The sequence below is a fragment of the Psychrobacillus sp. FJAT-21963 genome (genome assembly GCF_001420585.1).
GTDB lineage: Bacteria > Bacillota > Bacilli > Bacillales_A > Planococcaceae > Psychrobacillus.
In genome coordinates, this window is record NZ_LJIY01000014.1 from 60,039 (window position 1) to 117,709 (window position 57,671).

The 57,671-nt window shown below is 36.0% G+C and carries 48 protein-coding genes and 1 other annotated feature; of the genes, 35 read left to right on the forward strand and 13 right to left on the reverse strand.

Features of this window, described 5'->3' with window-relative positions:
• Positions 1-2,139, reverse strand: coding sequence for a cell division protein FtsA (locus AN959_RS18560; protein WP_056832946.1), 2,139 nt, complete (start codon positions 2,137-2,139; stop codon positions 1-3).
• 164 nt (positions 2,140-2,303) lie between these two features.
• Between AN959_RS18560 and AN959_RS18565 the strand changes: the two genes are divergently transcribed.
• Together AN959_RS18565 and ccpA are read left to right on the forward strand one after the other, a co-directional pair.
• Positions 2,304-3,389 (forward strand): bifunctional 3-deoxy-7-phosphoheptulonate synthase/chorismate mutase, encoded by a 1,086-nt coding sequence (locus AN959_RS18565; protein ID WP_053588593.1) that lies wholly within the window; start codon positions 2,304-2,306, stop codon positions 3,387-3,389.
• A gap of 143 nt (positions 3,390-3,532) precedes the next feature.
• A complete protein-coding gene (gene ccpA / locus AN959_RS18570) occupies positions 3,533-4,531 on the forward strand; it encodes a catabolite control protein A (protein WP_056832949.1) in 999 nt (332 codons plus the stop codon).
• Positions 4,532-4,593: 62 nt separating this feature from the next.
• Here ccpA and AN959_RS18575 read toward each other — a convergent pair whose 3' ends face one another.
• Genes AN959_RS18575 through AN959_RS18585 form a run of 3 tightly spaced genes read right to left on the reverse strand, consistent with a single transcriptional unit; the run spans position 4,594 to position 7,083 of the window.
• A complete protein-coding gene (locus AN959_RS18575; protein ID WP_056832951.1) occupies positions 4,594-5,796 on the reverse strand; it encodes an acetoin utilization protein AcuC in 1,203 nt (400 codons plus the stop codon).
• Positions 5,766-6,413: an acetoin utilization AcuB family protein gene (locus AN959_RS18580; protein ID WP_056832953.1), complete on the reverse strand. Its 648-nt coding sequence runs from the start codon at positions 6,411-6,413 to the stop codon at positions 5,766-5,768. The genes AN959_RS18575 and AN959_RS18580 overlap by 31 nt, the downstream gene beginning before the upstream one ends.
• A gap of 37 nt (positions 6,414-6,450) precedes the next feature.
• Positions 6,451-7,083 (reverse strand): GNAT family N-acetyltransferase, encoded by a 633-nt coding sequence (locus AN959_RS18585; RefSeq protein ID WP_056832955.1) that lies wholly within the window; start codon positions 7,081-7,083, stop codon positions 6,451-6,453.
• A gap of 165 nt (positions 7,084-7,248) precedes the next feature.
• Between AN959_RS18585 and acsA the strand changes: the two genes are divergently transcribed.
• Positions 7,249-8,967 (forward strand): acetate--CoA ligase, encoded by a 1,719-nt coding sequence (gene acsA / locus AN959_RS18590; RefSeq protein WP_056832957.1) that lies wholly within the window; start codon positions 7,249-7,251, stop codon positions 8,965-8,967.
• A 555-nt stretch (positions 8,968-9,522) separates the two neighbouring features.
• On the opposite strand, the gene AN959_RS18595 is transcribed toward acsA, so the two are convergent.
• Positions 9,523-12,426 (reverse strand): transglycosylase domain-containing protein, encoded by a 2,904-nt coding sequence (locus tag AN959_RS18595; protein WP_056833074.1) that lies wholly within the window; start codon positions 12,424-12,426, stop codon positions 9,523-9,525.
• 100 nt (positions 12,427-12,526) lie between these two features.
• Positions 12,527-12,722: a binding site (T-box leader), on the forward strand.
• Between the two features lie 50 nt (positions 12,723-12,772).
• Between AN959_RS18595 and tyrS the strand changes: the two genes are divergently transcribed.
• Entirely contained in the window at positions 12,773-14,038 is a 1,266-nt protein-coding gene (tyrS, locus tag AN959_RS18600; RefSeq protein ID WP_056832959.1) for a tyrosine--tRNA ligase, read from the forward strand.
• 49 nt (positions 14,039-14,087) lie between these two features.
• Here the strand turns inward: tyrS and AN959_RS21170 are convergent, their stop codons facing one another.
• Complete coding sequence (locus AN959_RS21170) at positions 14,088-14,252, reverse strand: hypothetical protein (protein ID WP_156316730.1); 165 nt, start codon at positions 14,250-14,252, stop codon at positions 14,088-14,090.
• A gap of 223 nt (positions 14,253-14,475) precedes the next feature.
• Between AN959_RS21170 and AN959_RS18605 the strand changes: the two genes are divergently transcribed.
• The 8 genes from AN959_RS18605 (at position 14,476) to xylF (ending at position 24,068) form a co-directional block, all read left to right on the forward strand.
• The gene (locus AN959_RS18605; RefSeq protein ID WP_056832960.1) at positions 14,476-14,730 is read left to right on the forward strand and encodes a DUF3006 domain-containing protein; all 255 of its coding nucleotides are present in this window, start codon (positions 14,476-14,478) and stop codon (positions 14,728-14,730) included.
• A gap of 293 nt (positions 14,731-15,023) precedes the next feature.
• Positions 15,024-16,091: a sugar ABC transporter substrate-binding protein gene (locus AN959_RS18610; RefSeq protein ID WP_371256584.1), complete on the forward strand. Its 1,068-nt coding sequence runs from the start codon at positions 15,024-15,026 to the stop codon at positions 16,089-16,091.
• An 87-nt stretch (positions 16,092-16,178) separates the two neighbouring features.
• Positions 16,179-17,699 carry a sugar ABC transporter ATP-binding protein gene (locus AN959_RS18615; RefSeq protein WP_056832964.1) on the forward strand — a complete coding sequence of 507 codons (1,521 nt, stop codon included), beginning with the start codon at positions 16,179-16,181 and terminating at the stop codon, positions 17,697-17,699.
• Positions 17,700-17,712: 13 nt separating this feature from the next.
• Complete coding sequence (locus tag AN959_RS18620) at positions 17,713-18,888, forward strand: sugar ABC transporter permease (RefSeq protein WP_056832966.1); 1,176 nt, start codon at positions 17,713-17,715, stop codon at positions 18,886-18,888.
• A gap of 123 nt (positions 18,889-19,011) precedes the next feature.
• Positions 19,012-19,992 carry a substrate-binding domain-containing protein gene (locus tag AN959_RS18625; protein ID WP_056832968.1) on the forward strand — a complete coding sequence of 327 codons (981 nt, stop codon included), beginning with the start codon at positions 19,012-19,014 and terminating at the stop codon, positions 19,990-19,992.
• Entirely contained in the window at positions 19,989-21,458 is a 1,470-nt protein-coding gene (locus AN959_RS18630; RefSeq protein WP_056832971.1) for a sensor histidine kinase, read from the forward strand. The genes AN959_RS18625 and AN959_RS18630 overlap by 4 nt, the downstream gene beginning before the upstream one ends.
• Entirely contained in the window at positions 21,436-22,986 is a 1,551-nt protein-coding gene (locus AN959_RS18635) for a response regulator (protein WP_056832973.1), read from the forward strand. The genes AN959_RS18630 and AN959_RS18635 overlap by 23 nt, the downstream gene beginning before the upstream one ends.
• An 11-nt stretch (positions 22,987-22,997) precedes the next feature.
• A complete protein-coding gene (xylF, locus tag AN959_RS18640) occupies positions 22,998-24,068 on the forward strand; it encodes a D-xylose ABC transporter substrate-binding protein (RefSeq protein ID WP_056832975.1) in 1,071 nt (356 codons plus the stop codon).
• 604 nt (positions 24,069-24,672) lie between these two features.
• Here xylF and rpsD read toward each other — a convergent pair.
• Positions 24,673-25,275, reverse strand: a complete 603-nt coding sequence (rpsD, locus tag AN959_RS18645; RefSeq protein ID WP_053588607.1) for a 30S ribosomal protein S4 — start codon at positions 25,273-25,275, stop codon at positions 24,673-24,675.
• A 392-nt stretch (positions 25,276-25,667) separates the two neighbouring features.
• Here rpsD and AN959_RS18650 point away from each other — a divergent pair, with 392 nt between their 5' ends.
• Positions 25,668-27,524, forward strand: coding sequence for a diguanylate cyclase domain-containing protein (locus AN959_RS18650; protein ID WP_082461095.1), 1,857 nt, complete (start codon positions 25,668-25,670; stop codon positions 27,522-27,524).
• Between the two features lie 304 nt (positions 27,525-27,828).
• Positions 27,829-29,022, forward strand: coding sequence for a methionine gamma-lyase (gene megL / locus AN959_RS18655; RefSeq protein WP_056832977.1), 1,194 nt, complete (start codon positions 27,829-27,831; stop codon positions 29,020-29,022).
• 384 nt (positions 29,023-29,406) lie between these two features.
• On the opposite strand, the gene AN959_RS18660 is transcribed toward megL, so the two are convergent.
• Together AN959_RS18660 and hisJ are read right to left on the reverse strand one after the other, a co-directional pair.
• Positions 29,407-29,886 carry a GAF domain-containing protein gene (locus AN959_RS18660; RefSeq protein WP_056832979.1) on the reverse strand — a complete coding sequence of 160 codons (480 nt, stop codon included), beginning with the start codon at positions 29,884-29,886 and terminating at the stop codon, positions 29,407-29,409.
• A 2-nt stretch (positions 29,887-29,888) separates the two neighbouring features.
• The gene (gene hisJ, locus AN959_RS18665) at positions 29,889-30,698 is read right to left on the reverse strand and encodes a histidinol-phosphatase HisJ (protein ID WP_056832981.1); all 810 of its coding nucleotides are present in this window, start codon (positions 30,696-30,698) and stop codon (positions 29,889-29,891) included.
• Positions 30,699-30,845: 147 nt separating this feature from the next.
• Here hisJ and ezrA point away from each other — a divergent pair, with 147 nt between their 5' ends.
• The 6 genes from ezrA (at position 30,846) to rarD (ending at position 38,137) form a co-directional block, all read left to right on the forward strand.
• A complete protein-coding gene (gene ezrA / locus AN959_RS18670) occupies positions 30,846-32,546 on the forward strand; it encodes a septation ring formation regulator EzrA (protein WP_056832983.1) in 1,701 nt (566 codons plus the stop codon).
• 196 nt (positions 32,547-32,742) lie between these two features.
• Positions 32,743-33,885, forward strand: coding sequence for a cysteine desulfurase family protein (locus tag AN959_RS18675; protein ID WP_056832985.1), 1,143 nt, complete (start codon positions 32,743-32,745; stop codon positions 33,883-33,885).
• Complete coding sequence (thiI, locus tag AN959_RS18680; RefSeq protein WP_056832987.1) at positions 33,882-35,084, forward strand: tRNA uracil 4-sulfurtransferase ThiI; 1,203 nt, start codon at positions 33,882-33,884, stop codon at positions 35,082-35,084. The genes AN959_RS18675 and thiI overlap by 4 nt, the downstream gene beginning before the upstream one ends.
• Positions 35,085-35,165: 81 nt before the next feature.
• Positions 35,166-35,369 (forward strand): alpha/beta-type small acid-soluble spore protein, encoded by a 204-nt coding sequence (locus AN959_RS18685; protein ID WP_053588614.1) that lies wholly within the window; start codon positions 35,166-35,168, stop codon positions 35,367-35,369.
• 144 nt (positions 35,370-35,513) lie between these two features.
• Complete coding sequence (gene mbcS / locus AN959_RS18690; protein ID WP_053588615.1) at positions 35,514-37,097, forward strand: acyl-CoA synthetase MbcS; 1,584 nt, start codon at positions 35,514-35,516, stop codon at positions 37,095-37,097.
• 134 nt (positions 37,098-37,231) lie between these two features.
• The gene (gene rarD, locus AN959_RS18695) at positions 37,232-38,137 is read left to right on the forward strand and encodes an EamA family transporter RarD (protein ID WP_082461096.1); all 906 of its coding nucleotides are present in this window, start codon (positions 37,232-37,234) and stop codon (positions 38,135-38,137) included.
• 280 nt (positions 38,138-38,417) lie between these two features.
• Here rarD and AN959_RS18700 read toward each other — a convergent pair whose 3' ends face one another.
• Complete coding sequence (locus AN959_RS18700) at positions 38,418-39,218, reverse strand: NAD kinase (protein WP_056832989.1); 801 nt, start codon at positions 39,216-39,218, stop codon at positions 38,418-38,420.
• A gap of 154 nt (positions 39,219-39,372) precedes the next feature.
• Here AN959_RS18700 and sppA point away from each other — a divergent pair, with 154 nt between their 5' ends.
• The 5 genes from sppA to AN959_RS18725 all read left to right on the forward strand — a co-directional run bounded on the left by sppA (position 39,373) and on the right by AN959_RS18725 (position 43,759).
• Positions 39,373-40,383: a signal peptide peptidase SppA gene (gene sppA / locus AN959_RS18705; protein WP_056832991.1), complete on the forward strand. Its 1,011-nt coding sequence runs from the start codon at positions 39,373-39,375 to the stop codon at positions 40,381-40,383.
• A gap of 15 nt (positions 40,384-40,398) precedes the next feature.
• Complete coding sequence (locus tag AN959_RS18710; RefSeq protein WP_082461098.1) at positions 40,399-40,977, forward strand: RDD family protein; 579 nt, start codon at positions 40,399-40,401, stop codon at positions 40,975-40,977.
• Positions 40,978-41,013: 36 nt separating this feature from the next.
• Complete coding sequence (gene tpx, locus AN959_RS18715; protein WP_053588618.1) at positions 41,014-41,523, forward strand: thiol peroxidase; 510 nt, start codon at positions 41,014-41,016, stop codon at positions 41,521-41,523.
• Positions 41,524-41,570: 47 nt separating this feature from the next.
• Positions 41,571-42,500, forward strand: coding sequence for a class I SAM-dependent methyltransferase (locus AN959_RS18720; RefSeq protein WP_056832993.1), 930 nt, complete (start codon positions 41,571-41,573; stop codon positions 42,498-42,500).
• A 68-nt stretch (positions 42,501-42,568) separates the two neighbouring features.
• Positions 42,569-43,759, forward strand: coding sequence for an acetate kinase (locus AN959_RS18725; protein WP_056832994.1), 1,191 nt, complete (start codon positions 42,569-42,571; stop codon positions 43,757-43,759).
• A 31-nt stretch (positions 43,760-43,790) separates the two neighbouring features.
• Here the strand turns inward: AN959_RS18725 and AN959_RS18730 are convergent, their stop codons facing one another.
• Positions 43,791-44,243 carry a universal stress protein gene (locus tag AN959_RS18730; protein WP_053588625.1) on the reverse strand — a complete coding sequence of 151 codons (453 nt, stop codon included), beginning with the start codon at positions 44,241-44,243 and terminating at the stop codon, positions 43,791-43,793.
• Between the two features lie 213 nt (positions 44,244-44,456).
• On the opposite strand from AN959_RS18730, the gene ald reads away from it, so the two are divergent.
• The 3 genes from ald (at position 44,457) to AN959_RS18745 (ending at position 46,361) form a co-directional block, all read left to right on the forward strand.
• Positions 44,457-45,572, forward strand: coding sequence for an alanine dehydrogenase (ald, locus tag AN959_RS18735; RefSeq protein ID WP_056832996.1), 1,116 nt, complete (start codon positions 44,457-44,459; stop codon positions 45,570-45,572).
• A gap of 79 nt (positions 45,573-45,651) precedes the next feature.
• Positions 45,652-46,017: a fluoride efflux transporter CrcB gene (gene crcB, locus AN959_RS18740; protein WP_056832998.1), complete on the forward strand. Its 366-nt coding sequence runs from the start codon at positions 45,652-45,654 to the stop codon at positions 46,015-46,017.
• Positions 46,014-46,361 (forward strand): CrcB family protein, encoded by a 348-nt coding sequence (locus tag AN959_RS18745; RefSeq protein ID WP_056833000.1) that lies wholly within the window; start codon positions 46,014-46,016, stop codon positions 46,359-46,361. Before crcB ends, AN959_RS18745 begins: the two co-directional genes overlap by 4 nt.
• Positions 46,362-47,301: 940 nt before the next feature.
• Here the strand turns inward: AN959_RS18745 and AN959_RS18755 are convergent.
• Positions 47,302-48,393 carry a Xaa-Pro peptidase family protein gene (locus AN959_RS18755; protein ID WP_056833004.1) on the reverse strand — a complete coding sequence of 364 codons (1,092 nt, stop codon included), beginning with the start codon at positions 48,391-48,393 and terminating at the stop codon, positions 47,302-47,304.
• Positions 48,394-48,504: 111 nt separating this feature from the next.
• Here AN959_RS18755 and AN959_RS18760 point away from each other — a divergent pair, with 111 nt between their 5' ends.
• On the forward strand, positions 48,505-49,185 hold the full coding sequence (locus tag AN959_RS18760) for a metal-dependent hydrolase (protein WP_056833006.1): 681 nt from the start codon (positions 48,505-48,507) through the stop codon (positions 49,183-49,185).
• Positions 49,186-49,249: 64 nt separating this feature from the next.
• Positions 49,250-50,557, forward strand: a complete 1,308-nt coding sequence (locus tag AN959_RS18765) for a DRTGG domain-containing protein (protein WP_056833007.1) — start codon at positions 49,250-49,252, stop codon at positions 50,555-50,557.
• Positions 50,558-50,602: 45 nt separating this feature from the next.
• On the opposite strand, the gene AN959_RS18770 is transcribed toward AN959_RS18765, so the two are convergent.
• The gene (locus AN959_RS18770; RefSeq protein ID WP_053588632.1) at positions 50,603-50,911 is read right to left on the reverse strand and encodes a YtpI family protein; all 309 of its coding nucleotides are present in this window, start codon (positions 50,909-50,911) and stop codon (positions 50,603-50,605) included.
• 93 nt (positions 50,912-51,004) lie between these two features.
• On the opposite strand from AN959_RS18770, the gene AN959_RS18775 reads away from it, so the two are divergent.
• The 5 genes from AN959_RS18775 to accA all read left to right on the forward strand — a co-directional run bounded on the left by AN959_RS18775 (position 51,005) and on the right by accA (position 57,626).
• Positions 51,005-51,934, forward strand: coding sequence for a bifunctional oligoribonuclease/PAP phosphatase NrnA (locus tag AN959_RS18775; protein ID WP_056833010.1), 930 nt, complete (start codon positions 51,005-51,007; stop codon positions 51,932-51,934).
• Positions 51,935-51,949: 15 nt separating this feature from the next.
• On the forward strand, positions 51,950-55,009 hold the full coding sequence (dnaE, locus tag AN959_RS18780; protein WP_056833012.1) for a DNA polymerase III subunit alpha: 3,060 nt from the start codon (positions 51,950-51,952) through the stop codon (positions 55,007-55,009).
• A gap of 108 nt (positions 55,010-55,117) precedes the next feature.
• A complete protein-coding gene (locus AN959_RS18785; protein ID WP_056833014.1) occupies positions 55,118-55,768 on the forward strand; it encodes a FadR/GntR family transcriptional regulator in 651 nt (216 codons plus the stop codon).
• Positions 55,769-55,812: 44 nt separating this feature from the next.
• Complete coding sequence (gene accD / locus AN959_RS18790; protein WP_053588636.1) at positions 55,813-56,679, forward strand: acetyl-CoA carboxylase, carboxyltransferase subunit beta; 867 nt, start codon at positions 55,813-55,815, stop codon at positions 56,677-56,679.
• Positions 56,673-57,626, forward strand: a complete 954-nt coding sequence (gene accA, locus AN959_RS18795; protein WP_056833016.1) for an acetyl-CoA carboxylase carboxyl transferase subunit alpha — start codon at positions 56,673-56,675, stop codon at positions 57,624-57,626. Before accD ends, accA begins: the two co-directional genes overlap by 7 nt.
• Positions 57,627-57,671: the final 45 nt, after the last annotated feature.

Genomic DNA, 57,671 nt, shown 5'->3' on the forward strand with positions numbered 1-57,671 from the left:
TTAATTATTAAATATTATTTCTAAATGGTCTCCACCAAATATTTCTTCGTCGAAACCAGATGTTTGCCCATTTTTCAATATTTGAAATGAACTAGCTACATCTGGTAAAGTCCAATTGGAGAAACGAAATACATCTTGAAAGATCCAAGGAGATGTATTTATTTCTTGCCATAGAAGAATAGATTCATTTGGAATGATGTCCTGTGAGGTAAGTTTAATATCACCTGAGGTAACAATAGCACACTCTTTATACAATTCTATTTCCTCGTTTTGAAAAATAACTTTTATTCGATTATCTAAACTTTTATCTAGTTTATTAGCAATCTCTTGAAGGGAAGGGGCGCTAACAATTTTTATTTGTATGTTGTCATTATCTTGGACTGGGTATTGCAGTTTCACTGGATTTTCATTTAATAGGATATGAGAAGTAAAATCAGGTATATAGTGATTCTTTTCATTTATTGTAATCGTATAAGGTTTTAGCTGTGTAAGATAGCTTCCTTTTTGAATAGCTAGTAATACTTGTTCAACGGTTTGTGGAGTTTCAACAATAACCTTGTCCCTTTCTTTCAATGGTGTATCCAGAGTGACCTTTTCTCCATTTACTCGCACTATAGGCTCCACAATATGCATAACCCCTTGGAAGGTAACAGTTTTAACGGATGCATCATCTAGAAGGTCACGAACAGTAGCTTCTCCTGGTCTTCCATCTTGGCCTTCCAATAGCTCAATACGGTCATTGCTTTGAATGATTGTTTTCGTGTTTGCTTCTTGTCCATTTAGATGAATAATTGCTGGCTTTCCATGTTCTCCAGGAATATAAATATCTTGTCCATTTACTTGAACAGCAAGGGCAGCTCCCGGTTTTCCATATAATTTTCTTGCAGAAATATTTGCTGCAAGAAAAGCGTCTCCAACTGTCATTTCCTTCAATTCGAAAAGACGTACTATTTGTTTGTTTACTTCAATAGACATGTATTGTATTGGCGCACGCTTAGCGGCAATGGCTATACCGATAGGAGTAACTAGCTCTGGAGTTACCGGAATATGTTCTTCCTTAGTTAAGTTTTGAATAGCATCGATTCCTCGTACAGCTACTCGATTTTCTGGCAAGTTCAATTCTTCTGCAAGTATAGTTGTAAGTTCAGGAGTCAAACTGCCTCCACCGACTAGCATTACTGCTTTCGTTGGCTTATTATTGTTCAATCGTAATATTTCCGAAGAAATAGCAGCCGCTAACACTTGCGTTGCTGGTCGAAGAACATCAATTACTTCGTCCTTAGGTATTTCCTGGTCAAAACCTAAAATATCTTTAATATGTATACACTCGTTTTGATTAATTGATCTTTTTGATTCCTCAGCAAAAGGAAAATCTAATAAATAATGATCACTTAATGCTTCTGTTATTTCATCTCCAGCTATTGGAACCATTCCATAAGCTACTACTGTTCCATGATCTGTTATAGCGATATCCGAAGTTCCTGCACCTATATCGACTAATGCTACATTTAAACGTCTCATTGATGAAGGAATTAGAACATTTATGGCCGCTATCGGTTCAAGTGTTAATGCTTCCATTTCTAAATCTGCACGTTTTAATGCAGATAACAACGACTCTACAACTACCCGTGGTAAAAATGTAGCAATTACTTCAATGGATGCTTCAGTTCCTTGCTGATCCACTAAGCTTCCAATTTCTTCTCCATCCAATCGATAGTATAATACACTATATCCTACACAATAATAATGACTAGACTGCTTATCGATATCTTTTTGTACTAAATTTGTTTGTGCTTTTTGAACGGCGGAAAGCTCCAAACGACTAATGTCTTCTTCAGAAAATATTGGTCGATTTTTAATATCCATTTGGACAGACGCTTGTTCTGTTTTTAAAGCTCTCCCAGCAGCTGCCACACTAACTTTTTTAAGTGGACCATGTTTTTCTTCTAATTTTGTTTTTATCGTGTTAATTGCTTCTGCTACTTTCAATACATTATGTATTTGACCATCCACCATTGCACGTTCTTTATGCTCCTCAACTAAAATATCTACAACATGAAATGATTGGTCTCGTTCTTCTAAAATAATTCCAACTACAGATCTCGTTCCAATATCGAGTGCAAATAATTTAGGTAACAATTTCCCACGTCCTTTTCAGACAAATACTTTAGCGAGTTGAAGCGCTAAAATAAAAAGCGTGACATTCTCGCAAGCATTGATTATAATAAGTCTTATAACTAAAAATGTATCATAATTTTCAGGCGATATAAAGTGTCGATGAAGAGAAAGAGAGGAGAAGTATCATGAGTCATGTAGATTTAGATGGATTACGCGCACGTGTAGATGAGATTAACGTAGAAATCCTACAGTTAATTAACGAAAGAGCAGGAGTAGTACAAGAGATTGGAAGAGTAAAAGAAAAACAAGGTGTAAACAGATACGATCCTCTTCGTGAACGACACATGTTAGATCACTTAAAAGAGAATAATTCTGGGCCACTACCACAGTCAACTGTTGAGCATATTTTTAAGGAAATTTTTAAAACAGCTCTAGAATTGCAAGTGGATGATCAAAAGAAAGCACTTCTTGTTTCACGTAAAAAGAAATCAACTGATACAATTGTTGAGATCAATGGTGAGAAAATTGGAACTGGAGCACCATCTTTTGTATTTGGTCCTTGTGCGGTTGAATCTTATACGCAAGTTGCTGAAGTAGCAGCTGCAATTCAATCAAAAGGGTTAAAGTTAATCAGAGGTGGGGCATACAAGCCACGTACGTCACCATACGATTTCCAAGGACTTGGATTAGAAGGTTTAAAAATATTAAAACAAATTTCCCAAGAATATGGTCTAGCTGTCGTATCAGAAATTGTTACCCCTAGCCACTTAGAAGAAGCGCTTGACTACGTTGATGTTGTGCAAGTAGGCGCTCGTAACATGCAAAACTTTGAATTATTAAAAGCAGTTGGTTCTATTAACAAACCGGTATTACTAAAACGTGGTATCGCAGCTACATTAGATGAATTCATTCATGCCGCTGAATACATTATGTCTCAAGGAAATGACCAAATCATTTTATGTGAACGAGGCATTCGTACTTACGAAAGAGCGACAAGAAATACATTAGATATTTCAGCTGTTCCTATTTTAAAGCAAGAAACACATTTACCGGTATTTGTGGATGTAACCCACTCAACTGGACGAAGAGATATTTTGTTACCTGCTGCTAAAGCCGCTATTGCTATCGGTGCTGACGGTGTTATGGCTGAGGTTCATCCTGATCCAGCTGTTGCATTATCGGATGCAGCTCAACAAATGAATTTACAACAATTTGATGAATTCTATGACTCCCTGCAAAAATTCATGAAAACTCATGAAGTGCATGCATAATTAGAAAATCATTAGTTTTGACAGAGAAATGCCACAAAACCGACTCTTTTTAGGGTCGGTTTTACTATTTGATTGAAAGTTACATAGGAAATGAAGTATTATTTAAAGTATAATTATTCAGAGTAGTGAAGGAGGGGTATGCATTGACTATTACTATATATGATGTAGCGAGAGAAGCAAATGTGTCGATGGCAACCGTTTCACGTGTAGTAAATGGGAACCAAAATGTAAAACCGGCAACTCGTCAAAAAGTTTTAGCAGTGATAGAACGATTAGATTATCGTCCAAATGCAGTTGCAAGAGGTTTAGCAAGTAAAAAAACAAAAACAGTTGGGGTAATTATCCCGGATATTTCAAATGTATTTTATGCTGAACTTGTGCGTGGTATAGAAGATATTGCAACGATGTACCGATATAATATTATTTTAACGAATTCCGATCAACAAGAAGATAAAGAAGTACAGCTTTTATCCACTTTGTTCAGTAAACAAGTAGATGGAATAGTTATGATGAGTGACCAAGTAACAAATGACATGCTACATGAGATGGAAAGATCTCAAGTGCCTATCGTTTTAGCAGGCACAATTGAAACGACTAATGCATTTCCTTCTGTTAATATTGAATACCATGAAGCAGCAATTGATGCAGTCAATCGTTTACTACAAAACGGACATAAACGAATTGCTTTTGTATCGGGCTCTATATCTTCGACGATTAATCGACTATATAAACTTTCTGGCTACGAAAAGGCGCTTGATGCAGCTGGTATCGAATTAGATACAGATCTAATTGTTGGCGTCGAAAATACATATGACGACGGTCTTCTAGCTTGGGAAGAACTAAGTAAATTAAAAAACCCTCCGACTGCATTTTTTGCAGGTAATGATGAAATAGCAATCGGATTGATCCATGGGGCACAAGACAGTGGATTAAAAGTGCCAGAAGACATTGAAGTAATCAGCTTTGAAAATTCCAAATTAGCTCGTATGGTAAGACCGGAACTTACGAGTGTTGTATTACCTTTATACGACATTGGAGCAGTTTCCATGAGACTATTAACAAAGTTTATGAATAAAGAAAAAATAGATGAACATACAGTAGTTCTTCCATATCGTATTGAAGAAAGAGATTCTGTTAAATAATCTATTTAGTATCAAGAAAGTGAATGTAATTGCATAATATTAAAACACCAGAACCGTTTAGGCTACTGGTGTTTTTTGTATGAACTCTGTTGACGTAATAAAAATAACGCCTTGTCTAACATTTGTTTATTTTTCTCTGTTATCTCCGCTTTTCGAGGAATCGGTTCAAATAACGGATTAGGATCCATCCATGTTGGTATAAGGGGGATAGGAGATTCCTTAGACCAACGTTCGAGCCAGGCTTTCGGTAGTTCTCCTTCGGGTGTTTTAAAGTCATTCATTTCCATCCAAAGCAATGACCATGCACGTGGAACTACTCTCCAAATATCATAACCACCACCACCGACTGCAATCCATTTTCCGTCACAATACTTATGCGCCAACTCATGAGCAAGTTTAGGAATTTCTCGATATATCTTCATTGAACCATACAAATGTGTTAAAGGGTCAAAATAATGCGCATCAGCGCCATTTTGACTTAAAATAACATCTGGTTTAAATGATTCTATAATCTCGCTAAGAGCTGTACGATAAACCTCTAAAAATGAATCATCCTCTGTAAAAGCATCTATAGGAAAATTAAAGGAAGTACCATACCCTTCTCCAGAACCTCTTTCTGTAATATTACCTGTACCGGGGAATAAATATCTTCCCGTTTCATGAATTGAAATAGTGCATACATTAGGATCATCGTAAAAACTCCATTGAACACCGTCCCCATGGTGGGCGTCTGTGTCAATATACAGTACACGAGCATTATATTTTTCCTGCATATATTTAATGGCAACTGAGCTATCATTATAAATACAGAAACCCGATGCCCGTCCTTTAAAACCATGATGAAGTCCACCGCCTAGATTGAGGGCATGTGATGCTTTACCTTCCATCACATAATCTACGGCAGTTAGCGTTCCACCTACTAAACTGGCACTAGCTTCATGCATATGGGGAAAGATTGGTGTATCTTCAGTGCCAATCCCATAGCTTTCATAAATACTTGTGTCACCAGTCTCTAAGCTTGCTTTTTTAACAATATCAATATATTGGGTGTCGTGTATTAAGCTTAATTCTTCCTCCGTTGCAGTTCTTGGTGCGACTATATCCGATAATGATAACGCATTCATTTCTTTTAATAAATCAACAGTTAATGTTAATCGTTTTTGGTTAAATGGATGCGTGTCAGAAAATTTATAGCCTAACTGATTTTCTGAAAAGATAAAAACGGCATTTTTCTTCATACGTTCATTCCTGGATGGTTTGGCCATAATACCTCAAATCCTTCTGCTTTAATCGCTTCAATAAGCTTTAGAGGATTCATGGTTTTTACACGCAATACTAATATTTTATGATCATTATGCACTTTATCGGGATATACAAGAACGCTTAATACATTTAACTTCTGCTCGTAGAAAATTTTTGAAACCTCAAATAATACCCCTGGTCTGTTCGGTACACGGACTTCGATTTGAGAACCGGGTTGATGAACTCCAGTTAGTTCAATAAACTTATACAATAAGTCAGATTCGGTAATCATCCCTACTAATTTACCTTTACTGACAATTGGCAGACACCCAATTCTATTATCATAAAAAATACTAGCTGTCTCTTCGACAAAGTCTAAAGGATGACCGGTAATGGGGTTCTTAGTCATAATTTCTTCTAATGGACGTTCATATATATCATTATGAAGAACGCTTTGAAGAGTGGAAGGGGTTGCTTCCTTTAAATCTCTGTCCGTTACCACTCCAACTACTTCTCGGTCTTTGTTTATGATAGGTAAGTGACGTATTTTTTTTACTTTTAATAGCGTGATTGCATCGTTGATCGTATGTGAAGGGGTTAATGTTGGAACTGATGTATTCATAATTTCTTCTACTAACATTAGAATGAACTCCTTTTCTATCTGTATCGCTTCACCTTTAATACATAAAACGATTCATAAAGCGTAACTGATCAAATTGCTGAATAGATTCATTGTCCACTCTGCTACCTATTTTAGCCATTAAGCAATTGGCAGGGTGAGAACTAATTTCTGGATCATCTGTGGCAAAATATTCGAGTCCACCAGCTTGCATCATTTTTTCCATAACTTTTCGATATTCCCATACATTCAAGCCCGTTCCTTTTAAATCCCAATGCCAATAATATTCGGTCGTGATTGTAATATAGTCTTCCATTGCATCATCCATCATTGAAACACGGAGAAGTGTTTTTCCAACTCCTGTTCCTCGAAATTTCGGAATAACTTCGATTGCCCCTAATTCTATTAAATTTTTCATATTACCTTGGGACCAACGTTCAAGTGGGTCGGGGTATAGAAATGTACAGTATCCAACAATGATATTTTCATCTCGAACAATAATAATTCTTCCTTCTGGTAGCTTAGCAATTTCGATGAGGGCTTTGTGTTGTTGAGCAGGAGCTCTAAAAGATACAAGATCCTCATGGAATTCTAATTCAGCAATAATGTCTGAAGATATCGGTCCTTCGATAGTAACAGTACCATGCTTTGTTTCTAATTCCGTAGCATTATACTTTTTATTGTGTATCACAAATTCACCACCTAAATAAATAAATGCAATTTACAAACATTATACCTTATTTTAAAGTGAGAAGGTGTAGTGAAAAAGAAATATAATAAAACATTCAAAACATTAGCAAAAATAGAAAAAAGTATTGTAGAATAGAAGAGTATATTTATCGAAAGGGTGAAGAGGATGAAAATAGAAGTTTTACCAGTTTTAGAAGGGGATTATCAATTAAAAGATTATGAACAAACTGTAAAGACTTTTCAATGGGAAGATGCAGAGAAAAACTTTTCATGGAAACAAACAGGTAAAGTGAATATGGCCTATGAAGCCATCGATAGACATGCAGAATCTGATAAAAAAGAAAAAGTAGCTCTTTATTATCAAGATGCGAATAGAAAAGAATCCTATACATTTCTTGATATGAAGAATCAAAGCAACAAAGCTGCAAACGTTTACAAAAAATATTCTAACCTTCGAAAAGGGGATCGTCTTTTCATTTTTATGCCTAGATCACCCGAATTATATTTTGCGTTACTTGGTGGAATTAAAATGGGCGTCATCGTTGGACCACTTTTCGAAGCATTTATGGAAGGTGCAGTATACGACCGATTGCTAGATAGTGAAGCAAAAGCAATTGTTACTACTCCCGAACTGCTTGAAAGAATACCTCTAGATAAATTACCTAACTTAGAAACAGTCTTTCTAGTAGGGGAAGCAGTAGAGGAAACCGAAAAATTTATCGACTTTAATAAAGCATTAGAAGGTGCATCCGATTCATTTGAAATAGAGTGGGTTGATAAAGAAGATGGACTAATTTTACATTATACTTCTGGTTCTACTGGAAAACCAAAAGGTATATTACATGTACATTATGCGATGGTACAACAGTATCAATCGATGAAATGGGTAATGGACATTAGAGAGGATGACATTTATTGGTGTACTGCAGATCCTGGCTGGGTTACAGGTACATCCTATGGAATCTTTGGACCTTGGCTAACTGGAACTACTTTCTTAATTCTTGGAGGACGTTTTTCTCCAGATGCGTGGTACAATGCGATAGAACAATATGGAGTAACAGTTTGGTATAGTGCGCCAACAGCATTCCGCATGCTAATGGGAGCAGGAGATGCAATAGTAAAAGAGCATGATTTAAGCTCTCTTCGACATATTCTATCTGTTGGAGAACCATTGAATCCGGAAGTAATTAAATGGGGAATGCAAGTGTTTAATAAAAGAATTCATGACACTTGGTGGATGACCGAAACAGGTGCTCAGGTTATTTGTAACTTCGCTTGTCTACCGATTAAACCTGGTTCAATGGGGAAACCATTACCTGGTTTAGAAGCTGCCATCATTGACAATCAAGGGAATATTGTTCCTCCTTATACAATGGGTAATTTGGCAATTAAAAAAGGATGGCCATCCATGATGCGTCAAGTTTGGAACAATAAAGAAAAATATGAATCTTACTTTATAAATGACGAGTGGTATTTCTCAGGGGATTCTGCCTATATGGATGAAGAGGGTTACTTCTGGTTCCAAGGAAGAGTGGACGATGTGATTATGACCTCTGGTGAACGAGTAGGTCCATTTGAAGTAGAAAGTAAATTAATTGAGCACCCGGCTATTTTGGAGGCAGGAGTAATCGGAATTCCAGATCCTGTTCGCGGTGAAATTATTAAAGCATTTGTCGCTTTAAATGAAGGATATGAACCATCAGAAGAACTCATCGCAGATATTCAGCAGTTTGTTAAAAAAGGACTTGCTGCACATGCGGCACCTAGAGAAATTGAGTTCAAGGACAAGTTACCAAAAACGCGTAGTGGTAAAATTATGCGTCGTGTATTAAAAGCTTGGGAATTAAAATTACCAACTGGTGATTTGTCAACAATGGAAGATTAAGAAAAGCCGCAGCGACCTGTAGTATCAGGAAGCTGTGGCTTTTTTCTTATCATAATTAAACCCTTCAAGAGTAGAAAAACGGATATGCGCTTGTCGCACTCTATGCATGAGCCTCCGCAGGATGAGTCGACATCCTTGAAATATCTGATGATACAGTACATTTCAATAAAAAGAGTGATAGCTGAACATATAATAGAATCTACATAAATCATTATTAAGAGAATACACTGGCATTCACGCCTTGCCAGCCGCATGACGTGCCGAATGAGACAGCGAAATGCGCTAGCGCATAAAGCGGCTCATGCGGACGTGCGGCCAGCGTGAATGCCTATAGTTGGTGAAAAATATTTTAAGTCTATGTATATAATTTGTACTTAGAAACAGAAAGGCGGATGTGCGCTTGTCACACGCTACGCATTAGCAACAGTATTATAAATAAAAAAAAAGAGAGGAAGGAAGTGACTGAATTCACTTCCTTCTTCTCTAAATACTTCGTAATATTGTATTTTTCGTTTCTTTCAATGCGATAAACGCTAAAATCAGAAGATATTTTTTTTATGGTGTACCTGATTCTTCACCCTCTACCGGTGTAGTTGTCTCACCAGTTTCAGGAGGGGTTGGTTCAATAATTACTTCCTCTGAACCCTCTTCAGGAGCAGTAGGAGGAATTACTTGTTCAGGTGGATCTGGTGTCTTCTCTTCGATTGATACGATATTCGAAGCGCCTGATTGCAAACCTGTTATATCAACAGAAACAATGATATATTGACCACTACCATTAATAACAAAGCTCTTATTTTCTGCTTCTAGTTTAGTAGCAGCAAGTACTCTATTTCCATTTACAACTTGGTAAACTCTGTATCCTACAACATCAGGTGAAGCAGCGTCAGTCCAAGTAATTGTATTTCCTGAAAGAGTTGCTGTTACTGCTGCTGGTGGACTTCCATCAGCTTGGAATACTTCTTCTGAAACAACATTACCAGCAAAACTAGATTTCTCTGGGAATAGTTTGCTAGCATTTCCACCGAATTTGCCTAGCATCCGTTTAATAAACTGTTCGTTTACTCCGTATCCGCCCTGTACAACAAATTCACTAGGAGTTGAATCTAATGAACGATATTTATTGCCATTAATCACAACATAGGATGATGTGATTAGACTGTCATCGGAAGCAGTAGGTAACATAGCAGCCGCATTAAATAAATCTGACTTCACTAATCCTGCTTTGCTACATCCATCAGATACTGCAAGTCCAGATATACCACAGAAGGATCTAGTCACTACACCCTTAGGAACCGGAAAAGGATTTGGTGCATCTACTAAGTCCGGATTTACATCATACATAGCATTCATCATATTTGACCAAAGCATGTTTATTCGAACACTTGGATGATTATAACGATTATTCATATAGAATAGGGTTTCATTGTAATCGTAACCAAGCCATACACCTAGAGAAACATTTGGGTTATATCCAACTAGCCATGAGTCATTATGATCTTGAGTAGTTCCAGTTTTTGCAGCAAAATCTGATTGGAATTTTAATCTAGATTTTGCAAGTTTTGCAGTTCCATCCGATAAAACATCACGAAGCATATCGGTAATAATATAAGAAGTAGCTGGGCTAAATACTTGAACAGGTTCAGTCTTATGTTGGTAAATGATATTCCCATCTACGTCTTCAATTTTTTCAATCATATAAGCATCAATAAACTGTCCATTATTAGCAAATGTTCCAAATGCATTCGTATTTTCTTCAACAGTTGCACCATTTGTCATACCGCCGATAGATAATGCATGATTGGCGTATTCGTTTTCTTCAATATGCTCGAAGCCCATTTTGTATAAGAAATCAGTAGGCTTTCTGTCCATGATCAAATCATATAAACGAATAGTTGATAAGTTTTGAGATGTTTTTAAAGCATCACGAGCTGAAATAATCCCTAACTCTTGTTCTTTCGTATAGTTCTGAGGAGATTTAGTCCAAGTTGTACTTCCTAGATTCTCTAATTTAACATCGACAACTGGACTTCCAGCGCCAATTACTCCATATTCAATAGCTGGTGCATACACTAATAATGGCTTCATAGTAGAACCTATTGGACGAACGGCTTGTGTTGCGTGATTTAATTGTTCTAAATTATAATCACGACCTCCAAGGAACGATAAAATTCTACCTGTACCATTTTCAATTAGCATACTTCCAACTTGTACAGGATAATCTTGAGTAATGGTTTCTCCTGTATTTGGATCTTTTACTTCTTTTGTGAATGTATGTCCATAAGTATCAAACTGATCTTTTACTTGAATCATTGCCTCGTACATATCTTTATTAATAGTTGTGTGAATTCTATAACCGCCAGTACTTACGGCACGTGCTGCTATGATATCATATTTATCGTATAGTTTTGACTCCGATTTTAATCTTTCAGGGTCTATCCCATCTGCTGAAGCAAACTGTTCTCGAAGAATTGCTTTTACACGGTTTTCTATCTCAAAAGTTAGCCATGGGTATTTATCTTCTGGTACAATTTCGGGCTGTCTAAAATCCTTTGTAATATCGTAATTAATAGCAGAATTATATTCTTCCTCGGAAATATAACCAGTTTCTTTCATTCGAAACAAAACAGTCTTCATACGTTCGATTCCAGGTTTTAATGCTTCTCCTTCTTTTAATACACCACCTTTTCTAAATGGTGTATATGCAAATGGTGCTTGGGGAATACCTGCTATATAAGCAGCCTGAGGTAAATTTAAGTCCTTTGCTTTGACATTAAAAATTCCTTGAGCAGCTGTTTCGATTCCAGCAATATTTCTTCCGTTTGCATTTCTGCCGTAAGGAATAATGTTCAAATAAGCTTCTAAGATTTCGTCTTTCGTCATAAAGTGTTCCAAACGCATAGCCAGTAATATTTCCTTAGCTTTTCGTTCATAGGAAACTTCATTTGTTAGTATTTGGTTTTTAATTAACTGTTGAGTTAAAGTAGATCCACCTGTTTGTGTATCAGAGTTTGTAACATCCTGTAGTAATCCTCGGAAAATTGCTTTTGGTACAATTCCATTATGTACTTCAAAATATTCATCTTCCGTAGCTAGAACAGCATCTAAAACATATGGTGAAACTGCTGATAATTTAGTTTCTGTCCGTTCAAGATCTGTACGTAATTTACCTAAATAGACATCTCCGGCAAAATATATTTCGGAAGTCTCTTCATAGTTAAATACTGCTGCTCTCATTTCTTTCTTTTCGCGTAATGGCTCCTCTTTAACTAGAGATGCAAAGTAACCCGCACCTACCGATGCTGCAAATACACCTAAAGTGATGCAGACAATTAAAAAGAGTAAGCTTAAGTTCCAAATAACACTAGATGAGATACGCAAGCCTTTTGCCCATTTAGTAGACTGCCATTCATCAAATTTATCTTTATAAAATTGGATTTTCTCTATCCATTTATCCATTAACATTTCAACCCCCAAATCAAGAATTATTATACCATAATCGTTATTCATTAGACGATAGTTATTGACAACCGTTTTAGTTTAGGTAAAATAGTTATATATTTTAACGATGAAAAGTCCGAAGTAGTTGTTGCACATACTGTATAGAGAGCTAGCGGTTGGTGAAAGCTAGTCAGTGTTCAATGATGAATTACAGTCTTGGAGTTAGACGTATTCACAACGATATCGTGATTGAAGCGGAAGGATTTTCCTTCAAGCTGGGTGGTACCGCGCTATTATAAATAAGCGTCCCTGCATGATTTATTTCGTGCAGGGACTTTTTTATTTTAAAAAGGAGGAACTTATTATGACAAATGCATTATTAGAGGATTTAACATGGAGAGGTCTTATTTATCAGCAGACAGATGCAGAAGGCTTAGAAAGTTTATTAGATAGCGAAAAAATTTCACTTTACTGTGGTGTCGATCCAACTGCAGATAGTATGCATATCGGGCATATCGTGCCCTTACTGACTTTACGTCGTTTTCAAATGCATGGACATCGCCCAATCTTATTAGTAGGTGGAGCAACAGGAATGGTGGGAGATCCATCAGGACGTTCAGAAGAGCGTGTTTTGCAAACAACTGAACAAATTGATAAAAATGTAAAAGGAATCAAAACGCAAATGGAGCGCATTTTTGATTTTAATGCTGATAATGGTGCTAAAATGGTTAACAATCATGATTGGATTGGACCGATGACAGTAATTGAATTTTTAAGAGACTTCGGAAAGCTTGTCAACATCAACTATATGTTAGCAAAGGATTCTATTGCCTCTCGTTTAGATTCAGGGCTTTCTTTTACTGAGTTCGCATACACATTAATACAAGGAATCGACTTCAATCATTTATTCAACACATATAATTGTAAAGTGCAGGTTGGTGGTTCTGACCAATGGGGTAATATTACAACTGGTCTTGAGATGATTCGTAAAACGCATGAGGAAGAAACAAAAGCATACGGAATAACAATTCCATTAGTAACTAAGGCGGATGGAACGAAATTTGGAAAATCAGCTTCTGGTTCTGTTTGGTTAGATGCGAAAAAGACATCTCCATATGAATTCTACCAATTTTGGATTAATACTGCAGATGCAGATGTGATCAAATACATGAAAATTTTTACTTTCTTAGAACGAAGTGAAATTGAAAGTTACCAAGAAACTGTGGAAAATGAGCCACATTTACGCAAAGGACAAATGAAACTTGCTGAAGAAATGACTCGACTTATCCATGGTCAAGAAGCTTTGGATCAAGCAATCCGTATTTCCCAAGCGTTATTTAGCGGGAATTTAAAAGAGTTGACAGCTGGAGAAATGAAGGATGCATTTAAAGATGTACCTTCCGTTGAAATGACAAAAGATTCGAAGAACATTGTAGATTTCATCGTGGAAGCTACTGTCTCGCCTTCGAAAAGGCAAGCTAGGGAAGACGTTGCTAACGGGGCTATTTCTGTTAATGGAGAAAAAGTTACGGATGTAACATATGAAGTTGGGGAAAAGGATCGTCTTGAAGATGAATTCATGATTATTCGCCGAGGAAAGAAAAATTATAAAATGATCAAGTTTATTTAAAATGAAAAAAGCTACTTCCCTATATATCAAGGGAAGTAGCTTTTTTCAATTAAAAACCACCGCGTTCATCAACATGATGATTATTTTGACCATCTTTTACTTGAAGTTTTTCCTTTTCCTCGTCATTTAACTTTTGTGGTTCTGTAAAATTTTCACTTATACTTTTGTCGTCTTTAGAGTTGTTGTTGGAAGTATTCGTTTTATTATTTTTCACTACATATCCTCCTTTTTTTTTCTATATTCATTTTTTATTATTCCCCATTAATAGACAAATAGTCATGAAATTATTAAAAAAATGAAAAAGTAAACAAAATAAGATGAAAATTGAGTAGTATATAGTATAGAATGATAATATTGAACGAATTTCCTACTATTCATGAAAAAATTATATAACTACATTTAATTTTAATTTAATTTTGGTCAAGGGGCTGTTTTAAGTGTGTGAAAATAAATACGTGGTCGATCGATTTGATGATTTTTTTGTTGTGCTTTTTGAAAAAGATAATAAAGCAAACAAACTCGTCATTTTAAAAGATAAGTTTACGATTAATGCAAAAGTAGGAGACTTATTGGAAATACATTTCAATAAAGAAAAATCAGGCTATGATTTTAAGGCGTTGAAGGAAGAAACTGATGATGCTAAACAACGTTTGCTTGATTTAATTGAAGGAATGAAAATGCAAAAAAATTAATATTTTTTGAAATTGGCGATTTGCTCTATCTAGAGTAAATCGCTTTTTTGCATTTCTTCTAAAATATTTCTCATGAAGGGGTGTTTTTTTATTTGATGAAGAGTTCCTCTAGGAATAATAATGTTTTTTTCCAAAAGGTTAAAAAAGTATAGGTAAAGCTAAAAGAATGCTAATGAATGCGCTTTCATATAAATGTTCTCAATTTATAATTTAATTGTAATCATTTTTTTCAAAGGGAGAGGGGTAAAAAAATGTTCAAGAAATTCAATGGAGTAACTTTTTTAATAATCTTGATGGCGTTCGTATTATTCATTGCAGGATGTAACAACAGTGGAGGTGGTTCTTCAGTAGATGTAGGTATCGTATTACCTACAAAGGACGAACCTCGCTGGGTACAAGATGAGCAACGTTTTAAAGATGCTCTAGCAGATTCAGATTATTCAACGGAAATTCTATTTAGCCAAGGGTCATCAGCTAAAGAGAAAGAAAATGTGGAAGCTTTATTAAATAAAGGGATCAAAGTATTAATCATCACTCCTCATGACGGTGCAGCTGCAGCGTCTGCTGTAGAAGCGGCGAAAAAAGAGGGTGTTACTGTTATTGCTTATGACCGCTTAATTACAGACACAGATGCAGTGGATTACTATGTAACATTTGATAGTTTAGCAGTAGGTGCTGCACAAGCTCAGTACTTAGTAGACAATGCTGAAGGTACTAATGTTCCGCTTTACTTATATGCAGGAGCAGCTTCCGATAATAACGCATTTTTATTCTTCGAAGGAGCATGGAAAGTACTTCAACCGAAAGTAGCAGATGGTACTTTTAAAATTGCCAACTCAAGTGAAGCAGAAGCATTAAAAGAGTCAGCAGATCTATCACGCGACCAACTTGGAAAAATTATTGGTCAAATAACAACGAACTGGGATGCAAACGAAGCAAAAAACAAAGCACAAACTCACTTAACTGCAGCTGGCGATGATGTAAAAGGGGATGTTGCAATTCTAGCTCCGAATGATGGGACAGCTCGTTCAATCGCAGACGTATTTGCCTCTGACAGTGCAATTACTAATTACTTTGTAACTGGGCAAGATGCAGAGAAAGCCTCAATTCAATACATTATCGATGAAAAACAATCGATGACGGTTTTCAAAGATGTTCGTACATTAGTAAAAGATGCGATGGGTATGGCAGTAGATATCTTAGATGGTAAAACACCAGAAACAACAGGTTCATATAATAATGGTGCGGTAGACGTTAAAGCGAAACAAACAGACGTTATCGTTGTAGATAAAGATAACGTAAAATCAGAACTTATCGATTCTGAATACTATGAAGCAAGTGAATTCACAGGTTTAGAGTAAAGATATCATATAGAAAAGGAAAAATAGTGATAGTAGTATCTATCACTATTTCTCTTATTTTATTTTGATTGGTTAGGAGGCGATAGAATGAGCAATTATATTTTAGAGATGAATGACATATCTAAAGAATTTCCCGGAGTCAAAGCCCTTTCGAATGTGAATTTCAAGGTGAAAAAAGGAGAGATTCACTGTTTGGTCGGAGAAAATGGTGCAGGGAAATCAACACTTATGAAGGTGTTGAGTGGAGTCTATCCATATGGTGCATACGACGGTGATATCGTTTTTAATAATGAAGTTCTAAAATTCCATGAGATTAACGATAGTGTAAAGGCTGGTATTGGCATCATTTATCAGGAACTAGCGCTTTTTCCGGATTTGACAGTCTATGAAAATATTTTTGCAGGTAACGAAGTAAAGAAGGGTCCTTTCGTAGATTGGAATCAAACAATCGTCCAAGCAACGCAGTTATTAAAAAAGGTAAACCTGAAAGTAACACCAGAAACACTTATTAAGGAACTAGGTGTAGGTAAACAACAGCTCGTCGAAATAGCCAAAGCTTTAAGTAAAGATGTGAGTTTGCTAATTTTAGATGAACCAACAGCAGCACTGAATGAAGATGATAGTGAGAATCTTTTAGACCTTTTAAAAGAGTTAAAAAGCCAAGGTATTAGTTGCATTATGATATCGCATAAGCTGAAGGAAGTTATCAAAATTGCTGATAAAGTAACTGTTATTCGAGATGGAAAGACAATATGTACGCTGGATGCAAGTAAAGGGGAAGTTGCAGAAAATATCATAATAAAAAACATGGTAGGCCGCGACATCGAAGATATTTACCCTAAACGTCCAGATATGAAAATTGGAGAAACAGTACTCGAATTGAACAATTGGACGGCATATGATACCCAGCTAGGGAGAAATGTTGTGAAAAACGTTAATCTTCACCTTAAAAAAGGAGAGATTATTGGTATTGCTGGCCTTATGGGTTCAGGTCGGACAGAACTTTCAATTAGTATATTTGGAAATCCAAAAAACTATAAACTACAAGGAAGTTTAACTATTCAAGGAGAACAGAAGGGCTTTAAGCATACAAGTGATGCTATTAAGGCTGGCATTGCGTATGTAACGGAGGATCGAAAAGGTGATGGATTGTTTTTATTACAGGATATTAAGAGCAATGTCTCTGTAGCTCATCTAACAGGTATTTCTTCAAAGGGGGTTCTCAATTTAAACGAAGAAGTGAAGGTTGGGAACGAATACAAAGACTCCTTGTATATTAAAGCAAGCTCATTAGAACAAGTAGTCGGCAAATTAAGTGGTGGAAATCAACAAAAAGTATCACTTGGAAAATGGTTGTTTACTGGACCTAGGATTTTAATATTAGATGAACCGACACGAGGAATTGATGTCGGAGCGAAATTTGAAATTTATTCGATTATGAATAAGCTCATTCAAGAAGGTATGAGCATAATCATGATTTCCTCTGAACTTGGTGAAGTATTAGGAATGAGTGATCGAATATATGTCATGGCGGACGGAGCAATTAAAGGAGAACTGACTAAGGAGGAAGCGACACAAGAAACAATTATGGAACTTGCGACGCAATAGGAGGGGGATAACGATGAACTTTTATCAAGAAGCTAGAGCGCTCGTAAAAGCGAATATACGAGATTATGGAATGTATATTGCGTTAATCGTTATTATGCTTACATTTACGATTATGACGGACGGCTTGTTTATGTCTTCAAGAAACATTAGTAATTTATTGGATTCAGCTGGTTATATTGCTGTTTTGGCAGTGGGGATGACATTGGTCATCGTCATCCGTCACATTGACTTATCTGTTGGATTTTTAGCAGGATTTTTAGGTGCAATTTCTGCTATTTTCTTGACCCAAATGGGCTTGTCTGTATGGATTACAATTCCAATCATTTTAGTTTTGGGTGCAGTTATTGGTTTATTTAATGGGGTGTTAGTCGCGAAGATCGGCATTCCATCATTTGTTGCTACATTGGCAGGAATGTTAATTTTCCGAGGTGCGCTTCTACAGGTGACGGAAAAAACAGGGACGATAATTATTAAGGACGACCAATTCAATGCAATTGGTAATGGATTTATTCCTTCTATTATGCAAATAAATGGCTTGCATTTACTTACTTTAGTAGTAGGGCTTGTCGGAATTTTTTTGTATATTTACAATGAAATCTCCATACGTCGTAACAAGTTGACATATGGATTTGATGTGATGTCTAAGGGAATTTTTAGCGTAAAGCTTATATTAATATCTGCTATTATTGCATATATTACTTGGATTTTAGCTGGGTATAACGGATTTTCCTGGACTGTTGTCATTATGATTATCGTTGTATTAATCTATCATTTTTTAACGACTAAAACAGTGCTTGGGCGTCACATTTATGCAGTCGGTAGTAATCCTGAGGCAGCGCATTTAAGTGGGATAAACGTACAAAAGATTACATATATCGTCTTTGGGTCAATGGGGATGCTCGCAGCTTTATCCGGAATTCTATTTACCTCTCGTCTTCAATCTGCAACGACCACAGCCGGAACTCTGTTTGAGCTTGATGCTATAGCGGCAGCTTATGTTGGCGGAGTATCTTCCGCAGGTGGAGTCGGTAAAGTAACAGGTGCTATTATTGGAGCGATCGTAATGGCCTCCTTATCAAGTGGGATGAACTTACTAGGTGTCGGGATCTCCTATCAATATATGATTCGTGGCGGCGTTTTAGCTGGAGCAGTAATTTTCGATGTAATGACACGTAAGCAACGTGGTTAAAAAAGAATAATAGAATAACAAGGCATCCTAATTGTAGGGTGCCTCCTGTTGTTTTGTTGGTCATTGTTAATTTTTGGACAGGTGGTAATATGAAAGGAAAAGGTATCGGGATGGGGAAGGTGCATGAGAAAAAAAGTTATTCTTTCTTTAGTTGTTCTAATTGTTATTTTTAGCTATTTGACTATAGTTTCGGCAACGAAGGCTTTTCGTTTAACTAGTGATATGCCTACTAACCTCCCTTCCGCTAAGGATTCTTTCCGTCTCGTACTCATTACGCAAGAACTTGATACCCCTTTTTGGAATAAGGTTGGTCAAGGTGCAATTAAGCAGGCGCAGGAAGAAAATGTACAGCTTGAAGTATGGGGAAGCTATGGAAACAACCAAGACGACTTTTTAAAAAAGATGGAGATTGCTATTCATTCAAAGGTGAATGGGATAATCGTACAAGGATTAGATAATGAAGAATTTAAAGAGCTAACAAAAGTAAAGGCAGCTTTTTATGGCATTCCTGTTATTACCGTTGCAAATGATGTGCCGGTACAAGAGAGCTTGAGAAAAACATATGTAGGATCAGATCAGTTTTTAGCAGGTAAATTAGTTGCTAGTCAATTAATAAAAGAAATGGGAACAGCAGGAGAAGTGATAATACTTGGTGATCAAGAGCAAGCGTACTATCAAAAGGAACGGTTAGCAGGTATTCGAGATGTATTAGACAGATATCCAGATATAGAAATTTTTGTTAGAGGGACGGCAGAGACAAAGGAACAGGTATTGGCAACTACTCAACAGTTAATGAATGAAGTGCCACAAGCCTCTGCTTTTATAGCCATCAATGCAAATCATGTTGGTCCCATGATCCAAGAAATAGAAAGACGTACACAGGTGGAGCCATATCATATATTTACATTTGATGACGGGGTTGAGTCAGCTATTCTCCTAAAACAAGGAAAACTTGACGGTGTGTTGGAGCAAATGCCTGAAGAGATGGGTAGGGATAGCGTGAAATTGTTGGTGGAGTGGATTACAGACGAGACCGTACCACTCGATTCAAATGGTTACCTCACCGAAACTCGTATTGTGAAAGCTAAGGGTGACGGTAAATGACAACGATCCAAAAGAAGATTTGGATGCTCGTTTCCGTTGTTTTACTCATTATGGGCGTTATTTGGTTGACGCTTACGTATTACAATCAAAAAACACAGGAACAATCCAATGAGATTTTACAGAGATATTTACGAATGAATGAAGTTACTACAGCTAGCCAGCAGTTGATTACGAATTTAAATAATTATCTATTAAACCCAACAGATAATCATAAAAAACAGGTAGAGAAAAGCATACGTGTCATTGAAGAGGTACAGCAAGATGTAGCTCAACTTCGGACCGCGGATAATGAGTTCTCTGTCACCAATTATATTCATTTAATCGATAGCCTTATAGAGACTACTAATCGATCTATTATGTTTTCAGAAGATAAAGAAATGGAAGGATCGACAAATGAATTTAATGAAGCAAATCGAATATCCGCGTACATATCGGAGATGACCTTGACGATTTTAGATCGAGAGTTGAAGACGTATAATCTTGTTTATCGAGATATTATCAGCCAATCAGAGGAGTTAGAAAAGCTAGGAATCTGGTTATTACTTTTAATTACTGTCGTGTTATTATTGGCTACTTATTGGTTTTCACTTACTATTACAAAGCCAATTCATCAGCTGACTAAGGCTGCTAACGAATTATCGGAAGGGCGTTTTAACCAACAAATTCAAGTCAAATCAAATGACGAGATTGCTTTTTTAGCAAAGACCTTTGATAAGATGCGTATTAATATTAATGATCTAATTGTGGAAATTCAGCAAAAGGCTCAGCTAGAACATGAGCTACAGCAAAGTAAGCTTTTGTTGAAGGAGAGTCAATTAAAAAGCCTGCAAAGCCAGATAAATCCACATTTTTTATTTAATACGTTAAACACACTTTCAAAAAAGGCATATTTGGATGGAGCAGAGGAAACAAGTGATCTGTTAGTCAGTGTAGCAGGCTTGCTACGTTATAATCTGAAGCGAATAGACCGATCTGTAACGCTATTTGAAGAAATGATTGTTTTAAATCAGTATATGGAAATTCAAAAGGCACGTTTTACAGATCGTTTAAAATTCGAGTCGTACATCGATGAGTCGTGTCTCCATGTGAAAATTCCAGGTCTCACCCTTCAGCCTATTATCGAAAATGCAGTTATCCACGCTATTGAGCCCGAAGAGGACGGAGGTACCATTTTCTTTAGGATAAAGAAGAAGGAAGATAATGCATGGGTCATCATTGAAATAGAGGATAGTGGAAAAGGAATGTCCCAAGAAAAAATGGAGCGGTTATTGAAGGGGCGTGTAGTACCTGGCGAAGGGCATTCTACAGGAATTGGCTTCCAAAATGTAGTAAAAAGATTGGATTTATTTTATGGAATGGAGAACTTAGTTACGATTGATAGTAAAGAAGGTCGAGGCACGAAAGTGATTATACAAATACCTAATTCATTGGAGGAGCAATATCATGATGAAGCTTCTTATTGTTGATGATGAACCGATTGAGCGAGAAGGAATGGAGGCTATTTTACAAAAAGCTTTTCCAGAGCTGATCATTCATCAAGCAAAAAATGGCAAATTAGCAATAGAATTAGCAAATCAGATACAACCAGATTTAGTGTTAATGGATATAATGATGCCAGGAATAACAGGTCTTGAAGCGATTGAAAAAATTCAGGAAGAACATTCTGCTAGTAAATTTGTTATGGTGACAGCGTTTGATATGTTTGATTATGCAAGGCAGGCTATCAAGCTTGGTGTGAAGGATTATCTGCTAAAACCTAGTAAGGTAAGCGAAATTGTTGCAACCGTCGGAAGAGTATTAGAGGAATGTAGACAGGAAAGTGAGCAACAGGATACAAACAAGTGGCAACAAGAGAATTGGGAAAAGACGTTGACTCTAGTAGAAACAGACATTGTAACACAATTATTATTTGATCATGTACATGAAGTACATATCGATATGCTTCTAGAAATGCTGGATATTCGTTCTTCTAATGAAAAATTTGTTGTATTGGTTGTATTGCCTGAGGGAGCACAGTCCTATTATGTGCCAATAAAGGAAAAGGTACATGAGACTGGAAACGCTTGGGTAGGGGCGTTATACGGGAGACAGCTTCCTATTATCGTTTTTCGCGATCAAGAAAAGTCCTTCCGTTTGCAAGCGATTACATTGGCAAAAGCAATATTATCATTAGATAAGGAAAAAATTGGATTAGACTGGTTTGTAGGGATTGGTCAAGTTTATGAGGAACTGGATGAAATTCGTCAATCTTACCAAGAAGCACTCATTGCTACTATGGATACAACGCCAAAGGTCAAATACAGATTTTATAACGATGTACCAGCTCATAGCCTAGAATCTGACAATCAGACTATGAAACTACAGCAAAAAATCCTTTTTGACCAAGTTCGCTTAGGAGACTGGGTTTCTATTCAGTCTGGTGTGTTAAATTTGATACAGCAACATGAAAATGAGGGAAACTCACTAATATATGCTCAGCAAAGGGTCCTTGAACTGCTTTGGATTGCTACACGAGTGATGGATGAAATGGGAATGGAAGCTGATGCACCCTTCTTCTCATTTCAAACCCAGGACTACCGCCAATTGAGAGCGGAAACACTTTTGCTTCTGAATCATATGAATACGATCTATAAAGCACATTATAATCAAGTGGAAGCGGATAAAATACACCAAATAAAACAATTTATTCGAGAGCATTCACATGAGGATATATCTTTGGAGATTCTGGCACAAAGGGTTAACTTAAGTCCCATATATATTAGTAAAATGTTCAAAGAGAAGCTGGGAATTAACTACATCGATTTTTTAACAGAGTGCCGAATTGAGAAGGCAAAGACACTTTTAAATGATTCTGAGCGTAGTTTAAAAGAAATTACGTATGAGGTCGGATATCACGAACCAAATTATTTTAGCAAGGTGTTTAAGAAAGTATGTGGAGTATCCCCCAAGCAATATCGAAAAACATTATGGAGTAATAAAGCGGAAGTTCGATAGGAGGTAAACGGATGAAAAGAAAGGCTATAATTTTATGGTTTTTAGTAATAGCCTCGTTTCTAATTGCTTGTACAGATACGCAAAAGCTACAACAGGAAACCGACGAGCCAGAAAAAATAACACCTCTTGTTAAGGACGATGATTCAATCCGTATTGGATTTTCGATGGATACTCTACTGGAAGAGCGATGGTTAAGGGACCGAGATTTATTCAAGGAAGAAGTTGAATCACTAGGAGCAGAAGTTAAGATTGTAGCAGCTAATGGAGATGATGCTCTACAAATTTCACAAGCAGAGGCGCTCATCAGTAGCGGAATTGACCTTTTAGTAATTGTACCGCATAATGCTGAAGCAACAGCGGCAATTGTGCATAAGGCACATTTAGCAGGGATCCAAGTAATTGCCTATGACAGGCTTGTGAAAAATGCAAACCTCGATTTGTATGTGTCTTTTGATAATGAACAAGTAGGTGAGATGCAAGCAAAAGCTATCACTGCAATCGTACCGAAGGGTAATTATGTGATTATCGGAGGGGCAATTACTGATAATAACGCACACTTATTAAAAAAAGGTGTATTCAACGTGCTACGTCCATATATTGAAAGAGGCGATATTAACATCGTTTATGATCAGTGGACGAAGGATTGGACTCCTGCTAATGCAAAAACTAATATGGAAGAAGCTCTCCATACTACAAAGGGGCAAATTGACGCAGTGATAGCGGCAAATGATGCCACTGCAGGCGGTGTTATACAAGCACTTGCTGCAAAAGGATTGGCAGGAATCGTGCCAGTTGCAGGGCAAGATGCGGATTTGGCTGGAGTACAGCGGATTGTTAGTGGAGATCAGACGATGACAGTGTATAAGCCAATTCGGATGCTCACACAAGAAGTAGCGAAATTAGCGGTAGCTATGGCAAAAGGGGAGGAAGTCCCTGCTTTCCAAAAAGTTAATAATGGGAAAATTGAAGTTCCTTCCGTGTTACTATCGCCAATTGCTGTAAATGTTCACAACATAGAAAGCACGGTTATTGCGGATGGGTTTCATTCTTCGGAGGATATTTATAAAGACACTTCGAAGTAAATAGTATGTCATTTTAATTTCAATAGATCTATATATGGAATAATTTCAGTTCACTTTTTGGATGATTGTATTCAAAGGAGGCTACTCCAGTGAGAAGTGCTTGTCCAGGTGAGAATCCTCAGGTGCTAACAAAGGAACTAGGGTTTTCAACCTTTATTGCTAACACTGCTTTAGATTTATTAACATAATTCAAGTCAACAGTAATCTTTTGGTTTTATGACGCATATGGAACATATTGCGTCGTAGGAAATAAATAGAAGCATTGGGGGCATCGTTTTGGTGTCATTTTATTATATACAAAGGTGTGAGAGGATTACGAAAGTGAGTAAGTTATATGGTATAAAATTTCAGAGGTGCAAGGTAAAGGCCAACCACAAAAAGTGGAAGGGCATTGATTATTTCTATTTACTGTATGATGACTTTCATTTCTGTTAATTTCAATACCTGTTCACTTATTTAAAATAGTCCCACAAAACTCCCCCAATTGTTAACGATTATTTAAGGAAGTATACACTTACTTTTATCAAAATATAAAAAAACCCTAAAGCCTTGGGTTAACAAGGACTTTAGGGCTTCTAAAAATACTCTTAGAAGAGTATTGCTATTAACGAGAGTAGAACTCAACGATTAGAGATTCGTTAATTTCAGCAGAAAGTTCTCCACGTTCTGGAAGACGAACGAATGTACCAACTTTTTTGTCTGCATCAAAAGAAAGATATTCAGGTACGAAGTTGTTTACTTCGATTGATTCGCTTACAACATTAAGGTTTTGAGATTTTTCACGAAGAGAAATTTCTTGACCTGGTTTTAAACGGTATGAAGGAATATCTACACGTTTACCATCAACCATAACGTGACCATGGTTAACTAATTGACGAGCTCCACGACGTGTGCGAGCAAGACCTAAACGGTAAACGATGTTATCAAGGCGAGTTTCAAGAAGAATCATGAAGTTTTCACCATGTTTACCTTGCATTTTACCAGCTTTATCAAATAGTGTACGGAATTGACGTTCGTTAACACCATAAGTGTGACGAAGTTTTTGTTTTTCTTGTAATTGAAGACCGTACTCTGTTAATTTTTTACGTTGGTTTGGACCGTGTTGTCCTGGTGCGTAAGGACGTTTTTCTAATTCTTTACCAGTACCGCTTAGTGAGATACCAAGACGACGTGATAATTTCCATGATGGACCTGTATATCGAGCCATGAATGACTCCTCCTTTTATTGGTTTTATTTTGTTGTAAAATAAGACCAGATGTATCCAAACTAGTAGACATTTTGTTTTCATGTATCATCGCCCATGCAGCCAAGGGTTACAGGATACACCATCTATAACTATAGAGGAACAAAATGAGCAATCTAGATCATACAACTGCTGCATTTATTTTACACAAATTCTATTGTAACTTTTTATAATTTGTAAGTCAACATATAATAAACTTTAAGTCATTAATTACATTGATATATAAAAGATTTTACTATTCTGATTAGTCGTATATTAATTGACAAATTATGTGAAGTATAGTCAAATAGAATTATAAAGAGTATGTGATAAAAGTAATGTATTTACACTTGGAAAGTTAAGAGGTGTTAAATGGATGGACGTTAAAATAGTGGAGCCTATAAAGAGCCGTATTTTAGATATTTGGTATGAAAATGTCTTTAATCATGAGTCTAGTTATGACTGGTTCGAAGATTTAAAAGAAATACTTTCCGAGTTTTTTAATGTTCAGGTGGCAAATTACTTCATATTTGATACAGATACATTTTTACAATTACAATGGAATCATTCATTAGCTAAAAAATTAAATGCAATTAAATGGTTTGAAGTCGAAGGATATTTTTGTGGTCAAGACTTTAATGAAATACCATTTTTACAAAAAAATAATTTGTCAGATGGCGAAGTATCTATTTTGTTAAGGGATGAAGAAAATAAACCCTTAGGCTTGTTAATAATGGAATCAACTCAAAAATGGAAGGAATTTTCCCAAACAACAGAAGTAATCAGTTTTATAACTAGTATTAGTACATTGGTTCAAAAAATAAAAAAAACCGTCTATTTAACACAGCAAGAACATCAATATCGAAACTTGTTCAATGTTACGAAGATGTTTTATTCAACACTTGATATTGGACAAATATTAGAAGGTACATTAAATGCTGTACAAGAGGCGTTTCCAAATTTTAAAGCAATCTTAATATTGTCCAATGATCAAGATCGAAAGACTTCGGTTCCGTATAAACTTTTTGACTATACATCTGAGAGACCAGCAACAGTTGAAGCATATGTTTCAGGGGAAATCACAACAGAGTTAGCAACAGATTTAGGAGCCCGTTTATTAAATGTACCTATTAAAGGGAAACAAGGTATCTATGGCATAATGCAATTGTCTACACCTCTGGATTATTTATTTTCAGTCAGACAAAAAGAATTTGCATCCTTACTTGCTACAGCAGCTGGAAATGCATTAGAAAATGCAAAACTATATATTCAATCACATAGATTAGTATCTGATTTGCAATTAATTAATGAAACCTCCCATAAGCTAAATATGAATCTATCTTTAGAAGATATGCTCTCCTTTTTACACAAACAATTTAATAAATCTTTTAAGCCTGAACAAATTGGGTTCGTTTTTTTAAACGACCAAGGGCCTGAAGTTTCTTCCGCCAGTTCAGAATTTTTTCATACATCGAATGGACAAGAATATATAAAATATGTAGTCAACCATTTTGGAAAAGTTCAGGATGCTCTGTTCATTGCAGATCTTAATAGACTAGCAGAACAAAAATTTGATTTCCAATCGCTCATTGCAATACCAATTAAAGAGCAAAATCTTATTACTGGATTTAGCATTGTGTTACATAAAGAACCGTATTTCTTTTCATTTGATAGCTTCAAATTAATGCAATCTCTCATACAGCATTCTTCTCTAGCGATTAGCAATTCTAAATTGCGTAATAAACTGCAGGAAATGGTGAATCGTGATCATTTGACTAATCTTTTTGCACGTAAATATTTAGATAAATACGTGGAAACGTCTATGAAAAATGACGAGCGTGGCGTCTTCATCCTCCTGGATATTGATAACTTTAAATTAGTCAACGATACACATGGCCACCAGGTTGGAGACGAAATACTGAAGCAAATCGCGAGTGTTATTAAAAAGCGAACAGAAGGAATTGGTATTGGAGCAAGATGGGGTGGAGAGGAACTAGCTGTATATTTGTCTCAAATGACGATTGAAGAAGGCATAGAAGAGTCCAAAAACATAATTAAATTAATTCCTGACAATACAAATCCGAGTGTAACTGTATCCATTGGAGTTTGCGGATGGGATAAAAATGAGCTTCCTTCTTTTCATCATTTGTTCCATAATGCAGATACAGCTCTATATGAAGCGAAAAATAGTGGTAAAAACCAATTACGTATTTATAAGGCATCTTCACTTTAACAAGGTGAAGATGCCTCAGACTGTTGACAAACGCTCGCATTCTTCGTTGCTTGCTCCTGCGCAAAGCTCGTCGCAAACAAGAGCGTTTGCACTTCGTTGTAAGCTCATGAACTCAAGTTCTATTCGCTTCCGCCTAGTGCTGGCGCGCCTCGAATGACAAGCGTTTTCAAGACAGTCTGAAATGAACCCTACTAAATTTGTCTACAACCCGAGGCATCTTCACTTTAACAAGGTGAAGATGCCTATCTTTTTTATTTTATTCATTGTAAAATAAATGTAAGCGTTTACAAAGGAGTGTATTTGCATGACAAATGAAAAGCTACAAAAGGAAACATTATACATTCATAAGGGATATAATTCGGACCAGCATCAAGGTAGTTTATCTGTACCTCTTTATCAAACTTCTACCTTTGCATTTGAAACAGCAGAGCAAGGTGCTAGAAGATTTGGAGGTGAAGAAGCTGGTGGAATCTATTCAAGACTTGGTAATCCAACTGTTCACGTCTTAGAAGAACGAATGGCGGCTCTTGAATATGGGGAAGGGGCATTGGCTTTTGGATCTGGAATGGCAGCAGTTAGTACTATATTAGTTCATTTAACAAAAGCAGGAGATCATATTCTTTGTACTCGAGGAATTTACGGTTGTACATTTGGTCTCTTGAACATTTTAAAGGAAAAATATAATATCTCGCATGACTTATCCTTATTAGCAAGCGAAGAAGAAATTGAGGCAGCTATTAAACCGAATACTACTTGCATTTATATCGAAACACCGATTAATCCAACTATGGAAATTGTGGATCTTGAACTAATTACAAAAGTAGCTAAAAAACATGGAATACAAGTAGTAGTCGATAACACTTTTAGTTCACCTTATTTACAAAATCCTTTGCAGCTAGGTGCAGATTTTGTTTTGCATAGTGCGACAAAGTATATTAATGGGCATGGAGATGTTATTGCGGGAATTTTAGTAGGTAAACAAAAACAGGAAATAGAAGCGATACGAATGTCTATTCAAAAAGATTTTGGTGGAATCATATCCCCATTTGATGCATGGTTACTGATCAGAGGATTGAAAACGCTACATGTTAGAATGGATAGACATACTAAAAATGCGGAGGATATTTTGTCCTTTTTAAAAACGTGTGAGTTGGTAGAAAACATCTACTACCCTTATGATAATCAGAATCCTCAATTTGAGATAGCTAAAAAGCAAATGAAAGCTGGAGGAGGACTTATTTCATTTACGGTTCAAGGCGGTCTAAAAAGTGCTCAAAAGCTAATGAATGAACTACGTTTAATTAAAATTGCAGTTAGTTTAGGAGATGCAGAAACATTAATTCAGCATCCCGCTACGATGACCCATTCAGTAGTACCTGAAAAAGAAAGAATGGAGATGGGAATTACAGATGGTTTACTACGCCTATCTGTTGGCCTAGAGAATTCTACTGATCTAATAGAAGACTTGCAGATAGCTTTCTCCAAACTAAAAAGCTGAGGGATATCCCTCAGCTTTTTTATGATTAGGTACGCATACTACACGGCTGTGCGATTATGCATGCTACGACTAAGCTTTCAATGACGAGTCATTTTGCCTCTCTCATCCGTATGAAGTCTATAGAATTTGACTTTTTATATAAGCACTTTCAATCGTTGAAACGGCTCCCTTTACGCGGGCGTTGCCTTAGCCTCCTAGGCCAACACGATGTTGGTCATGCAATCGTTGCCGCAAAAGTTCTTTTGCGACGAGCTTTGCGCAGGAGCATTGTTTTTTGCGACGAGCTTTGCGCAGGAGCAAGGGAAGCGGCTGAAGCCATGCCGGCGGAACGCGTCCGCCTGGAACCGATAGTATCCATTTAAATTTTATCTAATCTACAGTTTTTTATATATGTTTTACTAAAATTTGTACGAATTGCTCTAAACCTTGCTTATCCTGCTCGGAAAAACGATTCTTAATAGGACTATCGATATCAAGTACACCTAACAGTTCGCCGTTTTTCTTAATTGGAACAACAATTTCTGACTGAGATGCCGCATCACAAGCGATATGACCTGGAAAAGCATGTACGTCAGGAACAATTACTGTTTCTTTCGTATTTGCAGCTGTTCCACAAACCCCTCTACCAATAGGTATTCTTACACATGCAGGCAAACCTTGAAATGGTCCTAACACTAGTTCCCCGTCTTCCATCAAATAAAAGCCTACCCAGTTAATTTGGTCGAAAAATTGATTTAAAAGTGCCGATGCATTGCTTAAATTGGCGATTGCATTTGTTTCGCCTTCTAATAATGCATCTAATTGCTTGCTTAACATCGTATAATTTGCAGATAAATCTTCTGAATACGTTGATTGAGTAAACATGATTATTCTCCATTCTCTATATATTTATTTACTTCGTTATAAAATTGATGTAAATCTTTTACTTGATGCGCATCTGACCCAAAAACCAATTCAATTCCTAACTCTTTTGCCAACATAATGTAGGAAGGAGGAGGATAGCTTTCTAAACAATACGTTTTTGCCAGACCAGCGCTATTTACATCCAATTGAAGGTGTTGATTTTTCATTTCTTTTAAAATAGATACGATAGCATCGTGATCATCTACTTTTTCTGTTAAGGCATGTTGGAATTTATGTATAAGCGTAATATGACCAATTCTTTTTGGTTTAAATTTTCCTAAATCACTCGTTATTGAATCCATGAGTGTTTTATAATACAATTTGTACATAGACATCGGATTTCCAACTTGTTGAGCGAATTCTAAATAAGTAGCCTTGGAATAGTCGATACATGTATATTTATTTTCAAAACGCAAAAAGTGAACAGATAAGATAGAATCATCTAAATATTTACCATACGTATTTAAAAAAGAAGTTGTTTCTTCTTCAAAGCCTGAAATAAAATCTACTTCCAACCCCGTTGAAATAATAATATCTTTTTCATATTGTTTTTTCAAATCATGTATATCAGACAAATATGATTCGAGCCTAGTGAATTCCATCCCACTGTCTTGCTCGGGAGTAGGGTCGATGAAATTTTTAGGTAATGGGGCATGTTCTGTAAACGTCATTTCTTGGAACCCGTTTTGAATCGCTTTTTCAATGTATAAGTGAAAAGAATCGAGTGTACCATGAGGACAATATGGTGAATGAATATGGCCATCTTTTCTCAAAAAATATACCTCCAATTGAATAAAATACAATTATTTCAAAGAATTCATTGCTTTTCTCTTGTTTTATGAAACAATAACATAAAAAGAATGGTAAAATATATAGTAATAGTTAAAATAGAACTCTTGATCTTGGAACGGGGGCTTACGATGAAGTATATCATCCCAGTGGTTATTATACTTTTAGTCATTGCAGTTTTTGCATTTATTATAAGACGAAAACATAATACTGAAATTGAACGGTTAGAACATGAAAAACACCAGATACAGAATAAACCGATTTTAGAAGAAATGACGAAAGTAAAACAGCTGAACATGAATGGTCAAACGGAAGAAATGTTTGAGCGTTGGAGGAATACATGGACAGAGGTAATGGATGTACTGATGCCTAAAATTGATGTTCTATTATTTGATGCGGAAGAAAACGTGGACAAGTTTTTCTTTATAAAGGCTTCCAAGACTGAAAAAGAAATTCAGTCATTAATTACTTCATGTGATCAGAAAATGTCTACGATTCTAAAAGAACTAGAAGAATTAATTGGTAGCGAAGAAAAGAATCGCATTGAAATGGAACAGTTGAAAGAACAGCATCGCGCTGCTAGAAAAACGTTACTTGCACATCAGTATTCATTTGGGGATGCAGTTCCAGTACTTGAGGCTAAATTAGAATCATTTAATCCTCATTTTGAAGAATTTGATAAATTGACAGATTCAGGAAATTATTTAAGCGCTCGTGAGATTGTCATATCTGTACAAAATGAAGGACAAAAGTTTTTTCATATTTTACATGATATCCCTACAGTGCTATCAGAAATTCAACACAAGATCCCTGCAAGTATTCACGAATTAAGAAACGGTCAAAAGGAAATGGAAGAGAGCTCTTATTACTTGCAACATCTAGAAATGACAGCAAAATTAGATGCTATAGAAGAAGAACTAAAAGTTTTGAAAGAAGCTATTGTTGAACTAAAAGTGACCAAAACAATTGAACGTGTAGAAGAAATAAAAGATGAAATTGAAACTTTCTATGATTTACTTGAAAAAGAAGTATTAGCAAAAAAATACGTAGACCAGCATAAAGAAAAAACGGCTGATCGTCTTAGAGAAGTTACATCCGTAACTCTTGCAGTAAACGAAGAAGCAACCTACGTGCAACAAAGTTACCGTTTACCAGAAAAAGAGGCAGAGATTCCTCAAAGCTGTTTAAAAGAGTTAGAAGAGTTGCAAAAGAAATTTGAGTTACTTTCTAGCCGGGTTGAGGAAGAAAAATCTGCTTATTCTAGTCTTCAAGAAGAATTGAACGAAATTGCAGAAGATATTGACCGTTTATATGAAGAACAAGATCGATTTGCAAATAGTTTAAAAAACCTTCGAATTGATGAAAACAAAGCTCGCGCGAAACTAGAGGAATTAAAAAATTTGTTGCACGATACAGACCGAATGTTACAAAAAGCTAATATCCCTGGAATTCCAGAGGATATGGATGTTCGCTTAGAAGAAGCGGAAGAACATATTTATGTAGCGATGCAAAGCCTGCAAGAAGTTCCTCTCAACATGTCTTTAGTCGAAAATTATTTATTAAAAGCTGAAGCTTGTATGGAAGAAGTGCATCAAAAGGCAAAGGAAATGCTTGAAAATGTATTATTAACAGAAAAGATAATACAATATGGAAACCGATATCGCGCAAATCATCCAAATGTTCACATGCGCTTACTGGAAGCAGAAGAAGCATTTAGACAACTTAGATATGCAAAAGCTTTGGAAGATGCTGCAACTGCAGTTGAAGAGGTTGAACCGGGCGCTTTAAAGAAAATTGAAGTTCTAGTGAAAGAAGACGCTTGGCGTACATAATCAGAAGGTTTCAGAAATGCTTTCAAACTTTGTAGCTGCTGCAAACATCTTATTTCAGTAAGAAGCACTTCAACGGAGAAGTGTTTTCATACAGTTTAACAACGATCTATTTAATTTTTTTAGACTTTGTATACTAATGTGAACCGCCTCACACTATTGTGAAGGTGGTTTTTTTCCGAAAAGGAGGGTATAACACATGATTTATTTTGATAATAGTGCTACAACTAAAGCCCATAAAGAAATAATGGATACATTTGTATCGGTAAATGAAAATTTTTGGGCAAATCCTGCATCTATCCATGAATTTGGGCATCATACAAATGAATTACTACAATCAGCAAGAACACAAGTTGCAGATGTACTAAAAACTGCAAGCGAAAAAATATATTTTACATCTGGTGGAACAGAATCGAATAATTTAGCCATATTCGGTTTAGCAAATAAATATAAACTGCGTGGTAATCATATTCTCATATCAGAAATCGAACATCCTTCTATATTAGAAGCAGCAAGAATGCTTCAACAGCAAGGATTTATTGTGGAAGAAATTCCTATCAATAAGGATGGGGTTATTTCTATAGTCGATTTAAAAACATTAATTCGTAAAGATACAATTTTAGTTAGTGTTATGCATGTTAACAATGAAATAGGATCTATCCAACCGATAAATGAAATATCCGCACTTATTAAATCAAATAGTCGAGCTGTATTTCATATGGATGCCGTTCAAAGCTTTGGAAAGATGCTTGTAAATTTTGATGAGCAACATGTCGATGCTATTACTATTTCTTCTCATAAAATTCATGGTCTCAAAGGTTCGGGACTTCTAGCATTAAAAAATTCGATAGAAATTGATCCAATTATATATGGAGGCGGACAAGAATCTGGGATTAGAAGCGGAACAACGCCAGTTCCTCTTGCTGTAAGTACTGCAAAAGCAGTAAGATTAGCGAGTATTAATCTTAAGGAACATATAGAAAGCTTAAAAAAAATGACAGAGGAACTTAAGCGTTTTTTAAAAACATTTTCTTCCATAAAAATCATTTCCCCGGAAATAAGAGCACCTCATATCATTTCTTTTTCAGTGAAAGGTGTAAAAGGAGAAGTATTTATAAATGCTTTGCAAAAGGAAGACGTCATTGTCTCTACAAGCAGTGCATGTTCATCTAAACAAACGAAAACGAGTCATGTATTAAAAGCTATGCATCTAGAAGATGACTATATTAAAGGTGTCATTAGATTGAGTCTTTCGTATACGAATACAGATACTGAAGTGGAGCAATTTAAAAAAATATTTACGAAAGTAATAAATGTAATAAAAGGAGACATAAAAAGATGAAATGGGAAAAAATATTAGTTCGATACGGTGAATTATCAACAAAGGGTAAAAACAGAAAGGCATTCATTACACATCTTAGAAACAATATAAAATTTTCATTTGTTGATTTACCTAATGTAAAAATCACAGCTGAAAGAGATCGAATGTTTCTTAGCTCGAAAGAGGATGCAGAAATTGATGAACTGATCAAACGTCTTCCAAAAATATTTGGTATTCAATCATTCAGCCCAGTTGCTTCTTGTACGCAAGAACTGGAGGATATAAAAGAAACTGCTATAAAGATTATCGACAGTTTAGACTACGAAGATAAAACATTTAAAGTAACGGTAAAGCGTACCGATAAACGATTCCCACTAGATACGTACGAACTTCAAAGAGAAGTTGCAAATCATGTGCTAAGACAATTTACTACCTTAAAAGTGCAAATGAAAAAGCCAGAAATTGAATTACGAATTGAAGTTTTATCAGATGCAGTATACATGATGGCACAAGTTATACCTGGTGCTGGTGGAATGCCTCTTGGTTCCAATGGTCGCTCATTGTTGATGCTCTCTGGAGGAATCGATAGTCCTGTAGCAGGCTATATGTTATTGAAACGTGGAGTTCGATTAGATGCAATTCACTTCCATAGTCCACCTTTTACAAGTGAACGTTCAAAAGAAAAAGTGATGGATTTAGCCAATCAATTAAGTCATTTTGGCGCAACAGTAAGATTGCATGTCATTCCTTTTACCGCAATCCAACAAAGTATTCAAGCTCAAATACCCGATAATGTATCAATGACAACGACTAGAAGAATGATGTTGAAAATAGCTGATCTTGTAAGGGAAGAAATTGGAGCACTAGGAATAGTCACAGGTGAGAGCTTAGGACAAGTTGCAAGCCAAACATTAGAAAGCTTAACAGCAATAAATGCAGTATCCACAACACCAATTTTTAGACCACTTATTTCTTTTGACAAACTTGAAATAATTGATATAGCTCGAAGTATTGGGACATATGAGACCTCTATATTGCCTTATGAAGATTGTTGTACAATTTTCACTCCATCCTGTCCAAAAACAAAGCCAAAGCTTGAAAAAGTGGAATACTATGAAAGCTTTAAGGATTTTGATGAATTGATAAAAGAAGCAGTAGAGAATAGAGAAGTGTTTTCATTTCCAAGTAAAAAGAAAAACGAGTTTGAAAATCTGCTTTAATAATTAACAAAATATACCTCATCGCCTTGTGTATGTTTTAAGAGAAATCGACCAATCTATATTCACAAGGAGGTGAGAGACATGCCAAACAACAATTCTTCAAACCAACTTTTAGTACCAGGAGTAAGACAAGCACTTGATCAAATGAAATATGAAATTGCTCAAGAGTTTGGAGTACAACTTGGGGGAGAAGCATCATCGCGTGCCAACGGATCCGTAGGCGGAGAAATCACTAAGCGATTAGTTGCTCAAGCTCAACAACAAATGAATGGTTTCAGCAAATAAGAAAACAACGGACCGGTAGCTTAGGCTGCCGGTTTTTTATTTTGGCTAATTTTTTTATAAATAAAGGTTTCTGAAAATTAATTTTATATATAAAACTCAGTTAATTTCCTTTATAATTAAAGTGTATAAAAAGGAGGAGTTAGGATGAATAAACAAGACTTAATTGCACCTCAAAATTATAACCTAGTTAGTGAATTTGAAAAATATAGTAAAGATGAAAGTAAGTTAGCACTTATTTGGGAATCCGATAAGGGTGAAGTGAAGACTAGTACATATAATCAACTAATGAAAAGGTCAAATAAAATAGCGAATCTTTTTGGACGAAAAGGTCTCCAAAAAGGTGATGTGGTATTAATCATGGTTCCTCGATTAATAGAGGCTTACGAAGTTTATATCGCAGCATTAAAAGCGGGATTAGTTGTAATACCGAGTTCAGAAATGCTTCGAGCAAAGGATATTGAATATCGTCTTGTGCATAGTGAAGCAAAAGCTATAATTGCATATGAGCCATTTTTAGACCAATTCGAAGATGTCTCTCATTTAGATGAAAAATTACTATTAGTAATAGGTGAAAGTAAAGATAACTGGGTATCACTAACAAATGAAATTGTAGCAGAATCAGATGAGTTTCAAGTGGTAGATACTTTAAAGGATGATATGGCATTTCTATCTTATACAAGTGGTACAACTGGAAATCCAAAAGGTGTAGTGCATACACATGGCTGGGCTTTTGCACATTTAAAAACATCTGCTCCAAATTGGCTTGGGATTCAAGAAGGTGATATTGTTTGGGCAACGGCTAGTCCGGGATGGCAAAAATGGATTTGGAGTCCGTTCCTTGCAACTTTAGGAAGTGGTGCGATTGGTTATGTTTATAATGGGAAATTTGATCCAAATACGTATTTAAAAAATATGCAAGAGAAAAAAGTAAATGTTCTTTGCTGTACACCTACTGAATACCGAATTATGGCTAAAGTAGATGGATTAAAAGATTATGATCTTTCCTCACTTCACAGTGCTGTTTCAGCAGGGGAGCCTTTGAATAGAGAAGTTATTGAAACATTTGATCGATTATTCAATTTAGAAGTACGAGACGGCTACGGTCAAACAGAAAATACATTATTAGTTGGAACAATGAAAGGGACAGAAGCTCGTCCTGGTTCTATGGGAAAACCTACTCCTGGAAATACAGTAGAAATAGTGAATGAATTTGGAGAAATTTGTGCTCCAGGAGAAGTTGGAGATATTGCAGTGCATATAGAAACTCCAGCTCTATTTAAAGAGTATTTAAAGGATCCAGAACGAACATCTATGCAATTTAGAGGAGATTACTATATTACAGGCGACCAAGCGAAAAAAGATGAGGATGGATATTTTTGGTTTGAAGGTAGAGGAGACGATATCATTATTAGCTCTGGTTATACCATTGGACCATTCGAAGTGGAAGATGCACTTACAAAGCATCCTGCTGTTCAAGAATGTGCAGTTGTTGGAAGTCCAGATGAGCTTAGAGGAACGATCGTAAAGGCATTTGTTGTTTTACGTGATTCATCCATTCAAGGCACTGAGGAACTAGTGAAAGAACTTCAAGAGCATGTGAAATCCATGACAGCGCCATATAAATATCCGCGTGAAATAGAATTTATCAAGGAATTACCAAAAACTACTTCCGGTAAAATTAGAAGAATAGAGTTAAGACAGCAAGAACAACAACTCAAAACTAAATAATAAATTAGCACGGAGAAGAATATGTTCTCCGTGCTTTTTTGTCTGATTGGATGAATATGTCCATTTACTTCAGTGAAGTAAAGTATTATAATGTTTCTTGTGTTTCGAGTTCCTAAATATGTGGGGTGATAGTTTTGCAAAATGAAGAAAAACAAGGGATAGTAATCGTAGCTGTTGCCTATATTTTTTGGGGGTTTATGCCAATATATTGGAAGTTGCTTTTGGATGTTTCCAGCGACGAAATCTTAGCAAGTCGAGTAATATGGTCCTTTATATTTACGTTTTTAGTAGTAATTCTAATGAAGAACTTTCGGGTATTAATAAGTGATTTAAAAGAACTTTGGAAAAATAAGAAAGCCTTTTGGAGTCTTGTTCTAGCTTCTTACTTAGTAACGGGTAATTGGTTTACATATATATTTGCAGTAAATGCAGGATACATTGTTCAAACAAGTCTAGGTTATTATATTAACCCATTAATTTCAGTGCTATTAGGTATTATTTTTTTAAAAGAAAAATTATCAAGAGCCCAGCAGCTTTCCGTACTTATAGCAGCTGCAGGAGTGGCAATTTTAACTGTCTCCTATGGAGAAATCCCATGGATTGCTTTTATTTTAGCGTTAACATTTGCTTTTTATGGACTTATTAAAAAAAGTTTAACGATTGATCCATTGAGAGGATTAACGCTTGAAACTTTGTTCGTTTTACCAGTGGCTCTTATTTATTTTGGCTATTTGTTAATTACTGATAAAGCAGTCTTTTTTCATTCTAGTGCTCCTACTATGATATTGTTAGCTTTTACTGGTGTAGCAACTGCGGTACCGCTTGTGTTGTTTGCCAAAGGTACTATAACGATGCCGCTTTATATGTCTGGTTTTCTTCAATACATAGCTCCGACTCTCATGTTGGTTATCGGAGTTTTTATATATGACGAAACGTTTAGTAAAATTGAATTCATATCATTTTCCTTTATTTGGCTTGCGTTAATCTTATTTACTGCATCAAAAATTGTAGAGGTACGAAAAAAACAGGTAGTGCTTTGACTACCTGTTTCTATTTATAAAAAGCTTTATTTACTCCACGTAATATGTTGAGAAGATCTAGACGTAAGTTTCTATTCTGTTGAGAATCTATTGAATATATCTACAACGAACAAGCCAAAGAAAGCAGAACACGGAAGTGTGCTTGCCGCACGCTACGCATGAGCCTCCGCAGGATGAGTTGCTCCTTCGTCTCTCTCCCATCCTTTACGGGGTCTCATTCTTCACGCTCTTGCGGCGTGTAAGGCGCACTTCCTGGATATACCCTTTAATACAGTACTGTTTATAAAAAAGAACGTTTTACTTTTTCCCAGTAGCTATTATCTTTTAATTTTACGGTTTTGATGATTTTATTGCTTAAAGCAATAGAGACAGTTTCTACATGCTGTATGCTCAATGCTTCGTTGTCGGTGCTCATAGATGGATAATCATTCCAATCCTTATGTAAACGGAGTTCGAGAGATCTTTTGCCGCTCAATATAAAAGAAGTGCCAAGTGTTCTGAATTCGTTGCTATTGACGGAAGCAATCTCTGTTACTTGGATACAAGGGAGAAGTGGATCTACAACTGCACCGTTTAACGATTTGTTGTAGGCAGAGCTTCCAGTTGGTGTTGAAATAACCATGCCATCTCCTCTAAACGTCTCGAAGAGCTTATCATCAATAATAATATCTAATACAAATGTTTTTATGATATTGGATCGAATCGCAAACTCATTTAAACAATAAAATTTTGGATTATGATTGACCGATATTTCCATTAACGGATATTTTCGAACTTTTATTTGATCATTTAATACTGCATCTGCCATCGCTTCTATATCTTCTATTAAAAAGTCACAGTACATACTTAATGTGCCAGTTGTTGATATTCCAGCATAAAGACAATCTTGACGAAAACCAGTTTTGCGAACGGCCTGCAAAAAAGATCCATCTGTTCCAATACTAACAATAATAGAAGCATCTTGGTGGTTGTCTACAACCTGAAAGCCGTACGATTGAATCGCATCTGCTAAAACATCTTTTTTTTCTAATGATTCTATGTCATTCTTAGTATAAAGAAATATTGTATTTCTTGAGGTCATTAAGCTTTCTCCTTTTAATTAAATAATATTTTTGTCATATGAAATTAATTAGAAGTATGTGATCTTCTGTATATGCATTTATTTTAACATTTCATGAAACATTTAGACATTTTTTTCGTATGTAAGAATGTAAACAAAAGGAGGAACAAGGTATATGAATATGAAACGTTGGTTTGCCATTTTAGGGGCATCCGTATTATTAGCAGTTTCTATTTTTGTCAATACGTTATCGAGTGCATTTTCGACGGATTGGACAGCAATGATGGAGGAGTTTGCATCAGTTTCAAGCTCTGAATTTTATGAAACAGTAATTGAAGAGGGTAATATGAATGAGCGTGTTGCACTCCTTACAGTAAATGGAGTTATACAGGATACAGGAAGTACTGGATCACTTTTTGCTACGGAGACTTATAATCATCAATTCTTTTTAGAGCAATTAGAACAAGCGAAAACAGACGAATCAGTTAAAGCTATCGTACTTCAAGTAAACTCTCCTGGTGGTGGAGTAGTTGAATCAGCGCAAATTTATAAAGAAATTAGAGAGATACAAGAGGAAGCTGGTAAGCCGGTTTATGTTTCGATGGGCAGTATGGCAGCATCTGGTGGTTATTATATCTCAGCATCTGCGGATAAAATTTTTGTAAACAAAGAAACAATTACAGGATCAATCGGTGTAATTATGCAAAGTGTCAATTATGGTAAGCTTGCAGAGAAATACGGTGTAGAATTTGTTACCATCAAATCAGGTCCATATAAGGACATTATGAGCCCATCAAGAGAGATGACAGAAGAAGAGAGAGAACTGTTACAGGTCATGTTGAACGACTCCTATGAGGATTTTGTAGATATTATCGAACAAGGACGTAATATGACGGAGGCTGAAGTTAAAAAAGTAGCGGACGGAAGAATAGTAAATGGTCGTCAAGCAGTTGAAGCAGGATTAGCAGATGAAATTGGATTTATAGAAGATGTAATTCAAGCGATCAAAACAGACAATGATTTGGAAGATGCAGAGGTTTTTGAATATGGATACTCGCCAAGCTTTTCTTCATTGTTTGCGATGAAGGCACAATCATTCTTTGGTGTTGATATGGAGTCTAAATTAATCGGTAAACTGATTGCAGATAATAGTGCACCTCGCATGATGTATTTATACGGTGAATGATAAGGAGGGAATATGATGAGTGAAATTGAACAGCCAGAAGAACGTATTGTGCAAGTAAGTGAAGCTCCAACTCAACCAGTCACTAAGCCAACTGATCAATTTGAGCACAAAGCGGCAGGCTTTTGGATACGTTTTTGGGCATATGTAGCGGACCTGTTAGTTTTGGCTTCTATTGGAATGTTACTAATAAAACCTATTTTCCGTTTACTTTCATTGGAGATAAATGATCCTACTTGGTATGCTCCTTTTACCTTAATTACATCAATTATATTTTATGCTTATTTCGTGTTGATGACGAAATTTTTCAACCAAACAGTTGGAAAAATGATTTTTGGTATTAAAGTAATCACAAAGGACCGAGAAAAGTTAAAATGGAGTACGGTTTTATTTAGAGAATGGGTTGGTAGAATTATCTCGGTGATTCCACTAAATATTCCATATCTTGCAGTTGCTTTTACTCCTAAAAAGCAAGCTATTCACGACTTTATTGCAGATACTTTAGTAGTACACGAAGCTGTATATGATAAAACTCAGAAAGTTGAATATACACGTCCTCCTGCTGCAAAAGAGTTGCAAGAGCAGAACATATTCTAGTAAGATGAAGATATTGAAAAAGGAGGCTACATATTTATGGCTCAAGTAACATTTAAAAACAATCCAGTAACTTTAGTTGGAAAAGAAGTAGTAGTTGGAGAAAAGGCGCCAGACTTTACAGTTCTAGCAAATGATTTATCACCAGTAACACTTCAAGACTCTGCTGGTAAAGTTCGTTTAATAAGTGTAGTTCCTTCCCTTGATACAGGAGTATGTTCTACACAAACAAACAAATTCAATCAAAGTGCTGCTAGTTTAGGTGAAGATGTAGTAATCTTAACAATTTCAGTAGATTTACCATTCGCTCAAAAACGTTGGTGCGGAGCTAATGCTGCTGACGCAATTCAAACTCTATCTGATCACCGTGACCTTTCATTCGGTAGAGCATACGGTGTTTATATGGAAGAATTACGATTACTAGCTCGTTCTGTTTTTGTAGTCGATAAAAATGACGTTGTTACTTACGCTGAATACGTTAGCGAAGGTACCGATCATCCAGACTATGAAAAAGCATTAGAAGCGGTTAAAGCATTAACGAACAAATAAAACATTTAAGCCCACTCTTAGAGTGGGTTTTACTATGAGGGATAAATATGCACACAAATGTAGAAAAAATTTTTACGTTTATCGATCAAGAGAGTAGCTTTATAGAAGAACAAGCATCTGTTACTTATTTAGAGGGAGTTATTTATGCCTTGGAATTATGGTTAACAGAAAAAAAAACACCTTCCATCATTAATCCTAGCAAGGAGCAAATAAGAAAAGCTGTACAACTTGCGATACTTAAAGGTATGAAAAAATCCGCTCAAGTCAATCATCAAATGACCCCAGATGCGATTGGATTACTAGTAGCTTATTTTGTGAAGGAAATGTCGAAAGACAAAAAGGAATTGGCAATTTTAGACCCTGCCTTAGGAACAGGAAATTTACTTTATACAGTAATGAATGCATTACCAACAGAAAACCATGCATTTGGAGTGGAAATTGATGATTTGTTAATCCAGTTGGCTGCACAAACAGGAGAGTTATTAAGTTGCGACATACAACTATTTAGACAAGATGCTCTACAGCCTTTACTAATCGACCCTGTTGATATTGTTGTAAGTGATCTGCCTGTTGGATATTATCCTGATTCAGAATCAGCAAAAGACTACTTCCTACATAGTGAAGAAGAGATGTCTTATGCACATCACTTGTTTATCGAGCAGTCGATGAAACATGTGAAACCAGGTGGCTTGTTATACTTTTTAGTACCTGAGACGATTTTTGAATCGAAACAAGCTCCAAAACTGCATAAATTCCTGAAAGACAATGGTTGGATTCAAGCTGTTATCCAATTACCGTCAACTATTTTCAAATCAAAAGGACAAGAAAAAAGCTTATTAATCATACAAAAGAAAAATGAGACTTTAAAAGCTCCAAGAGAAGTTTTACTCGCAAAAGTACCTAATATGTCGAACAAAGAAGCAATGGAACTCTTTTTTAAGAAAATTGACATATGGCAAGAAGAAAACGCTAAATAATGATTGTTGCTCGCTCCTTCTGTGAAAGGTACAATTAACGTACTAGAATATAGAAGGGGCGTTTTTTTATGGCAAATATTTTAGCAATTAATGCAGGAAGTTCTTCTTTAAAGTTTCAATTGCTCAAAATGCCAGAAGAAGAAGTAATTGCAAAAGGGTTAATCGAGCGAATTGGTTTGAGCGAGCCAATTTTTACGATGACGACAGAAAGTGGACGTACTCAATTAATTGAACATGTTGAAAACCATACACAAGCTGTCAAATTAATCATTCGTCAGCTGTTAGAAAAAGATGTCATTCACTCTTTAGAGGATATACATGGAGTTGGACATCGTGTAGTACATGGTGGGGAAGTCTACAGTGATTCTATACTGATCGATGAAAAGGTTATGGAAAAATTAGATGAGCTATCTGAGCTGGCACCGTTACATAATCCAGCAAATTTTACAGGTATACGTGAGGTTGCAAAAGAATTACCGCATGTTCCTGCTGTAGCAGTTTTTGATACTGCCTTTCATCAAACAATGCCAGAGAGCTCATACTTATATTCCATTCCTTATGACTATTATAAGAAGTATGGCATCCGTAAATATGGTTTCCATGGTACCTCACATAAGTTTGTAGCTTATCGTGCAGCAGAGATGTTAAATCGACCTATTGAGACTACTCGATTTATATCTTGCCATTTAGGTAATGGAGCAAGTATCGCTGCTATCAATCGTGGAAAATCAATCGATACCTCAATGGGATTCACACCACTTGCCGGAGTAACGATGGGTACAAGATCTGGGAATCTCGACCCAGCACTCATCCCTTATTTAATGGAAAAGACGGGTAAAAGCGCAGAAGAAGTACTAGATATATTAAATAAAAAATCTGGTATGCTAGGAGTATCTGGATTTTCCAGTGATCTTCGTGATATCGTTAACGAGGCTTCTAAAGGAAATGATCGTGCTCAGTTAGCCCTAGATGTATTTGCAAATCGTATTCACAAATATATTGGCTCTTATGCTGCAAGAATGAATGGAGTAGACGCAATTATATTTACCGCAGGTATAGGAGAAAATAGCTCGGTCATTCGAGAAAAAGTTTTAAGTGGACTACAATTTATGGGTGTTTATATGGATCCTGATTTAAACAAAATACTTGGGAAAGAAACGTTTATAAATTACCCACATTCACCAGTAAAAGTAATTGTTATTCCGACAAACGAAGAGATAATGATTGCGAGAGATACGATGAGATTAGCGGAATTATAAAAAAGGTAACCCTAGGGCTACCTTTTTTTATTTAACTTTCTGTTTCTTCTGTACGAACTACTAGAACATCACATTTTGAGGAGCGAACGATGTATTCAGATACACTACCGATAAGGAAGCGTTCTACTGTGTTTAAACCAGTTGCCCCACAGATGATTAAATCTGCTTCTACTTTGTTTGCGATGTCTTTTGAAATCATTGTTTTTGGTGAGCCATACTCAACGATTATGTTCACATTTGCAACGCCGCCTGCAAGAGCTTCTTTTTTATATCCATCTAATAATTCTTCCGCAAAAACTTGAGCTCGTTCAGCGATTGAGCGGTCATAAGCCTCGATTGCAGCAAATGATCTTGTATCAATAATGTTAATCAAGTTTAAAGTGGCATTGTTTCTTGCTGCAATGGATACAGATTTTTTAAAAGCAAGCTCCGCCTCTTTAGAACCATCTACTGCAACTAGAATTTGTTTGTATTTTAATGTCATAATTAAAACCTCCTATTCTTGTTATATATATATATTTCGTGATTTCTTTTTGTATTCCTTCTACTTAGAGTAAGATTTTAAGAACAACTTGTGAACTTATCCATATAATTATTATTTTATTGAAGTAATTTTCCTATATAAATGTTAAAATGGAAGTGTTTTAAAACGTTTTCATTTTTATTACTTAAAATATGTACATAAGGGGATATGGAAATGCGTATTGGTGTACCAAAAGAAACTAAAAATAACGAAAATCGTGTCGCTATGACGCCTGCAGGTGTTGTTACTTTAAAACATCACAATCATGAAGTTATTATTGAAACTGGAGCGGGATTAGGTTCAAGTTTTACAGATGAGGATTATATTGCAGCAGGAGCAACAATTGTAAATACTGCACAAGAAGCATGGAATCAAGAAATGGTTATGAAAGTGAAGGAACCTACTCATGATGAGTTTCATCTGATTAAAGAAGAATCCATCCTTTTTACTTATCTACATTTAGCACCTGAAGAAGATTTGACAAAGGTCCTATTAGAAAAGAAAGTAACTGCTATTGCTTACGAAACGGTTCAACTTCCAAATAATTCATTACCATTATTAACTCCAATGAGTGAAGTTGCTGGTCGTATGGCAACACAAATTGGTGCACAATATTTAGAGAAAATTAATGGCGGTAAAGGAATTTTGCTTGGTGGTGTTCCAGGAGTACCACGTGCGAAAGTTGCAGTTGTTGGTGGAGGAATTGCTGGAACTAATGCAGCTCACATAGCTGTAGGTATGGGTGCACAAGTTACAATCATCGATTTAAATCCTGATCGTCTTCGTCAGTTAGAAGATTTATTTGGTAGTAATGTTCAAACATTAATTTCAAATCCTTATAATATCGGACAAGCAGTTAAAGAAGCAGATTTAGTAGTAGGAGCAGTTTTAATTCCTGGTGCAAAAGCTCCAAAACTTGTTTCAGAAGAGATGATTAAATCGATGTCTCCTGGCTCTGTTGTAATTGATATTGCAATTGACCAAGGTGGAATTTTTGAAACTTCTGATCGTATCACAACGCATGATAACCCAACTTATGAAAAGCATGGTGTTGTTCATTATGCAGTTGCTAATATGCCAGGAGCAGTTCCTAGAACTTCTACAATGGCCCTGACGAATGCAACTGTTCCTTATGCTTTGCAAATTGCTAACAAGGGATATCAACAAGCTTGCTTGGATAATCTTGCATTACAAAAAGGTATCAATACTTTAGCAGGTCATGTTACTTTTAAAGCGGTTGCGGAAGCACAAGGTCTTCCTTATGTGGATGTTACAACGCTTTTAAACTAAAATATTTTGCTGTGAACACCCAAAGATATTAAAACTTTGGGTGTTCTGTTTTTTATTTATAAAGATGGAGTGTTGAAAAATGGCATATTTGCTTGTAGGAGTAGCTGGAGCATTAGGGGCATTATTAAGGTATCTAATCGGGCTTCTATTGTTTACAGAATCTATTTTCCCTTTTGCCACATTAGCTATAAATTTAATCGGTTGTTATATACTCTCTTACTTATCATCAGTAGTACTGCCAAAAAGTAGGCTACCTTTGACTTTACAAACTGCCATAACTTCAGGGTTTTTAGGTGCTTTTACAACTTTCTCCACATTTAGTTTGGAAACAGTGGAATTAGTTAATAGAGGTGAATATCTATTGTCTATAGTATACGTATTGATCAGTATGATTGGTGGCATTCTGATGATTAAATTAGGTTGGAATAGTGAGGGGAGTAAATGAGTATTTTACATCTTGGAGCTGTAGCTATTGGAGGGTTTATAGCATCCATCGTTCGATTTTACATATCCCAAAAGCTTAACAATCCTGATCGAAAATTACCGTTTGGCACACTTCTTGTTAATTTAAGCGGATCTTTCTTATTGGGATACAGTATTCATTTAGGTCTTGATAAATATCTTGTTCTACTTCTAGGAATAGGATTTCTAGGTGCTTTTACAACCTTTTCAACCTTTAATAAAGAATTACTTACACTTCAAAAATATCCTCGAAAATGGCTCATCTATTTTGCCGCTACTTATTTGGGAGGCATAGGCTTAGCATTTCTAGGATTCTATATAGGATAATAAAAAAGCATCCCGTAGGATGCTTTAGTTCGTCTACAAACTAGTGTAAATATCCATCACATTTTATTGGATATGAGAAGCGTCCGCTCGACTCCTGCGGGAAAGCGAGACAGACGAGACCCTGCAGGAGCGTAGCGACGACACTGAAAAAGTCTATAGATTTGACCTTACTAATAATGTCGTCCGGTATATAAGAATATCGTTGAAACGGCTCCCTTACCGCGGGCGTTGCCTTAGCCTCCTAGGCCAACACGATGTTGGTCATGCAATCGTTGCCGCAAAAGTTCTTTTGCGACGAGCTTTGCGCAGGAGCAGGATGCGGCGAACTTAGATTGCCTTCCCCTCAACTGCGGGGTCTTCGGCGAACGCTATTCCCTCAGGAGCGTCGCCTTATTCAACGATTTTCTAAAAAATACTAATTGAAAAAATGTAAGTGATAAAAACTTGCTCTATTAAGGGCATGAGGGTTTTCTAATTTAAAACCGGATAATAGTTGATTGGAGTGGAAGGCGGCGACTCCAGCCGGAAGAGCAAATGTTTTCTGCACCGAAAGCGAAGCGTCAGGTGCATGAGCTGAAGACCCTAGACTGAGCGGAGCGAAGGAAGCGGCTGAAGCCATGCCGGCGAAAAGCGTCCGCCTGGAACAGAAATCAACGGGGCCATCTTTGTTTCTGACCGTATAAAGTTATTTCTGACCGGATAGATGAACTTTGTGTCCGGATAAATGAATTTCTGTCCGTATAAAAATTTTATTGTCCACATAAAAAGTTTTCTGACCATATAGCATCTTTTCATCATTTTATCTTCCGTACTATTGCTCCTACTAAGCTGTAAGCCTCGGTAAAACAATATATTATATCTTTTATAAAATTAAAAGACTGTAGAACACTCGTTTTTTCGAGTTTGTCTACAGTCTCTGATAGCTCCCGTGTGGATGCTTTTATAGCACTATCAATTCTTTCGGGAATTTTGTAAGTACCTCAACACCATTTTCTGTAACGACCACATCATCTTCAATACGTACACCTGTTATATCCGGATGGTATATTCCTGGCTCAATAGTGAATACCATGCCAGTTTCTAGTTCCATCTCATTTACACCAGTGATAGATGGAAATTCATGTACTGAAATTCCTAGACCGTGTCCTAAACGATGCGTAAAATACTCTCCGTATCCAGCATCTGTAATTACGTCACGAGCAATTTTATCAAGCTCCATAGCAGTTACTCCAGGTTTGACTGCATTTACTGCAGCCTCTTCTGCACGGCGTACAGTCTCATAAACTTCACGTTTTTCCTCTGTTGGTTCACCAAATGATACAGTTCTAGTAATATCTGAGCAGTAGCCATTATAAACAACGCCTAAATCAAATAGGATAAAGTCACCTTTTTGTATTTTACGATCACCAGGATTACCATGTGGAGAAGCCGTTTTAGGTCCACTTAATACCATCGTATCAAAGGACATTTGATATCCGCCTTTTTCTTTTACTGCATTTTCTATAGCATTTAAAATTTCTAGCTCTGTTTTTCCTTCAGCAATTTCTTTGCAACCTACTTCAATTGCAAAATCAGCAAGCTCAGCAGCTTTTCTCATATTTACCAATTCATCTTCTGTTTTAATAACACGTAATTTATTGATCGCCTCATCGATTCTTGAAATTTGAATCGCAGGTATTCTCTCTAGTATAGCTTCTTGGCGTTCGACAGTTAAATGTGCTTTTTCAATTGCCAATGAGTTGATAACGCCAACTTTGTTTTGAATGGTTTGAACTACGATATCCCAAGCATTTTCCGTATCTTGGTGGCCAACAATATCCCCAGTCCAACCAGTTGCCAAAGCATCTGGAACTTCCATTTGCGGACAAATGATAAATGGTGCAGCATCCTTAAAAATTAAAACACCAAGCAAACGTTCATGCGGATTGCTTCTAAATCCAGTAAAATAAAAAACATTATCTGGAGTCGTTATGAATGCAGCGTCAATATTATTAGACTTTAAAAAACTTTGAATTCTTTCTACTTGTTTCATCATGGCACCTCTTTTAATATTTATAAGTTAAGGATATCAGAATAAAGGATTTCTGGCATCTACGTTGAATGAAATACAGAGAGAAAATTAACCAAAAGGAGCGGATTACTTATGCAAATTAGTTATCATGGACATTCTGTAGTAAAAATTAAAACAAATACGCACACGATTTTAATCGATCCTTTTATCACCGGAAATGGTTTAACTGATTTAACGGCCTCTGAGGAAAAGCCAGATGTAATTTTATTGACACATGGACATAATGATCATGTCGGAGACACTATTGAAATTGCAAAGCAGTCTAATGCACTTGTTGTAGCGCCTTTTGAGCTTGCTGAATATCTAGGTACTAAGGGTTTAAATACACATGAAATGGGTTTAGGTGGGGCATATGAATTTGATTTTGGACAAGTAAAGTTAACACAAGCATTCCATAGTTCTTCTTTTACTTCAAATGAAGATGGAACAATTTACACTGGTATGCCAGCTGGAATATTATTTACCACAGAAGGTAAGACCATCTACCATGCAGGTGATACAGCCCTGTTCGGAGATATGCAACTAATTGGGCAGAGAAATAATATTGACGTAGCATTTTTACCAATAGGTGATAATTTTACTATGGGTCCTAAAGACGCTGCCTATGCTACTGAACTATTAAAGCCAAAGGTAGTTGTCCCGATACATTACAATACTTTCCCACCTATAAAACAAGACCCAAATCATTTTAAGGAATTAGTGTCAACAGCAGAAGTACAAATACTTCAAGCAGGTGAAATGGTTAGACTGTAACATAGCTAGATAATATATATAATGTGGTACAATAAGCGTATAACAATCGTTTGGATGTGACTACATGACAACAAAACATGAGCAAATTTTAGCGTATATAGAAAAACTTCCTGTTGGGGATAAAATATCTGTTAGACAAATAGCGAAAGATTTAACGGTCAGTGAAGGAACAGCATACCGTGCGATAAAAGAAGCAGAAAATAGAAGGTTAGTTAGTACAATTGAACGAGTTGGAACGATTCGAATTGAACTAAAGAAAAAAGAGCATTTTGAAAGATTAACTTATGCTGAAGTAGTAAATATAGTAGATGGACAAGTATTGGGTGGGAAATCTGGTCTTTACAAAACACTAAATAAGTTTGTTATAGGGGCTATGCAATTAGAAGACATGATGCGTTATGTAGAACCGAGTAACTTGTTAATTGTGGGAAATCGTCTTCAAGTACATGAATCAGGATTGCGAGCTGGAGCAGCAGTACTTGTAACCGGTGGATTTGATGTTTCTGATAGAACAAAAAAACTAGCGGACGATTTGGAGTTGCCAGTAATATCAACAAGCTATGATACTTTTACAGTTGCTACGATGATCAATCGGGCAATTGATGATCAACTGATTAAAAAAGACGTGCTTTTAATTGAAGATATTTATGTTCCTTTAAAAGATACATCTTTTCTTCGTACAAATGATTTAATAAATCGTTACCATGAATTAAACCAATTGACGACACATGGAGGATTCCCAGTAGTTGATAAATCGAACAAGCTGGTCGGGATTGTTACGGCGAGAGATGTAATTGGTAAAGATAGTCTAGAGCTAATCGACAAAGTAATGACGAGAAATCCGATATCCATCACACTTAAAACTAGCGTCGCCTCAGCAAGTCATCGCATGATTTGGGAAGGAATAGACTTGTTACCTGTAGTAGGTGATAACAATTCCTTAAAAGGTGTCATTAGTAGACAGGATGTGCTGAAAGCATTACAAGCGGCTTCACGACAGCCTCAAAACGGAGAAACAATAGACGATATTGTAAAGCAGCAAATTAAACTAATTTCTGCTGAAGAATACATTTTTGAGTTTATAGTAACTCCGCAGATGACGAACCATTATGGTGCTATGTCATATGGCGCATTCTCTATATTATTGACAGAAACAGGGGCCCAAACCTTGAAAATTCGAAAACGAGGAGAAAGCGTTGTAGAAAATATGACGATTTACTATACGAAGCCTATCCAGATAGAAAGTATTTTACGAATCCATGCTAAAGTATTAGAAATGAGCCGTAAAGTAGCAAAAATGGACATAGAAGTATTTAATGAGAAACAGTTAGTCGGAAAAGCAATGGTTACTTATCAAATGCTCGAACGATGAAAAAATGATGCAGCTTTATAGCTGCATCATTTCCAATTGAATATGTTATTTATTTAAATCTAATTCCTCTTGAACGAATTGTCCATAATGCTTGGATACTTTATAATTATGATACATAAAATATCCTCCCAGAAGGATAAAAATTGCGGAGATTACATATGTAAGAGTTGATGGGAACACGATAAGAAAATTTAATCCAAAAAAAAGTATAAATGCTCCCAAACAAATAGATGCTTTCGCGGCAAACCATTTTTTTCGAATAGGTAAAGTGGTGCGAAATTGTTTCGTTTTAAAATAAAAATACCAAACAAATGAAACAACGATGGCTAGTATAAAGATAAAATTAAGTATCATAATGGACCCCCAATAAAAGTTAAGCTTTCATTATTGTATAGGGAAATTTGTGAAAATGCGAATAGTAAATCTGATGAAGTGAGGGAACTTGAAATGAAAAGACAAATCATAGACACAATCGAACGCTATGACAAAATAATAATACATCGACATGTACGTCCCGATCCGGATGCATATGGATCTCAAATAGGATTAAAAGAACTCATTTCATTAAACTATCCAAATAAAAAAGTATTTGCTACTGGAATTCATGAAAATACTTTAGACTTTTTAGCTCGACCAGATAAAGTTTTAGATGAAGACTTTAAAGATGCTCTTATTATTGTTACAGACACGGCAAATACAGAAAGAATAGATGATGATCGTTATAAGCTAGGTAGTTATTTGATAAAAATAGATCATCACCCAAATGATGATGCTTATGGAGATTTACTCTGGGTTAACACAAGCGCGAGCTCGGTAAGTGAAATGATTTGTGAATTATTTGAAGAAGCGAAGGAATATAGAAGCTGGAAGTTGGATGCAAGTATTGCAAGATTATTATTTGCTGGAATTGTTGGTGACACAGGAAGATTTATGTTCCAAAGTACAACACTCCAAACAATGAAATATGCAGGACAATTGCTTTCTCATGGCTTTGATCGTACTGAACTGTTCAATGGTATGTATGAGGTTGAACGCAACTTACTTCATTTAAAAGGCTATGTATATGAAAACTTTAGCATGGATGAAAATGGTGTAGGTTTTGTTAAATTAACAAGAGAAATTTTACAAAAATACAATGTTGCAGAATCGGAAGCATCTCTATTGGTAAGTGCTTTAGCCGACGTAAAAGGTATGAGATGTTGGGTATTTTTTATCGAGGATGAAAAAGAAATTCGTGTTCGCCTTCGCTCAAAAGGTCCGATTATTAACGAAATAGCCAAAAAATATGGTGGTGGAGGACATCCACTAGCTTCAGGTGCTTCCGTAAAGTCGTGGGATGAAGCAGATGTTGTCATTAAGGATTTAAAAATGTTGTAAACAGAGGTGTCTTATATGGAAACAGTATATCCACAAATTGTAACATCAGCGGATATGCTGAAAAGTACAATACAACTGGACCAACTAATTCAAAAGTTGAAAAAGAATAATGCGAAGGCAGCCGCTATTACAAATAGTAAATTGTATGGCATGTTGCCTTTTTGGCATGAATTAAATAAACAACAAATTCACCCGGTGATAGGACTAACGATCAAGGTCCAATTAGAAACTCAAATATGTTCTATCATTTTATACGCAAAAAACAACAGAGGTTATGAAAATCTTTTGAAGATTACAAGTAGTCTAGAAACAAGAGAACTTTCCGAACTACCACTAAAATGGTTAATAGCTTATAAAGAAGGAATAATTGCAGTCTATTACAGTGAACAGCAATATTCGAAAGAAGTTTTAGCTGAATTAGCTAAAGTATTTCTTCCTTCTTTTCTGTTTGTAGGTATAGAGAGACCAAATGGAGTAATCAAGGAAAACGAACGTGAAATAATATCGATTGCAGATGAACTTTCTATTCCTATAACTACTTATCATATGAGTCGCTATATAGAAAAAGAGGATTCTTTTGCATTCGAAGTTTTAAATGCAATGGATCAATCCCTCAAAATGTCTGACATGAATCGTTTAAAACCTTCCACTAATTCTTATCACCTACTTTCAAACGAGGAGTGGCTGAATTGGTTTTCAGATGTTCCAAATTGGCTTGACAATACAAAAAAAATGCTAGAAAGCTGCCACTTATCATTCGAACAACCTACCCACCATATGCCGAAATTCCCTCTACCTCCAAACGTATTGGCAAAAGACCATTTACGACAACTTTGCGAAGAGGGTTTAACAAAACGAGTACAAAACGTAACGACCGAATATGTGGAGCGTCTACAGTATGAACTTAACGTTATAAGTCAAATGAAGTATGATGATTATTTTCTAATAGTGCAGGATTTTATGAAGTTTGCAAAACAGGCTGGAATATTAACAGGACCAGGACGAGGATCTTCTGCAAGTTCCCTTGTAGCTTATTCTCTTAGTATTACAGATGTAGATCCACTTGAATACGGTCTTTTGTTTGAACGGTTTTTAAATCCGGAACGTATTACTTTGCCAGATATTGATATTGATTTTGCCGATTCAAAAAGAATGGAAGTTATACAATACGTCGTTGAAAAGTATGGCAAACAACATGTGTCCCAAATAATCACTTTCGGTACTCTTTCAGCTAAAGCTGTGGCGCGTGAAGTGGCAAGGGTGTTTGGGTTTGAATCTTCTACATTAGAAGCTATCTCATCCTTTATTCCATCCAAGCCTGGCATTACTTTAAAAGAGGCTTATGAGCAATCACAAAAGTTAAGAGAGTTTATACAAACAGAAGAAATCCGAAAAAAATGGTTCCAAGTCGCTCTTGGATTAGAAGGATTACCGAGAAATGCTTCCACTCATGCAGCTGGTGTAGTACTTTCACCAAGTCCACTTGTAGACGTAGTACCGATCCAGAGTGGCCATGATGATATATATTTAACGCAGTGGCCTATGAAAGAAGTCGAGCAGGTAGGCTTATTGAAAATGGATTTTCTTGGGTTGAGGAACTTGACCATTATAGAGAGAATTCTATTTTTAATCAATAAAAAAACGACAACCAAAGTCACATTAGCGGCTATTCCTTTGAATGATCAACCTACCTTTCAAATGCTTCAAAATGGGGACACAACAGGTGTCTTCCAACTTGAATCTGCAGGTATGCGAAATGCCTTAAGGCAAATAAAACCCTCAAAATTTGAGGATATTGTAGCGGTTAATGCTTTATTTAGACCAGGGCCAATGGACAGTATTCCATTGTACGCAAAAAGAAAATTAGGACAGCAGGCTGTAACATATGAACATCCAGTGCTTGAACCAATTTTACGAGAAACTTATGGCATCATCGTCTATCAAGAGCAAATCATGCAAATTGCCTCACAAATGGCTGGTTTTACATTCGGAGAAGCGGATTTGTTACGACGAGCAGTTAGTAAAAAAAATCGTGAAATCTTACAAAAAGAACGAGCTCATTTCGTTCAAAAGGCTATACAACTTGGTCATACACAGGAGGCTGCCTCGACTGTATACGACTTAATCGTTCGTTTTGCAGATTATGGATTTCCAAAGAGTCATGCAGTAGCCTATAGTGTTATTTCGTACCAAATGGCTTATTTAAAAACTCATTTCCCTGTTCCATTTTACTGTGCATTATTAAGTACTGCAGTTGGAAATCAGGAAAAAATAAATCAACTTTTAATGGAAATGAAACAAAAAAATATTAGCGTGTTACCTCCTTCCATTTATAAAAGCCAACTATCTTTTTCTGTTGAAAGTGGTGGTGTTCGTTTTGGCTTAAATGCTATTAAAGGGGTGTCTCAGGCATTTATAAAGAAATTAAAACAGCAAAGATTGAACAGAACTTCTAACTGGGATGATATTTTCGATTTTGCCGCCGATCTTACTGCAGTCCATTTTACTAGAAAAAATGTGGAGCCACTTATTAAGGCTGGTGCTTTAGATGAATTTGATGAAGAACGGTCCACGTTGCTCGCCACGTTAGATGCTGCTGTAAAATATGCGGAGCTTGTAAGCCCTACGGAAGAGAGTGATTTGTTTAACGGAGATGCTTCTCATTTTGGAAAATCTAAATATATACAAACGGAACCATTACCCTTAATGATGAAGCTTCAATTTGAGAAAGATGTGTTAGGTCAATATTTTTCTGAGCATCCTACAGTTTCCATTAAAAGAAATCATCCTGATCAAATAGCTAGTATATGGAACGTTCAACAAGCACAAAAAGAATGGAAAGTAAAAATAATTGGTCTCATCGAAGAAATAAAAAGGATAAGAACAAAAAAGGGTGAATCAATGGCATTTGTTACATTACAAGATGATACTGGAAGTATTTCGGTAACTCTTTTTCCTGAAGAATATGCGAAATATAATGCTTTGTTGAAAGAAATGTCAATTATTGTCGTTGAAGGAAAATCAGAACGTAGAAATGGGAATACACAAATAATAGGAAAATCACTTTGGAATTAGAACTGTACAATTTTGTACAGTTTTTTCTTTACGTTTTATTAATAATTTTGTATGCTATTAGTTATGAGTGGTCAGACCACTTTGAAATTAATGGAAGTGTGAGGATGTATGATTCCAAAAAATAATTCCAGCAAAATGTTTTTAGAGATAGTAAAACAATTAAGAGATCTTATTAACGAGGAGAATGTAGCAGTTGGCGGAAAATTGCCATCCGAGAGAGAATTGGCGGAACGATTGCAAGTAGGCAGGTCAACTGTAAGGGAAGCACTTAGAAGTTTAGAATTACTTGGGTTAATTGAAACAAGAAGAGGAGAAGGAACTTTTCTTTCTGATTTTCGTAAACATCAATTAGTAGAACTACTGTCTACATTTATTTTACAGGAATCTAAATCTAAAGAAGACGTACACAAGACAAGAGAAACTTTAGAAAAAGAAGCAGTTCGTACAATATGTGTTTCAGATAGCTTGTCTAAACATTCTATATGGGACTCATTCCTAATTAGATTAAATAATGAAGAGGTTTTACGTGAGGATATCATTCGAGAAATAATTATTATTTCCGATAATCGGCTTACTTTAAAAATATGGTTTTTATTAAAACAATTTGCTGGAGAGCCTTATAAGAATCAGATGTCTTTAAAGGAAAAAGACATTTGGATCCAGCTGTTAAATAGCTTAAAAAATGGCGATGAAGTTAGTACTATAAATTTATACATCCAATGGCTAGCTATCATCCCAACCGATCAAATTAGTTTATAGTCATCGATACCTTGAGCTTTTCTTAGGAATAGGGGAGAGAATAAATGATACGAGATATTTTTAGAAAAAATCATAAAAAGAAATATGCAACAATACCTGATCAAGCTAATAAAGAAGTTCCGGAAGGGATTATGATGAAATGTCCTGAGTGTAGAAAGAATGTTTTTACAAAGGACTTAATGAAAAACTTAAAAGTTTGCCCTTCTTGTGATCACCATATGAAAATGACAGCTTTTGAACGAGTTGAAATTTTTTTAGATGATAATTCATTTGAAAGTTTAGATGATCATTTGCAAACGGATAATCCGCTTAACTTTCCAGGCTATACCGAAAAAATTAAATCTGACGCTAAAAAAACAGGCATAAATGAAGCTGTGTTAACAGGCGTTGGAGAAATTGAAGGACAAAAAGTAGTCGTAGCTATCATGGATTCACACTTTAGAATGGGTTCTATGGGTTCAGTAGTTGGAGAAAAAATAACGAGAGCAATAGAAAAAGCTACAATGCTAAAAGTACCTTTTATTATTTTCACAGCTAGCGGTGGAGCTAGAATGCAAGAAGGTGTTTTATCCTTAATGCAAATGGCGAAAACATCCGTTGCTCTTAGAAGACATAGCGATCATGGACTTTTATATATTTCGATATTGACTCATCCAACAACAGGTGGAGTTTCAGCTAGTTTCGCTTCTGTTGGTGATATTAACCTAGCAGAACCAAAAGCATTAATTGGATTTGCGGGTCGTCGGGTAATTGAACAAACAGTACGTGAAAAATTACCTGAGAATTTTCAGACAGCTGAATTTTTATTGGATCATGGCCAACTAGATGCAGTAATTCACAGAAAAGATATGCGTTCAACTGTAGCTTCACTTGTGAAAATGCATGTACAAAAGGAGGTTACATCATGGTAAAAGCATTACCATTTGAAGAGCCTATTGTTCAACTAAAATTAAAAATTGATGAACTAAAAGAGTATACCCTGAACACAGAAATAGATATGACAGAAGAAATAGAGAAATTAGAAGAGAGATTAGAAAAACTAGAACATGATATTTATGAAAATATGCAGCCTTGGGACCGTGTTCAAGTTGCTCGACATCCTAATCGCCCTACGACAAAAGATTATATTAAACTAATATTTTCTGATTTTATAGAGCTTCATGGGGATCGTTTATTTGGAGATGATGCTGCAATCATCGCTGGTATTTGCCAACTAGATGGTAAACCTTTAACAATTATCGGTCATCAACGAGGACTTGATACAAAAGAAAATATTAAACGGAATTTTGGTATGCCACATCCAGAAGGCTATCGGAAAGCACTTCGTTTAATGAAGCAAGCAGAAAAATTCAACCGTCCGATTATTTGTTTTATAGATACTAAAGGGGCTTACCCTGGTAAAGCTGCAGAAGAGAGAGGACAAAGTGAAGCTATTGCTAGAAATTTAGTAGAAATGGCTGGACTTAAAGTGCCTGTTATCAGTGTAGTAATTGGAGAAGGTGGAAGTGGTGGTGCACTAGCATTAGGGGTTGCAAATCATATCCATATGCTGGAGAACTCTACTTATTCTGTTATCTCACCGGAAGGAGCAGCATCTATTCTTTGGAAAGACGCAGCTCTAGCTCAACAAGCAGCTGAAGCAATGAAAATCACAGCACCCGATTTAAAGGAAATGAAGATTATAGATCAAGTTATTAAAGAGGTGCATGGTGGTGCTCATCGAGATCCAGAAAAACAGGCTACTTTTTTGAAGGAAGCTCTGATAACATCCCTACAACAATTAACTAAATTATCCTCTGAAGAGCTAATTGAGGATAGATATAATAAATTTAAAAATATCGGAGTTTTTAGTGAGTGAAATGCGTCTTTTCAGACGCATTTTTTATGTTAAGCTTAGAGTAGT

Excerpts from the sequence above, each read along its gene's own strand:
- xylF (WP_056832975.1), top strand. The coding sequence starts at position 22,998 with ATGAAAAGAAAGGCTATAATTTTATGGTTTTTAGTAATAGCCTCGTTT.
- mbcS (WP_053588615.1), top strand. The coding sequence starts at position 35,514 with ATGAATAAACAAGACTTAATTGCACCTCAAAATTATAACCTAGTTAGT.
- AN959_RS18660 (WP_056832979.1), bottom strand. The coding sequence starts at position 29,886 with ATGTTTACTCAATCAACGTATTCAGAAGATTTATCTGCAAATTATACG.
- AN959_RS18635 (WP_056832973.1), top strand. The coding sequence starts at position 21,436 with ATGATGAAGCTTCTTATTGTTGATGATGAACCGATTGAGCGAGAAGGA.
- AN959_RS18775 (WP_056833010.1), top strand. The coding sequence starts at position 51,005 with ATGAAAAGACAAATCATAGACACAATCGAACGCTATGACAAAATAATA.
- AN959_RS18595 (WP_056833074.1), bottom strand. The coding sequence starts at position 12,426 with ATGGATAAATGGATAGAGAAAATCCAATTTTATAAAGATAAATTTGAT.
- AN959_RS18575 (WP_056832951.1), bottom strand. The coding sequence starts at position 5,796 with ATGGCCAAACCATCCAGGAATGAACGTATGAAGAAAAATGCCGTTTTT.
- crcB (WP_056832998.1), top strand. The coding sequence starts at position 45,652 with ATGGCATATTTGCTTGTAGGAGTAGCTGGAGCATTAGGGGCATTATTA.
- AN959_RS18730 (WP_053588625.1), bottom strand. The coding sequence starts at position 44,243 with ATGACATTAAAATACAAACAAATTCTAGTTGCAGTAGATGGTTCTAAA.
- AN959_RS18630 (WP_056832971.1), top strand. The coding sequence starts at position 19,989 with ATGACAACGATCCAAAAGAAGATTTGGATGCTCGTTTCCGTTGTTTTA.
- AN959_RS18765 (WP_056833007.1), top strand. The coding sequence starts at position 49,250 with ATGACAACAAAACATGAGCAAATTTTAGCGTATATAGAAAAACTTCCT.
- AN959_RS18610 (WP_371256584.1), top strand. The coding sequence starts at position 15,024 with ATGGCGTTCGTATTATTCATTGCAGGATGTAACAACAGTGGAGGTGGT.
- megL (WP_056832977.1), top strand. The coding sequence starts at position 27,829 with ATGACAAATGAAAAGCTACAAAAGGAAACATTATACATTCATAAGGGA.
- AN959_RS18710 (WP_082461098.1), top strand. The coding sequence starts at position 40,399 with ATGAGTGAAATTGAACAGCCAGAAGAACGTATTGTGCAAGTAAGTGAA.
- AN959_RS18770 (WP_053588632.1), bottom strand. The coding sequence starts at position 50,911 with ATGATACTTAATTTTATCTTTATACTAGCCATCGTTGTTTCATTTGTT.
- AN959_RS18625 (WP_056832968.1), top strand. The coding sequence starts at position 19,012 with ATGAGAAAAAAAGTTATTCTTTCTTTAGTTGTTCTAATTGTTATTTTT.
- AN959_RS18700 (WP_056832989.1), bottom strand. The coding sequence starts at position 39,218 with ATGACCTCAAGAAATACAATATTTCTTTATACTAAGAATGACATAGAA.
- AN959_RS18745 (WP_056833000.1), top strand. The coding sequence starts at position 46,014 with ATGAGTATTTTACATCTTGGAGCTGTAGCTATTGGAGGGTTTATAGCA.
- AN959_RS18785 (WP_056833014.1), top strand. The coding sequence starts at position 55,118 with ATGATTCCAAAAAATAATTCCAGCAAAATGTTTTTAGAGATAGTAAAA.
- AN959_RS18675 (WP_056832985.1), top strand. The coding sequence starts at position 32,743 with ATGATTTATTTTGATAATAGTGCTACAACTAAAGCCCATAAAGAAATA.
- AN959_RS18720 (WP_056832993.1), top strand. The coding sequence starts at position 41,571 with ATGCACACAAATGTAGAAAAAATTTTTACGTTTATCGATCAAGAGAGT.
- AN959_RS18620 (WP_056832966.1), top strand. The coding sequence starts at position 17,713 with ATGAACTTTTATCAAGAAGCTAGAGCGCTCGTAAAAGCGAATATACGA.
- sppA (WP_056832991.1), top strand. The coding sequence starts at position 39,373 with ATGAATATGAAACGTTGGTTTGCCATTTTAGGGGCATCCGTATTATTA.
- AN959_RS18760 (WP_056833006.1), top strand. The coding sequence starts at position 48,505 with ATGCAAATTAGTTATCATGGACATTCTGTAGTAAAAATTAAAACAAAT.
- tpx (WP_053588618.1), top strand. The coding sequence starts at position 41,014 with ATGGCTCAAGTAACATTTAAAAACAATCCAGTAACTTTAGTTGGAAAA.
- thiI (WP_056832987.1), top strand. The coding sequence starts at position 33,882 with ATGAAATGGGAAAAAATATTAGTTCGATACGGTGAATTATCAACAAAG.
- acsA (WP_056832957.1), top strand. The coding sequence starts at position 7,249 with ATGAAAATAGAAGTTTTACCAGTTTTAGAAGGGGATTATCAATTAAAA.
- AN959_RS18580 (WP_056832953.1), bottom strand. The coding sequence starts at position 6,413 with ATGTTAGTAGAAGAAATTATGAATACATCAGTTCCAACATTAACCCCT.
- AN959_RS18615 (WP_056832964.1), top strand. The coding sequence starts at position 16,179 with ATGAGCAATTATATTTTAGAGATGAATGACATATCTAAAGAATTTCCC.
- AN959_RS18725 (WP_056832994.1), top strand. The coding sequence starts at position 42,569 with ATGGCAAATATTTTAGCAATTAATGCAGGAAGTTCTTCTTTAAAGTTT.
- accD (WP_053588636.1), top strand. The coding sequence starts at position 55,813 with ATGATACGAGATATTTTTAGAAAAAATCATAAAAAGAAATATGCAACA.
- AN959_RS18755 (WP_056833004.1), bottom strand. The coding sequence starts at position 48,393 with ATGAAACAAGTAGAAAGAATTCAAAGTTTTTTAAAGTCTAATAATATT.
- AN959_RS18565 (WP_053588593.1), top strand. The coding sequence starts at position 2,304 with ATGAGTCATGTAGATTTAGATGGATTACGCGCACGTGTAGATGAGATT.
- AN959_RS18650 (WP_082461095.1), top strand. The coding sequence starts at position 25,668 with ATGGACGTTAAAATAGTGGAGCCTATAAAGAGCCGTATTTTAGATATT.
- rpsD (WP_053588607.1), bottom strand. The coding sequence starts at position 25,275 with ATGGCTCGATATACAGGTCCATCATGGAAATTATCACGTCGTCTTGGT.
- AN959_RS18685 (WP_053588614.1), top strand. The coding sequence starts at position 35,166 with ATGCCAAACAACAATTCTTCAAACCAACTTTTAGTACCAGGAGTAAGA.
- dnaE (WP_056833012.1), top strand. The coding sequence starts at position 51,950 with ATGGAAACAGTATATCCACAAATTGTAACATCAGCGGATATGCTGAAA.
- ald (WP_056832996.1), top strand. The coding sequence starts at position 44,457 with ATGCGTATTGGTGTACCAAAAGAAACTAAAAATAACGAAAATCGTGTC.
- ezrA (WP_056832983.1), top strand. The coding sequence starts at position 30,846 with ATGAAGTATATCATCCCAGTGGTTATTATACTTTTAGTCATTGCAGTT.
- accA (WP_056833016.1), top strand. The coding sequence starts at position 56,673 with ATGGTAAAAGCATTACCATTTGAAGAGCCTATTGTTCAACTAAAATTA.
- tyrS (WP_056832959.1), top strand. The coding sequence starts at position 12,773 with ATGACAAATGCATTATTAGAGGATTTAACATGGAGAGGTCTTATTTAT.